At 39.9% G+C, this 57671-nt stretch carries 45 protein-coding genes (2 of these 45 only partly in view); 15 read left to right on the top strand and 30 right to left on the bottom strand.

Annotated elements, in window-relative coordinates:
• The 5 genes from HPE63_RS03065 to HPE63_RS03045 form a co-directional block, all read right to left on the bottom strand.
• A protein-coding gene (locus tag HPE63_RS03065; RefSeq protein ID WP_188312753.1) for a DUF7935 family protein crosses the window boundary here: on the bottom strand, positions 1–355 show its 5' portion. The gene continues 164 nt to the left of window position 1, outside the view; the window shows 355 of its 519 coding nt (coding positions 1–355); the start codon lies at positions 353–355; the stop codon falls past the left edge of the window.
• 88 nt (positions 356–443) lie between these two features.
• Positions 444–1220, bottom strand: a complete 777-nt coding sequence (locus HPE63_RS03060) for an OmpA family protein (protein ID WP_188312752.1) — start codon at positions 1218–1220, stop codon at positions 444–446.
• Positions 1221–1268: 48 nt separating this feature from the next.
• On the bottom strand, positions 1269–2843 hold the full coding sequence (locus HPE63_RS03055; protein WP_188312751.1) for an FMN-binding glutamate synthase family protein: 1575 nt from the start codon (positions 2841–2843) through the stop codon (positions 1269–1271).
• 89 nt (positions 2844–2932) lie between these two features.
• Complete coding sequence (locus tag HPE63_RS03050; protein ID WP_188312750.1) at positions 2933–4207, bottom strand: amidohydrolase; 1275 nt, start codon at positions 4205–4207, stop codon at positions 2933–2935.
• A gap of 11 nt (positions 4208–4218) precedes the next feature.
• Positions 4219–4761 (bottom strand): DsrE family protein, encoded by a 543-nt coding sequence (locus HPE63_RS03045; protein ID WP_188312749.1) that lies wholly within the window; start codon positions 4759–4761, stop codon positions 4219–4221.
• Positions 4762–4894: 133 nt separating this feature from the next.
• On the opposite strand from HPE63_RS03045, the gene HPE63_RS03040 reads away from it, so the two are divergent.
• The 3 genes from HPE63_RS03040 to HPE63_RS03030 are packed head-to-tail and all read left to right on the top strand — an operon-like array spanning position 4895 to position 8749.
• Positions 4895–7228 carry an ATP-dependent helicase gene (locus tag HPE63_RS03040; RefSeq protein WP_188312748.1) on the top strand — a complete coding sequence of 778 codons (2334 nt, stop codon included), beginning with the start codon at positions 4895–4897 and terminating at the stop codon, positions 7226–7228.
• 25 nt (positions 7229–7253) lie between these two features.
• Entirely contained in the window at positions 7254–8117 is an 864-nt protein-coding gene (locus HPE63_RS03035; protein WP_188312747.1) for a glycoside hydrolase family 16 protein, read from the top strand.
• An 11-nt stretch (positions 8118–8128) separates the two neighbouring features.
• Positions 8129–8749, top strand: a complete 621-nt coding sequence (locus tag HPE63_RS03030; protein ID WP_188312746.1) for an L-threonylcarbamoyladenylate synthase — start codon at positions 8129–8131, stop codon at positions 8747–8749.
• 66 nt (positions 8750–8815) lie between these two features.
• Here HPE63_RS03030 and HPE63_RS03025 read toward each other — a convergent pair whose 3' ends face one another.
• The 3 genes from HPE63_RS03025 to HPE63_RS03015 form a co-directional block, all read right to left on the bottom strand.
• Positions 8816–9667, bottom strand: a complete 852-nt coding sequence (locus HPE63_RS03025; protein WP_188312745.1) for an OmpA/MotB family protein — start codon at positions 9665–9667, stop codon at positions 8816–8818.
• Positions 9668–9772: 105 nt separating this feature from the next.
• The gene (locus HPE63_RS03020) at positions 9773–10774 is read right to left on the bottom strand and encodes a glycosyltransferase family 2 protein (protein ID WP_188312744.1); all 1002 of its coding nucleotides are present in this window, start codon (positions 10772–10774) and stop codon (positions 9773–9775) included.
• Positions 10775–10786: 12 nt separating this feature from the next.
• Positions 10787–11233 carry a type I restriction enzyme HsdR N-terminal domain-containing protein gene (locus HPE63_RS03015; RefSeq protein WP_188312743.1) on the bottom strand — a complete coding sequence of 149 codons (447 nt, stop codon included), beginning with the start codon at positions 11231–11233 and terminating at the stop codon, positions 10787–10789.
• Positions 11234–11259: 26 nt separating this feature from the next.
• Here HPE63_RS03015 and holA point away from each other — a divergent pair, with 26 nt between their 5' ends.
• A complete protein-coding gene (gene holA / locus HPE63_RS03010; protein ID WP_188312742.1) occupies positions 11260–12261 on the top strand; it encodes a DNA polymerase III subunit delta in 1002 nt (333 codons plus the stop codon).
• On the opposite strand, the gene HPE63_RS03005 is transcribed toward holA, so the two are convergent.
• The 5 genes from HPE63_RS03005 to uvrA form a co-directional block, all read right to left on the bottom strand.
• Positions 12262–12639: a DoxX family protein gene (locus HPE63_RS03005; protein ID WP_188312741.1), complete on the bottom strand. Its 378-nt coding sequence runs from the start codon at positions 12637–12639 to the stop codon at positions 12262–12264. It lies immediately after the preceding gene.
• A gap of 206 nt (positions 12640–12845) precedes the next feature.
• The gene (locus HPE63_RS03000; protein WP_188312740.1) at positions 12846–15257 is read right to left on the bottom strand and encodes an alpha-ketoacid dehydrogenase subunit alpha/beta; all 2412 of its coding nucleotides are present in this window, start codon (positions 15255–15257) and stop codon (positions 12846–12848) included.
• Between the two features lie 162 nt (positions 15258–15419).
• On the bottom strand, positions 15420–18260 hold the full coding sequence (locus tag HPE63_RS02995) for a gluzincin family metallopeptidase (protein WP_188312739.1): 2841 nt from the start codon (positions 18258–18260) through the stop codon (positions 15420–15422).
• Positions 18261–18269: 9 nt separating this feature from the next.
• A complete protein-coding gene (locus HPE63_RS02990) occupies positions 18270–18956 on the bottom strand; it encodes an LOG family protein (protein WP_188312738.1) in 687 nt (228 codons plus the stop codon).
• Between the two features lie 71 nt (positions 18957–19027).
• Positions 19028–21868 (bottom strand): excinuclease ABC subunit UvrA, encoded by a 2841-nt coding sequence (gene uvrA, locus HPE63_RS02985; RefSeq protein ID WP_188312737.1) that lies wholly within the window; start codon positions 21866–21868, stop codon positions 19028–19030.
• A gap of 197 nt (positions 21869–22065) precedes the next feature.
• On the opposite strand from uvrA, the gene HPE63_RS02980 reads away from it, so the two are divergent.
• Positions 22066–22599 (top strand): hypothetical protein, encoded by a 534-nt coding sequence (locus tag HPE63_RS02980; RefSeq protein ID WP_188312736.1) that lies wholly within the window; start codon positions 22066–22068, stop codon positions 22597–22599.
• Positions 22600–22605: 6 nt separating this feature from the next.
• Here the strand turns inward: HPE63_RS02980 and HPE63_RS02975 are convergent, their stop codons facing one another.
• Positions 22606–23265, bottom strand: a complete 660-nt coding sequence (locus HPE63_RS02975; protein ID WP_188312735.1) for a TIGR03915 family putative DNA repair protein — start codon at positions 23263–23265, stop codon at positions 22606–22608.
• Positions 23266–23647: 382 nt separating this feature from the next.
• On the opposite strand from HPE63_RS02975, the gene HPE63_RS02970 reads away from it, so the two are divergent.
• Positions 23648–24409: an XRE family transcriptional regulator gene (locus HPE63_RS02970; RefSeq protein ID WP_188312734.1), complete on the top strand. Its 762-nt coding sequence runs from the start codon at positions 23648–23650 to the stop codon at positions 24407–24409.
• Position 24410: 1 nt separating this feature from the next.
• On the opposite strand, the gene HPE63_RS02965 is transcribed toward HPE63_RS02970, so the two are convergent.
• On the bottom strand, positions 24411–24836 hold the full coding sequence (locus HPE63_RS02965; RefSeq protein WP_188312733.1) for a GNAT family N-acetyltransferase: 426 nt from the start codon (positions 24834–24836) through the stop codon (positions 24411–24413).
• 503 nt (positions 24837–25339) lie between these two features.
• Here HPE63_RS02965 and HPE63_RS02960 point away from each other — a divergent pair.
• Positions 25340–27259, top strand: a complete 1920-nt coding sequence (locus HPE63_RS02960; RefSeq protein WP_188312732.1) for a carboxypeptidase regulatory-like domain-containing protein — start codon at positions 25340–25342, stop codon at positions 27257–27259.
• 27 nt (positions 27260–27286) lie between these two features.
• On the opposite strand, the gene HPE63_RS02955 is transcribed toward HPE63_RS02960, so the two are convergent.
• The 6 genes from HPE63_RS02955 to HPE63_RS02930 form a co-directional block, all read right to left on the bottom strand.
• Positions 27287–28075 carry a hypothetical protein gene (locus tag HPE63_RS02955; protein WP_188312731.1) on the bottom strand — a complete coding sequence of 263 codons (789 nt, stop codon included), beginning with the start codon at positions 28073–28075 and terminating at the stop codon, positions 27287–27289.
• 521 nt (positions 28076–28596) lie between these two features.
• Entirely contained in the window at positions 28597–29259 is a 663-nt protein-coding gene (locus HPE63_RS02950) for a lysoplasmalogenase family protein (RefSeq protein WP_188312730.1), read from the bottom strand.
• Positions 29252–31453, bottom strand: a complete 2202-nt coding sequence (locus HPE63_RS02945) for an amino acid permease (RefSeq protein WP_188312729.1) — start codon at positions 31451–31453, stop codon at positions 29252–29254. The genes HPE63_RS02950 and HPE63_RS02945 overlap by 8 nt, the downstream gene beginning before the upstream one ends.
• Before the next feature lie 77 nt (positions 31454–31530).
• Complete coding sequence (locus HPE63_RS02940; RefSeq protein WP_188312728.1) at positions 31531–32238, bottom strand: hypothetical protein; 708 nt, start codon at positions 32236–32238, stop codon at positions 31531–31533.
• Positions 32239–32299: 61 nt separating this feature from the next.
• Positions 32300–33994 carry a gamma-glutamyltransferase gene (ggt, locus tag HPE63_RS02935; protein ID WP_188312727.1) on the bottom strand — a complete coding sequence of 565 codons (1695 nt, stop codon included), beginning with the start codon at positions 33992–33994 and terminating at the stop codon, positions 32300–32302.
• Between the two features lie 30 nt (positions 33995–34024).
• The gene (locus tag HPE63_RS02930; RefSeq protein WP_188312726.1) at positions 34025–34609 is read right to left on the bottom strand and encodes an acyl carrier protein phosphodiesterase; all 585 of its coding nucleotides are present in this window, start codon (positions 34607–34609) and stop codon (positions 34025–34027) included.
• 94 nt (positions 34610–34703) lie between these two features.
• Between HPE63_RS02930 and glmM the strand changes: the two genes are divergently transcribed.
• Positions 34704–36092 (top strand): phosphoglucosamine mutase, encoded by a 1389-nt coding sequence (glmM, locus tag HPE63_RS02925; RefSeq protein WP_188312725.1) that lies wholly within the window; start codon positions 34704–34706, stop codon positions 36090–36092.
• 114 nt (positions 36093–36206) lie between these two features.
• Here the strand turns inward: glmM and HPE63_RS02920 are convergent, their stop codons facing one another.
• Entirely contained in the window at positions 36207–37121 is a 915-nt protein-coding gene (locus HPE63_RS02920) for a lysophospholipid acyltransferase family protein (RefSeq protein ID WP_188312724.1), read from the bottom strand.
• 60 nt (positions 37122–37181) lie between these two features.
• On the opposite strand from HPE63_RS02920, the gene HPE63_RS02915 reads away from it, so the two are divergent.
• Positions 37182–37832 (top strand): rhomboid family intramembrane serine protease, encoded by a 651-nt coding sequence (locus HPE63_RS02915; RefSeq protein ID WP_188312723.1) that lies wholly within the window; start codon positions 37182–37184, stop codon positions 37830–37832.
• A gap of 157 nt (positions 37833–37989) precedes the next feature.
• The gene (locus HPE63_RS02910) at positions 37990–39621 is read left to right on the top strand and encodes an LVIVD repeat-containing protein (RefSeq protein WP_188312722.1); all 1632 of its coding nucleotides are present in this window, start codon (positions 37990–37992) and stop codon (positions 39619–39621) included.
• A 73-nt stretch (positions 39622–39694) separates the two neighbouring features.
• Here HPE63_RS02910 and HPE63_RS02905 read toward each other — a convergent pair whose 3' ends face one another.
• Together HPE63_RS02905 and HPE63_RS02900 are read right to left on the bottom strand one after the other, a co-directional pair.
• Complete coding sequence (locus tag HPE63_RS02905) at positions 39695–40825, bottom strand: TlpA disulfide reductase family protein (RefSeq protein WP_188312721.1); 1131 nt, start codon at positions 40823–40825, stop codon at positions 39695–39697.
• 108 nt (positions 40826–40933) lie between these two features.
• A complete protein-coding gene (locus HPE63_RS02900; RefSeq protein ID WP_188312720.1) occupies positions 40934–41434 on the bottom strand; it encodes a hypothetical protein in 501 nt (166 codons plus the stop codon).
• 86 nt (positions 41435–41520) lie between these two features.
• Here HPE63_RS02900 and HPE63_RS02895 point away from each other — a divergent pair, with 86 nt between their 5' ends.
• The 3 genes from HPE63_RS02895 (at position 41521) to HPE63_RS02885 (ending at position 46942) form a co-directional block, all read left to right on the top strand.
• Entirely contained in the window at positions 41521–44433 is a 2913-nt protein-coding gene (locus tag HPE63_RS02895) for an FAD-binding and (Fe-S)-binding domain-containing protein (protein WP_188312719.1), read from the top strand.
• Positions 44434–44490: 57 nt separating this feature from the next.
• A complete protein-coding gene (aroC, locus tag HPE63_RS02890) occupies positions 44491–45555 on the top strand; it encodes a chorismate synthase (protein WP_188312718.1) in 1065 nt (354 codons plus the stop codon).
• 61 nt (positions 45556–45616) lie between these two features.
• Entirely contained in the window at positions 45617–46942 is a 1326-nt protein-coding gene (locus HPE63_RS02885; RefSeq protein WP_188312717.1) for a dicarboxylate/amino acid:cation symporter, read from the top strand.
• Between the two features lie 52 nt (positions 46943–46994).
• Here HPE63_RS02885 and HPE63_RS02880 read toward each other — a convergent pair whose 3' ends face one another.
• The 4 genes from HPE63_RS02880 to HPE63_RS02865 all read right to left on the bottom strand — a co-directional run bounded on the left by HPE63_RS02880 (position 46995) and on the right by HPE63_RS02865 (position 53254).
• Positions 46995–48242, bottom strand: coding sequence for a mechanosensitive ion channel family protein (locus HPE63_RS02880; protein ID WP_188312716.1), 1248 nt, complete (start codon positions 48240–48242; stop codon positions 46995–46997).
• Between the two features lie 115 nt (positions 48243–48357).
• The gene (locus tag HPE63_RS02875) at positions 48358–50409 is read right to left on the bottom strand and encodes a DUF4139 domain-containing protein (RefSeq protein ID WP_188312715.1); all 2052 of its coding nucleotides are present in this window, start codon (positions 50407–50409) and stop codon (positions 48358–48360) included.
• Between the two features lie 102 nt (positions 50410–50511).
• Positions 50512–50922: a thiol-disulfide oxidoreductase DCC family protein gene (locus HPE63_RS02870; RefSeq protein WP_188312714.1), complete on the bottom strand. Its 411-nt coding sequence runs from the start codon at positions 50920–50922 to the stop codon at positions 50512–50514.
• Positions 50923–51082: 160 nt separating this feature from the next.
• Positions 51083–53254 carry an endonuclease MutS2 gene (locus HPE63_RS02865; RefSeq protein ID WP_188312713.1) on the bottom strand — a complete coding sequence of 724 codons (2172 nt, stop codon included), beginning with the start codon at positions 53252–53254 and terminating at the stop codon, positions 51083–51085.
• 173 nt (positions 53255–53427) lie between these two features.
• On the opposite strand from HPE63_RS02865, the gene HPE63_RS02860 reads away from it, so the two are divergent.
• Positions 53428–54477, top strand: coding sequence for a DUF6340 family protein (locus tag HPE63_RS02860; RefSeq protein WP_188312712.1), 1050 nt, complete (start codon positions 53428–53430; stop codon positions 54475–54477).
• A 24-nt stretch (positions 54478–54501) separates the two neighbouring features.
• Positions 54502–55587, top strand: a complete 1086-nt coding sequence (locus HPE63_RS02855) for a DUF6340 family protein (RefSeq protein ID WP_188312711.1) — start codon at positions 54502–54504, stop codon at positions 55585–55587.
• Between the two features lie 224 nt (positions 55588–55811).
• Here HPE63_RS02855 and HPE63_RS02850 read toward each other — a convergent pair whose 3' ends face one another.
• Together HPE63_RS02850 and HPE63_RS02845 are read right to left on the bottom strand one after the other, a co-directional pair.
• Positions 55812–57317, bottom strand: coding sequence for a mannitol dehydrogenase family protein (locus HPE63_RS02850; protein WP_188312710.1), 1506 nt, complete (start codon positions 57315–57317; stop codon positions 55812–55814).
• Positions 57317–57671 carry the final stretch of a purine-cytosine permease family protein gene (locus HPE63_RS02845; protein WP_188312709.1) on the bottom strand. The gene runs 1367 nt beyond the window's last position, so only the last 355 of its 1722 coding nucleotides appear in the window; its start codon lies beyond the right edge, outside the window; the stop codon is at positions 57317–57319. The genes HPE63_RS02850 and HPE63_RS02845 overlap by 1 nt, the downstream gene beginning before the upstream one ends.

The following is a 57671-nucleotide window of genomic DNA, read 5'->3' as shown; positions in this document are numbered from 1 at the left end:
CCTTTATAATATTCCAACAGTCATCTGATAAATATATTTGTTGCGATAGATTATGCTCAAACTCCTTTTCTATGGTTCGTATCAAAAGATTTTCATAATCGTTTTTATCGGTAGATTTTGGTCCTACTCGAACGATCAGACTAGGAATGGCGATACGTTCCAAGAACAAAGCCATACGTTCGTACGCCTGTAGCCGTATCGGAAGGGTTTTTTGTTGGGAATCTTTATGCAAGAGATACCTCCGTCTACCTTCCTCATTATTGGTGTGCATCCTAAAAAAATAAAAGGCAATGGCCCCTACCACTATGGAAGGTAATAAAAAAGCGAATAATTGAAAGATTTGATCTCCTGTCATTATAATTGGTATTTAGCTTGGTTTACGCAAACTACAACGCAGGTTTTTTTGAAAAATTATATGCGATATCAATTCGTTTTCCGTCGAATTAGTTCGTTGTTTTCATATGTTCTTTTACCATCTCATAGAACTTTCCGTAATCGGGATGTAAGATTAGATTAATGCCTTCTTTGAAATTACCATCTTTCCCTACCGTTTGCATCCTATTGGCGTCAATAGAAAATTGTTTTTGGAGTATAGTCCCTATGGCCGACGCTTGATTGGCTGCCAAGTCTAATTCACCTGTCATGCTCAATCCCGCTATGGTCAAGGATACCTTAGGGCTTGCTTTTAAAATCCGACTAATTTTCTCTAACCAAGCTGTGGCTTCGGCCGTTACTATGGCCCCCGAGGGCGATTCGAATAAGGATTCCAACGAAGACGCAATGATAACGGAACCATTGCTCACGCCAATTTTGGCATTTTCGCCCAGTGTTTGTTTTGCATTGGTCAGAACGACAAGGGCTGTGGAATCGTTTGAAGCTATGGTGTTGGTGATGGCCTTTAGTTGATTTTCTTTCTGTTCTAGCTTTGCCATTACCTTATTAATGTTTTCCGAGTTTTTATTCGAAACTTCCGCAAAACTGTTCAGGTTTTTTAATAAGGTGGCATTGGCATCTTGTAACTCTTTTACCTGTGCTTCAAAAGAGGCCGCCCGTGTCAAACCGATTTTCTCATTCTTTTTTGCCTCGGTAACCTGAGCCTTGGTAGAATCCAATTCGGACTTTAAGGCTGAGATCTCTGCAAGAAGCTCACTCTTTTTCTGTGCAAAAAGAAAGGATGAGGTAACAAGGAGCAGGATAAGACTAAGTATACTACGTTTCATATCGTTATCTATGGAATTAATATAATTAAAATTTGGCACAAAAATATACTATTTGACAATCCCATGGAAATGCTTTCCACCCAAGTAGGTACAATCTTGAAGTTCATGCATTCGATTGAACGTTACTTTTGCCTTTTCATATCCGTAGGTCGATTTAAGGTCGCTATGCAAGAAATCGTCATCAACGTTCACTTGTACATCATCCATGGTGAATTGGCAGGGGTGTTCATAGCCCGCGGCATGTGTGATTTCCAGGAGTTCTTTACGAAACGTTTTAAAGTATTGGGCCAATCGGTCCGATTTTAGTGGAACATGTATTCCAGATTGGAGCCATTTACTTTGGGTAGCCACGCCCGAAGGGCAACGATTGGTATGGCACACCTGTGCCTGAATGCATCCTATACTCATCATGGCTTCCCGCGCCACATTGATAACATCAACCCCCATGGCAAAGGCCATGGCCGCTTTGGCCGGAAAACCCAATCTGCCACTTCCAATAAACACGATCCTATGGGTAAGGTTCCTTTCTACGAACATTTTATAAAGGCTTGAAAATCCATACACCCAGGGAAGTGATACGTGGTCTGCAAAACTCGGTGGGGCCGCACCGGTGCCACCTTCGCCTCCGTCAACGGTAATAAAGTCCGGCCCTTTACCCGTTTTAATCATAAGATCGGCCAATTCCTCCCATTGGTCCAATTTACCGATGGCACCTTTGATGCCTACAGGTAATCCCGTTTGTTCGGCAATATCCTCAATAAGTTGTAAGAGTTCCGGAACAGAATCAAAAGCCTTATGCGTAGCAGGGGAGAGGACATCCTTACCCACTTCGACCCCTCTGATCTTTGCAATTTCAGGCGTGATTTTCGCTCCTGGTAAAACGCCACCTTTTCCAGGTTTGGCCCCTTGGGACAGTTTGATCTCGATGGCTTTTATACAAGGGTTATCACTGACCAAGCTGATCAGCTTTTCCATGGAAAAGTTGCCATCATCACTGCGAACCCCAAAATAACCGGTGCCGAAATGAAAAATCACATCCCCTCCTTTTTGGTGATATGGGGATAGACCACCTTCCCCTGTATTGTGATAGGCTCCTGCTTTTCCAACACCCACATTCAGTGATTCAATAGCCGCTGCGGAGAGCGAGCCAAAGCTCATAGCGGATACATTGATTACTGATGCCGGACGATATGGTTTTTTACGTTTGTTATAGGCACCGATAACTTTCGCGCAGGGAATAAAAGTCTTGTCCTTTACATTGGGATGATCGCCCCCGATCTTATAGGCCATCATTCGGTTTTTTATGAAGATATGCTGGTGGGCATAAATATCGCGATCTGTACCAAAACCCTCATAATTGTTTTCCCTTTTCGCTGAAGCATAGATCCAACTGCGCTCTATACGGTTAAAAGGCAGTTCTTCCCTGTTGTTCGCTACGAAGTATTGCCGCATTTCCGGACCAATACTTTCCAACCAATAGCGCAAATGCCCAACAATAGGAAAGTTATGGGAAATCGTATGGGCGCGTTGAAAAAAAATATCGCGAATGGCAACCAACAAAAGCACAATCAATATCCAAACCCACCAAGAAATACCGCTTAACGCACTTAGAAAATTATCCATGAAAATTCAACTGATCGATTAATACTAAAACAGAAATTGTAGGACTTTGCACAAAAACAATCTATACCACACATGCTTTGCATAGCCAATTATTGGTCTAGGTAATCCAAACTCATTTCCGCCAAAGTTTTGACCCCTAGTAACAATCCACTATCATCGATAAAAAAATCCGGGGTATGGTGCGGAAAAGATTCGGTCGTCCCAGGAGCCATTCCGCCCAAGAAAAAGAAAAATCCGGGTACTTCCTTTTGAAAATATGAAAAATCCTCGGCTCCAGTGATAGCTTTCTGTGTTCTCACATTTGACTCGCCAGCAATGCGTTTCATGGTTGGTAGCATTTGTTCAACCAATGAAGGATCATTGAACGTAATAGCTGTCATATCGCGTATTTCTATAGTAGCATCTCCGCCATAAGCTCGAGCTAAAGCCGGAACCATTTCTTCCATTCTTTTATTGATATGGTCTTTCATATCATAATCCAAAGTTCTGATGGTACCAATCATTTCAGCGCTTTCAGGAATGATATTGAAGCGAACTCCGCTTTTGATTTTTCCAACGGTTATAACCGCTGCCTCATTGGTTAGATCTACTTCCCTACTGATTATGGTCTGTAGGCCATCGATGATTTTGGCACTTATCAGAATGGGATCTACACCCAACCAAGGCTGAGAACCATGACTTTGTTTCCCTTTCACTTTTATGGTAAACGTTTGGGCAGCTGCCATGGCACCTCCAGATTTATATTGGATTACATTAATCGGGATTTCAGATTTAATATGAAGTCCGAAAATAGCATCTACATCAGGATTCTTCAATACACCTTCTTTTACCATTAACAAAGCACCACCTTCTTCTCCAGGTGGCGGACCTTCCTCTGCAGGTTGAAAAATAAACTTTACGGTACCTTTGATCTTATCCTTGTTCTTGGAAAGTACTTCAGCTACTCCCATTAAAATAGCGGTATGGGTATCATGGCCACACGCATGCATGACCCCGACTTTTTCCCCAATGAACTCTGCGGTAACGGTGGACTTGAATGGAAGGTCGTTACGTTCCATAACCGGCAAAGCATCAATATCGGCACGTAAGGCGATCACTTTTCCAGGTTGATTCCCTTTTAAAATTCCAACCACCCCGGTATGTGCCACTCCGGTTTGGACTTCAATCCCCAAAGACTGTAAGTGTTTTGCAATTTTCTCTGCTGTTTTGAACTCACGGTTAGAGAGTTCCGGATTTTGGTGAATATCCCTTCGCCATTCAATTACCTTACTTTCGATTGCCCTATAATCTTTTTCAAGACCTTGGGTCTGGGCCGTAATAAAGCCTCCGAAAAGGAGTAGAGCGCTACAAATAAATTTATTCATAAGTATCCGGTTTAAAATTTAATAAGTGTATAATTTTCATCTTGTAATTGTATCAAAGTGGTCATAGCCGAAAGCGATATTTGCACGCCATCGATCAATACTTCTTTTGGAAAATCCCTTGAGAGGGAAGATTGTCCGCAGAAAATAATCTGACCTCCAGCATCCAAAAGTGCTTTCACCAATTCATAATTGGGGTTTTTGGTCCCATATCGTTTTCGATAGGCTTCATTGGTAATGATATCTTTGGAAGCTTCGTTATGCACCACCAATGCAATTTTCAATTGTTCAGCAGGCACTCCGCTTTGTGCATGCATATTCAAAAAACGTGCAGCGGTTTCCATGGTGGAATTTAAAACATTATGGTCATCGGGGGAGTGCATTATATCAAAAACCGCTTTAAATTCTTTGGACGTGTCCGTTGCATAATCGGGCGAACCAATTTCCCATACGTGTCCAAAATCATTGATAATGGGTCCTGATTTCTTGGTTTGGGCGACAATTGATAAACAAAAGAAGAGGCTTGATACTAAAAGGGATGGGTATATTCTAGGCATACTTGAACTTTCGACGCCTAAATATATTCAAAATGAAAGAATAATCGGTTTTCATTGTTCATAATTATTGGGTTAAGCTTTTTAGGATCCGCTGAATTAATGTTATTTTCACGGCACCTAATGCTTGAATGTATTGAAAACCTTTATAGATGATTTGAATGATGCCCAAAAGGCCCCCGTACTGCATAAGGACGGGCCCCTTATGGTTATTGCTGGCGCAGGCTCGGGAAAGACAAGGGTTTTGACATATCGTATTGCCCACCTCATGGCGCAAGGGGTAGACGCATTTAACATTTTGGCCTTGACCTTTACAAATAAGGCGGCACGGGAAATGAAAAAGCGTATCGCCGATATTGTTGGTAGTTCTGAAGCCAAAAACCTATGGATGGGTACTTTTCATTCTGTTTTTGCAAAGCTATTGCGTTTTGATGGGGATAAGCTAGGGTATCCCAGTAATTACACGATTTACGATACACAGGATTCCCAACGATTGATCGCTTCCATTATCAAGGAAATGGGATTGGATAAGGATATTTATAAGTACAAACAGATCCAGAATAGAATATCGTCTTACAAGAATAGTTTAATAACGGTCAAGGCCTATATGCAGAATCCAGAATTGATTGAAGCAGATGCCATGGCCAAACGCCCCAGGCTTGGCGATATCTATGAAGAATATGTAAATCGCTGTTTTAAGGCAGGTGCGATGGACTTTGATGATCTTCTATTGCGTACCAATGAGCTTTTATCCCGTTTTCCGGAAGTATTGATGAAATATCAAGATCGGTTTCGATATATTTTGGTCGATGAGTATCAAGATACGAATCATTCGCAATATTTGATTGTCAAGGCACTATCCGATCGGTACCAAAATATTTGTGTGGTGGGCGATGATGCCCAAAGTATCTATTCTTTCCGGGGTGCAAATATCAGCAACATCCTGAACTTTCAGCGCGATTATGACAACGTAGGCATGTACCGGTTAGAACAAAATTACCGTTCAACAAAAAATATTGTAAATGCGGCGAATTCGGTCATAGCAAATAATAAAAACCAACTCGAAAAGGAAGTCTGGACGCATAACGATGAAGGTGCACCGATTATAATTCACCGGAGTATCACCGATGCTGAAGAAGGGAGGTATGTTGCAGGTTCCATTTTCGAAAATAAAATGCAGCACCAACTCCATAATGGTCATTTTGCCGTGCTGTATCGCACAAATTCACAATCGCGGGCTATTGAAGATGCCTTACGCAAAAGGGATATTCCCTATCGTATCTATGGAGGGCTTTCTTTTTATCAACGAAAAGAAATAAAGGATATCCTTTCTTATTTACGATTGGTCATAAATCCGAAGGATGAGGAAGCCCTGAAAAGGATCATCAATTTTCCGGCCCGAGGCATTGGCCAGACCACTTTGGATAAGTTGGTCGTGGCTGCCAACCACTATGGCCGATCTATCTTCGAGGTTTTGGAGAATCTTGAGCGTATTGACTTAAAGATAAATTCGGGCACCAAAAGAAAGTTGGAAGAATTTGTCACCATGATCAAGAGTTTTCAGATTATGAATGAAGGCGTTGATGCCTTTACATTGGCAGAACATGTTGCAAAAAAAACAGGCATACTTCTCGAATTTAAAAAGGATGGTACTCCTGAAGGGATTGCCCGTATGGAGAATATTGAAGAATTGCTCAATGGAATAAAGGATTTTGTTGAAGGTCAAAAGGAAATTGCCGTTGCCACTGGGGATATTGGGGAGTTTTTGGAGGATGTTGCCCTAGCAACAGATCTGGATAAAGATACGGGAGATGATGATCGCGTGGCATTGATGACCATTCATCTGGCAAAAGGGCTCGAATTCCCCTATATATATGTCGTTGGTATGGAAGAAGATCTATTTCCTTCAGCCATGAGTATGAATACACGCAGTGAACTGGAGGAAGAACGAAGGTTGTTCTATGTGGCATTAACAAGGGCTGAAAAACAGGCATATTTGACGTATACACAAAATCGGTATCGCTGGGGTAAGTTAATAGACGCAGAACCTAGCCGTTTTTTGGAAGAAATCGATGAGCAATATGTTGAAAATTTAACGCCTATAGATACGGGGTATCGATATAAATCTTTGATAGATGTCGATATCTTTGGGGATGTGGACAAAAGTAGATTGCGACAAACAAAGCCCAAAAGAGGAACTCCACCGGCCATAGGCAAACCCAATGAAACCCAACTGCGCAAATTAAGAAGGTTAAAACCTGAACTATCAAAACCCATCGGAAACACCAATGTAGTAGACCCCAATCTGTCAGAAGGAGCCATGGTTAACCATACACGGTTCGGAAAAGGGGTTGTATTAAAGATTGAAGGTGTAGGCAATGATAAAAAGGCTGAAATTAAATTTGATCAGGGCGATACAAAAAAACTATTATTGCGATTCGCTAAATTGGAAGTACTATCAACTGACTAAACTTACTAATACAAACCGCCTGATTATGACATTTAAAAAGTACCCCCTTTATGTAATTCCTATATTACTATACTTCCTATTTGTAAGTTGTGGTGGGGAAACTGAAAAGGGAAAAAAAATCATTATCGATGTAAACGCTGTGGATTATTGGGATAATGCCGAACTGGTATGGAGTGATGAATTTGATGGAACTCGATTGTCTACAGAAAATTGGAGTTTTGAAACGGGTCAACACGGATGGGGCAACAATGAATGGCAGAATTACGTCGCCGATGATAATGTTGAAGTGAGTAATGGTACTTTGAAAATTACCGCTAAAAAAGTCGGTGATGGCCAAGAAGTAGGGGATTATACCTCGACCCGCTTAAATAGTATCAAGGATTTCACCTATGGGAAAATGGAAATTCGCGCCAAATTGCCTGATCATAGAGGTAATGGCCTATGGCCGGCTTTATGGATGTTAGGAAGTTCAGTCTCCACTGATGGCTGGCCTGCATGTGGTGAAATAGATATCATGGAGTATGTAAGTTATGACCCCAACATTGTTCATTTTACCATTCACAGCACATCCAACAACCACGTAGATGGCACACAGGCTTCATCTGGGCCAATAAGATTGGAAACGGCTGAAGAGGAATTCCATACCTATGGATTATTATGGTCTGAGGAATATTTAAAATTCTATATTGATACTATGGACAATATACAATTCACATTTCAAAGACCTAAGGAATTTAATGCCAATAACTGGCCATTTTCAAAACCATTTTATTTTCTTATGAATATTGCAGTCGGTGGCAATTGGGGTGGAAATGAAGGCGTTGATGATACCATTTTCCCAGCAGTTATGGAGGTCGATTTTGTTAGGGTGTATCAGGTTAAACAATAATATTTGAAAAGATGGCCGAGTTGATAAGAATATATGAGGAAAATCCCAATCCGAAGGCGATTTCAAAAGTGGTACAAGTGCTTAAGAAAGGTGGACTCGTCATTTATCCTACAGATACAGTATATGGTCTAGGTTGTGATATAACAAAAACACGGGCATTGGAAAAAATAGCCCGGATAAAGGGAATTAAATTAGACAAGGCCAATTGGTCTTTTATTTGTGCCGATCTTAGCAATCTTTCCGATTATGTTCGTCAAATCGACTCCAAAACCTTTAAAATATTAAAACGGGCACTTCCGGGACCCTATACCTTTGTGTTACCCGGAAGTTCTAATCTACCCAAGGATTTCAAGAAAAAGAAAACCGTAGGTATTCGAGTGCCCGCTAACTCCATTGCCCAAACCTTGGTCCGGGAATTGGGCAACCCAATTGTTTCTACTTCGATATATGACGAAGATGAACTTTTGGAGTATACTACGGATCCTGAACTCATTTATGAAAAATGGAACAATCTTGTCGATATAGTTATTGATGGGGGGAATGGTGGCAATGTGGCTTCGACGGTAATCGATCTTTCAGGGAATGAGCCTGAAATACTAAGGGAAGGTAAAGGAAGTCTGGATATTTTCTAAAACGATTGTAAAAAAAATGCCCTGGCCATTTGGCCAGGGCGTTTTTTCTAAGAATTATATTTTGACCTAATTGTTGATCGCAGGATCTTTCATTCCTTCTTCAATCATACTGTAGAACTGGTCCAATTTAGGAAGTACCACAATTCTGGTTCTTCTGTTTTTCGATTTTTCAGTTGGTGAAACAGGAATATACTCGGCTCTACCGGCAGCGGTCATACGTTTTGGATCAACGTTATAATCGTTTTGTAAAACTCTTACAACTGCGGTGGCACGCTTCACACTCAAATCCCAGTTATCTAACAATATACCTTTTCTATAAGGAACATCATCGGTATGGCCTTCGACCATGAATTCGAAATCTGGCTTGTTGTTTACCACTTTGGCAACCTTACCTAAAACTTCCTTAGCCCTACTTGTAATGTTATAGCTTCCACTGCTAAACAATAATTTGTCTGAAATCGATACAAATACCACTCCTTTTTCAACACTGATCTCAATATCCTCATCATCCAAATTGCCTAAAACACCTTTTAAACTTTGAACTAGAGAAAGGTTTACAGAATCCCTTCTTGTAATCGCATTTTGCAATTTTCTTATGGTAAGGTCTTTTTCTTGAAGACTTTCCAATGATTTTTCAAGATTTTCAGCACCTTTAGTTGTCAACGTGGTCAAATTGCCCATGTTATTAATCAACTCTTGGTTATTTGCCTTTAAAAACGCATTTTGATCTTCAAGGGTTTGTAATCTTGACGTTGCTGTTGCTTTGTCTTCCAGACAACTGTTCAATTTAACGGTTGCAGAATTCAATAAATCCTGTGTTTCCTTGTGCTTAGACTCCAAATCGGCATATTTCTTTTGTGAAACACATGACGATAACAAAAGGGTTACGCCTAAAACACCTAAAATAATTTTCTTCATAATCTATGTTTAAAACTTGTTTTACTTAATTAACAATCGGTAAAAATATTTAAAATTTAAAGCCCAAAATTATACAATTAGCCTTCTTATTATCGGCAAAATTAGTTAATCTTTTACTAAAATGTTAAAATTATTTACATCATGTACGAAATGGGCATATACTATGGATTTCGTGATGTAATATTTTTTTGTAAAACTCGATTTTTCACGCTTTCTGTACATCTTCCAAAAATTCCTATAAAAACTGAAATGGGCCTTCAAAATGGCCAAGCAGTGACTGAACTTTAGTTGGAAGACAAACCTTAGGGCCGCAACGCCATCCAATAGTAATCTGAAAAAGATAATGAGGAATGCCTTTCTACGGGGAAGGTTCTTGGTGATGGAGTATAGTGAGTTCCTAAAATTGAGAAAGGTTTTTTTCGGATTCATGTTACTAAGTGTAAAGCCTCCTAAATGATATACACTTGAAGTCCCTACGTAATAGACCTTATATCCTTTATTCTGTGCCCTCCAACAAAGATCTACTTCTTCTTGGTGTGCGAAATAATCCTCATCGAAACCTCCTAAATTTTCAAAAACCTCCTGCTTTATGAACATGCATGCGCCAGTTGCCCAGAAAATTTCCCGAATATCATCATATTGGCCCTTGTCTTTCTCAAGTTTCTGGAATATCCTCCCCCGACAGAAGGGATACCCTAATTGATCAAGAAAACCGCCTGCGGCACCGGCATACTCAAAATGGTCCCTCCGCATCAAATCCAATATTTTTGGCTGAATGATACTCGCTTCAGGAATCTTGTTAAAAGCCTCTTTAATGGGAGCCAACCAATTCGGAGTGACCTCTACATCGCTGTTCAGCAAACAGTATACATCGGCTTTAACGGTCTTCAATGCGTCATTATATCCTTTGGCAAAGCCCCCATTAACCGTGTTTTGTATGATCTTTACCTGTGGAAAGTTGGATTTTACAAAATCGACCGAATTATCGTTGGACGCATTGTCAGCAACATAAATATCGGCATCTTCTGAATATTGCACCACTGAAGGTAGGTACCTTTCCAAAAGCACCTCTCCGTTCCAATTTAGTATGACGATAGCTATTCTCAAAACGCTTGCAAATTAACGGCTAAAATCAGGAATATGCTTTAAAAACATATAATTTTCTAAATCATAGTCCATTTTGCAATAAAAATGATCTAGGCCATTGGTCACCATCAGGTATTTTGCCTTCAACTGCATATTGTACCTCGCAATTTGATCAAAAGTTGTCTGGGTTATAGGTATCTGGGGTGATTTACATTCAACAAGTAGGGTAATGCTGCCAGAACTGTCGAAAACAACGATATCATATCTTTTCTTAATATTGTTTATGATCATTTGCTTTTCAACATTGATGAGACTATGCGGGTATTTCTTATCATAGATCAAGAACTGCACCACGTTTTGACGCACCCATTCCTCGGGTTGCAATACCACAAACTTTTTGCGGATGGCATCAAAAATGTAGACCTTATTTTCGCTATTTTTGAAACGAAAATCATAGACAGGAAAGTTAAGCCGTTGCATAGAACAAATTTGATGATTTTTTTTGGATGGATGAAGTAAAACAAATAGTTGCAGATATTCGAAATGGGAATATAAGTCCTTTCTACTTTCTTTTCGGGGAAGAGCCTTACTATATTGATCAAATATCCCAATTTATTGAGAAAAATGTTTTGACTGAAGAGGAGAAAGGCTTTAACCAAATGGTGCTGTATGGCAAAGAGACCACGATCGATGATATTGTAGCGAATGCCAAACGCTATCCAATGATGTCCGAACGCCAAGTGGTGATAGTAAAAGAGGCACAGGAACTGTCAAGAACCATTGAGCAATTGGTCGATTATGCCGAAAATCCCCAACCGACGACCGTACTCGTCATCTGTTACAAATACAAGAAACTGGACAAACGGAAGAAATTATATAAGTCGGTCCAAAAGAATGGGGTCCTCTTCGAGAGCAAGAAACTATATGAAAACCAAGTCTCGGAATGGCTGCGTAAAGTTCTACATGGTAAAGGGTATAGCATATCCCATAAAGCAGCGCTCTTGCTGGTTGAAAATTTGGGAACGGATTTAAGTAGAATAAGCAAAGAATTGGACAAACTTACTTTGATATTACCCAAGGAAAGTCAGATAACCCCGGATCACATAGAGGAACATATCGGTATTAGCAAGGACTATAATAATTTTGAACTCAAGAAAGCGATAGGGGAAAGAGATATATTAAAGGCGTCTAAAATAATCAACTATTTTTCCCAAAATCCAAAAGACAACCCCTTCGTATTGACCATAACCCTGCTTTATAACTTTTTTTCACAGTTATTACAATACCATGGTTTAAATGACCATTCTCCAAAGAATGTGGCCAGTGCCCTTCGAATAAACCCTTATTTTGTAGGTGAATATCAAGTCGCTGCAAAACATTACTCCATGAAAGAGGTGAGCTCGATCATTTCGCATTTGCGCGAAATGGACCTCAAGGGAAAAGGAGTAGGGGCCAATGCCCTTCCACCATCCGATTTATTGAAAGAACTTTTGGCAAAGATCTTTTAACTACTTCCTATCGATACTAAATTTGCCTGGGCCTAAAAGCATAATGGCTATAAAGAAAGTCAAAAATAGAAATGCCTTTTCCTTTGTGCCAAACGGATCGGCTGAATGAACAATAAAACCAGCAACCGCCATGGTTATTGCCGGGGGAACAGCCATCCACCTGGTCTTGAAACCGATGATTACAAGAATGGGGCAAATGAATTCTCCAATGACCGCAAGGAATAGGGAAGGGGTCGCGCCAATTCCGATGGGATCTCCGAATTCAAAATCACCACTGATCAATTTCTGAAATTTAGGAAGACCATGTGTTAGCAACATTATGGAAGGCACTATTCTAAGGAATGCCAATCCGATATGGGACTGAAGGTTGTTTTTCATAAAGTGTAAAATTTGAAAGCCTCTAAATGTACCAAATTTTTGATTAAACCAAAAAGAAGATTAAATCTTGCTTAACGCTGTAAATGCTCTTTGCCAATAATAATCCAGGTAACGTTTAAAATTATCAATTAGAAAAATAATGCTATTTGTGTTATATTTCCTAATGATTGTCTTTACTAATAAACCTTAAAATGCATTTATAGTTCCTAATTCAATTTAGGAAAGTCAGAAGGTCTAGCCTCATGTAAAATGTCGTACACTTTTTCAAAAATATCCTCGGCATTGGGTTTTGAAAAATAATCGCCATCTGTACCATAAGCCGGTCTATGTGCCTTACCGGTCAAGGTCTGTGGGGGACTGTCCAAATATTGATAACCACCCTGTTTTTCTATAATTTCATGAACTAAGTATGCAGAACATCCTCCGGGAACATCTTCATCAATGACCAATAATCTATTTGTTTTTTGAATACTTTTAACGGTGTCATGGTTAATGTCGAACGGCAGCAGGGTCTGTGCGTCAATTACCTCGGCTTCGATTCCGAATTCAGCAAGGTCCCTGGCCACCTTTAGTACAATCCGCACAGTGGACCCATAAGAGACCAATGTAATATCAGTTCCTGTTTTCAAGGTTTCGACCACACCGATCGGAGTACAAAATTCGCCTAGGTTCGTAGGCTTTCTTTCTTTAATGCGATATCCGTTCAAACTTTCGATGACCAAGGCAGGTTCATCACTTTTCATCAAGGTGTTATAAAATCCGGCTGCTTGGGTCATATTTCTGGGGGCGATGACATACATTCCCCTAAGCAAGTGTATAAGACCACCCATTTGAGATCCTGAATGCCATATACCCTCCAATCGATGACCTCTAGTTCTTACGATAACCGGTGCCTTTTGTTTTCCGTATGTTCTATAATGCATGGTTGCCAAATCATCTGTAAGGGGGGATATGGCATAAAATATGTAGTCAAGGTATTGTATCTCAGCTATTGGTCTTAAGCCTCTTAGCGCCAAACCGATACCTTGCCCTATGATCGTAGCCTCTCGAATACCCGTATCTGAAACCCGAATTTCCCCATACTTTTTTTGTAGGCCTTCCAAACCTTGGTTTACATCGCCAATAGCCCCACTATCCTCACCGAAAACAAGAGCCTCAGGATATTTTTCGAATATTTTGTCAAAATTATCCCTTAAGATCACACGACCATCGACCTTTTCTGATCCCGAGCCGTACGTAGGCAGTATCGCCTCAATGCTTGTTGCCTTGTTCGCATTTTCACTATAAAGATAATCGCTGTATTTTGGTTGCTCTTTTTTCAAAAATTGATCTACCCAATTGATCAATACATTTCTTTCATCAAAATCCTCCCCAATAATATAGCGCAATGCTTTTCTAGAAATTTTGGCCAAATCCTTTTTTACAGGTTCCTCTATGGCAATAAGATCATTTTTGAGTTTTGTAATGAACCTTTTGTTTACACTTTTTACAGCAACTTTTTCCAATATTCCGATCAAGGAAGATTTCATGTGCTTATGGGGCGCTAAAAACTCAGACCAAGCATCCTTTTTGGCTGTTCGTACGGCAATACGGATATCACGTTCAATGACGCTTAATTCCTTGTCGGTTGCAATGCCCGATTCCAGTATCCATTGTCTAAAACGGGCATTGCAATCAAACTCTTTTTCCCATTGCAATCGTTCCGAACTTTTATAGCGTTCATGGGACCCCGAAGTGGAATGTCCTTGAGGTTGGGTCAATTCGGTCACATGAATGATAACAGGCACATGTTGTTCCCTGGCAATGTCCGAAGCATTCTCATAGGTATGCATCAAGGCGGTATAGTCCCATCCTTTTACTTTTAAAATCTCGTAACCCGGAAGGTCATCTTCCCTTTGAAAACCGCTGAGCAATTTTGAAATATCTTCTTTGGTCGTATGATATTTGGCTGGTACCGAAATGCCATAGCCATCGTCCCAAACACTAATGACCATAGGTACTTGAAGTACACCGCCGGCATTGACCGTTTCAAAAAAAAGCCCTTCGCTTGTACTGGCATTCCCAATGGTTCCCCAAGCGACCTCATTGCCATTATCGGAGAAGTTAGAGGCATCTAGATCAGGCAAGTTTCGATATACTTTAGACGCTTGTGCCAAACCTAATAATCTGGGCATTTGTCCGGCTGTACAAGAGATATCAGCGCTGCTGTTTTTTTGTTGGATCAAGTTCTTCCACGAACCATCCTTATTTAAACTATAGGTTAAAAAATGTCCCCCCATTTGCCTTCCTGCACTCATGGGTTCTTTATCAATATCGGCCGTAGCATAGAGACCATGAAAAAATTCTTTGGCATTCAATAGGCCTAAAGCCATCATAAAGGTTTGATCCCTATAATAACCACTTCGAAAATCACCATTTCTAAAAGATCGTGCCATCGCCAATTGGGGAAGTTCCTTGCCGTCACCGAAAATGCCAAATTTGGCCTTCCCAGTCAGCACTTCCTTTCTTCCTAAAATACTACAGACTCGACTTGAAAATGCCAATTTATAATCCTGTAGTATTTGGGTTTTAAAATCATCAAAGGAAATATCAGTACTAGTTTTAGGAGAGAGGTCCATTTAATGCATTTTCGATTTTTACAAAAATACCAAACGGTAAGGGATTTTGCAATGCAGAAATTGGTTTAATCATTTCATTTTCATCAATAAACACGCTAATTTGTTAGGAGATAATCAGTTAATTCAAAAATAAACCACATTATATAAAAATATTCCAAGAGATCAAAACCATTTTCTAGTAAACAACCCTGTCAATGTTCTGGGGCTTAAGGTAATGATGAATCTAATTTTCTCCTCATAATTGGGTTGTGAGATTTCCCAGCCATTATTGGAGTATAGAGGAAAATACAGTTCAAAGTAGTCCGTCACAAGGTTTAATCGAATGCCGGAGTCATATACCAACCTTTCTTTTTCATTCTTACGTTTTAAAAATCCCATATCGCTGTAGAACTCAACCCATCGCCAAACATTAATACTTGTATTTACCGTAGCCATCCAATTGTTCGAAAAAGGGTTCTGGAGTTTGGATTTGAATCCCCCTTCTGCAATAATGATTTGTTGGCTATAGAGCCCTGTCTCCTCCGACCTTCCCAAGTAGTTATAGTCAAAGAGATAATCGCTCGGTCGGTCCAGGGCAAAATCAAAGAATCTGACATTGGGTTCAATGGTATTGTTCAGAAACTTACCAGCGAAAAACCTAAAATTGAATTGTCTATTATTCTCAAACAGTTTCCTATACTCTAGTTCAAAGGAAAGTTTACTGAAGTTTTCGCTGTATTGGGCATCGGCAAACCAAGAAAAGTAATCGATAATGCCATTGTCAACATGGGTAAAGCGAGCATTCAATACGCTGTAATCAGGGTCTGTTTCTATGTTTTCAAGATTATCGTCAAGACTTCTAAATACATTGACATGGCGTAAACTGACAAAATCCCTTTTATTCGAACGCAAATTTTCAGGACGCCACCCAAAAGCAATTGAAGGGGTAATGGTCGAATATCTCGAATTTATCTGATAATGTGATGTTGATGCCCTTAACCCATAATTGGCCACATAGAGTCCACTTTTACTCAAATACTTACGATAGTTGAACTTGCCATACCCTACTAAGGATTTTTCCTTTATTGCATAGGAAGGGGCGAAGTCATATACAAATGGTTTTTCTAAAAAGGTCTTGTTGTAAATTCGCATCCCTGGGCTCCATCCGTCATAAATGTTGAAATTTAGTACGGGGACATAGAAGACTTGATTGTAATATGGGTTTTCTGCATCCTTGAAAAAACGGAATTGCAATTTCTTATTACTGGAAAAAAAACCTTTCAAGGACTTCCAGTTGTCCCTTTCATTGAACTCGGGTATTTTATGGTCATAATTCAGGACCATTCGTTCTTCTTCACCTCTGGGAATGGTAAATGTTTTTTCGCCACTGATATCGGTAAACCAATATTTTGAGACCACAGAGTCTTTCTTAATGCCAAAGAGGGATATTGGAACATTGGTGCCTTCTTTGTTTTTTATAGTTACCCTTAAGGAATCGTCTAACTTTGTTATCTTCTTTATTTTATAATCAATTTTTTTGGCCGTTGACAAGTAATCTTTAAAAAACCAATCGATATCGGTATCCGTGGATCTTTTTAATATGGATTCGAAATCGATGACTTTGGCCGAATTCAGTGAATAATGTTTATAATAGGTCTTAATGCTTTGATCAATTTTGTCTTTGCCAACGTAATCGGCCAAATAGGACAGCCCCATACCCGCCTTGTACTTATTGGCTATTTTTTGGTTAAACTTTATCAATGAATCATTAGGGGTCCGTAGTGCTTGGTCCAGATTCTTCCGGGCCGTTAGCATATATAAAAATGGATATTGCTCATTAAAGTCCATCTTCGCTAGGTTAAAACCTCGAATGCCCCAAATCTTCGAAAGTTTGCCAAGTAGTTTTTGATCGGGATAATAGGTTTCAACATACGCTATCATCAAATAATTTGAGATAGCATCCTTAAGCCATTGTTCTTTTCTAGGATTGAGATAAAGCGTCTCTTGTAAGAATTTATTCAATGCCGTCTTTAAGAATTTCATTTCAAATTGAAACTGTTCTTCATAAGGTCTTACAAAGGAGGGTAGTTGGTTTAGTCCGTACAACGGGCTCTCATCATAATCCTTTTGACTGACCAATAATTGTGCATGGGGATATTTACCAAGGTTGTCATAAATGAACCTAGATACTTTATCAATAGAAATTCCTTGGGAAATATCGTCATATTTGGGTGACCCTAAGTCGGTGACCAAGGTCATATAAGGTGTGACATGTGTTTTGAATTTTTGGAATGGACTTAACACGATCTCACAATTTTTTTGCTGTAAGGCTTCTAATTGGGTTTGTTTACCATTCGGAAAGCTGGAAGTACCTAGGTTCCTATAATTCGTTGTTAAAAATAGGTTACCTGGATATCTAAAATTTACCGTAGTCCTGGTAATATCTGTATAGAGGTCTCCGAGATCTTTATTGGAATATAAATGCCACTTGCCATCAAAAACGGCAGGGGAGAGGTACCAATCTTTCAAATAGTACTCATCCCTATTATTATAACCATAGGTCGTATATTTATCCGGAGGTAATTTTACGTTGTACGTCAAAAATAATTGCACCTCTTCCCCTGGTCGCAAAGGTTTATTAAGGATGATTTTAAGTATGTCCTTTTCGACCGTACGTTCCCATTGCAGGCCTCGATATTCATCATCAACCGCACTTAGAATGGTTGTTCTACCACGTTCATCATCATGGGCGAGGTGAAGGCTTTTTTTAAATTCCTCGGCAAATCGTTTAGCCAGCCCCGTATTTTTATTCGAGTAGGCATGTGCCCAATCGTTAAAATAAAGTAGGTTTAAGGTATGCTTGGAAGAATTGTGATAAATGAATTCCTGTTGTATATTCAATTCCTTGGTCTCTCCGTTCAATCTCACGGAAAGGATGTTCCTATGTTGACAATAGGCCGCAGTAACACTTATAAAAAAGGCTAATGCCCCAAAAACGGAATTAAAATATATTTTCTTTTTCAATGATCTAATTTAGAAATTCGGGCTTAGGGATTTGCCTTTATAGAAATCATCCAAAACTTCAACAACCTCATTTTCTGTATCCACTACTTTTATCAAGTCCAAATCATGCGCACTAATATTCCCGGCTTCGAGCATGGTGCCCTTCACCCAATCGATGAGACCTCCCCAAAACTTACTGCCAACCAGGATTATCGGGAATTTTTCAATTTTATTGGTTTGTATCAGGGTAATAGCCTCAAATAATTCATCCAAAGTACCAAAACCACCAGGCATAACCACAAACCCCTGGGAATACTTTACGAACATTACCTTTCTTACAAAAAAGTAATCGAAGTCTAGGCTTTTATCGCTATCTATATATGGGTTGTCATGCTGTTCAAAAGGAAGGTCTATATTCAAACCAACGGAAGTACCACCTGCCAAATGGGCACCACGGTTACCTGCCTCCATTATGCCAGGGCCTCCACCGGTGATGACCCCATAACCAGCCTCTGCAATGCTTTTGGTAATTTTTACGGTGAGTTTATAGTAATCCGAATGTTCCTTGGTTCGCGCCGAACCGAAAATGGAAACGCAGGGTCCTATTTCACTCATTTTTTCAAAGCCCATGACGAATTCGCCCATTATTTTAAAAATGGCCCATGAATCGTTGGTTTTTATTTCGTTCCAACCTTTATGATGCTGTTCTTTTCTCATTATATTTATTCCCGTTTAGAAAATAGTACCTATTGGGTATTGGATTTATACTCTTGGATTACTTTAGCCAGCTACAAATTTAAATTCAATTCTTTACTTAAAAACTGCGCCGTATAACTTTTTTTATTTTTACAAATCTCTTCTGGGCTACCTTCGGCCACGACCATTCCACCACCGCGACCCCCTTCATATCCAATATCGATTATATGGTCGACCATTTTAATCACGTCCAAATTGTGCTCTATCACCAAAACGGTATTTCCTTTATCGACTAATTTATTCAAAACCTCCATCAACACCCGTATATCTTCAAAATGGAGACCCGTGGTTGGTTCGTCCAAGATATAAAAAGTATTGCCAGTATCCCTTTTTGACAGTTCTGTAGCTAATTTTATACGTTGAGCCTCGCCACCCGACAAGGTAGTAGATTGTTGGCCTAATGATATATACCCCAATCCTACATCTTGAATGGTCTTTAACTTTCTATGTATTTTGGGAATCAGTTCAAAGAAATCGACGGCATCATCAATGGTCATCTCCAACACATCGGAAATCGATTTTCCTTTATACCTGATTTCCAAGGTCTCCCTATTAAAGCGTTTTCCGTTACAGGTTTCGCATTCTACATAAACATCGGGAAGAAAGTTCATTTCTATTACCCGTAGTCCACCTCCCTGACAGGTCTCACATCTTCCCCCTTTAACATTAAAACTAAATCGACCCGGTTTATAGCCCCTTATTGCCGCTTCAGGGGTTTTGGTAAATAGCGAACGTATTTCACTGAAAACACCCGTATAGGTTGCCGGATTCGACCTTGGGGTCCTGCCTATTGGACTTTGGTTAATATCAATGACCTTATCAATATAATCTAAACCTTTTATGGATTTGTAAGGCATGGGCTTCCGAACGCCATTAAAATAATGGGCATTCATAATTGGATAAAGTGTTTCGTTGATCAAAGTGGATTTACCACTACCGGAAACCCCGGAAACCCCGATCATTTTACCTAAAGGAATGTCTATGGTAATATTTTTAAGGTTATTTCCGGTACAACCTGACAGCGTTATTTTTTTACCATTCCCTTTTCTACGTTTTTTGGGAGTGGCAATTTTTTTTACTCCGGTGATGTAGTCGGCCGTAAGGGTATGATGGTTTTTTAATTCTGCTGGTGTGCCTTCTGAAATTATTTCACCCCCATGATGGCCGGCTTTTGGACCCATATCTATGACATGGTCGGCCCTTTCGATCATATCCCGATCATGTTCCACAACGATAATCGAATTACCGATATCGCGTAGCGCTTCTAAAGAACTGATCAAGCGATTGTTGTCCCTTTGATGAAGACCAATACTAGGTTCATCAAGGATATAGAGGACCCCGACCAATTGGGTGCCTATTTGGGTGGCCAAACGAATGCGTTGTGCCTCACCACCTGAAAGTGATTTTGAACTGCGGTCCAAGGATAGATAATCGAGCCCTACATCCAATAAAAATTTTACGCGGGTCTTTATTTCCTTTATGATTTCCTCAGCAATCCTCAATTGGTTCCCCGTAAGTTTGCTTTCCAAACGATTAAAGAAATCCGCCAATTCGGCAATATCCATGTTGGCGAGTTCGGCAATGTTGCGCCCATTAATCTTAAAATTCAATGATTCTTGACGTAATCTTGTGCCCATGCAGGTCGGACAGGATATCTTATCCATATATTCCTTGGCCCATCGTTTTATCGAAGTAGAATCGGATTCTTCGAACTGGTTCTTTATGAAGTTGGATATACCTTCATAATCGATTTTATAAGTACGGTTTACACCAAGCGTTTTTGATTCAATGTTAAAACTCTCCTTACCTCCGTTTAAAAGCACTTCTATAGCCTCACCAGGTATTTTGCCAATAGGTTCCGAAAGTTCAAAGTCAAATCGTTTGGCTATGGTTTCTATTTGTTTGAAGGCCCAGGATTTTTTATAGGGTCCTAAAGGTGCTATACCACCAGCGTGGATTGAAAGCTTTTTGTTTGGAAAGATCTTTACCTCATTTACCTCATAAACGTGACCCAGACCATTGCATTTGCTACACATGCCCTTGGGTGAATTAAAGGAAAAGGTGTTTGGCTCTGGATTGGGGTATGAAATACCTGAAGTCGGACACATGAGGTCTCGACTGAAATACCGTGGTTCATTTTTGCCTTCTTCCAGGACCAATAAAACATTTTCGCCGCTGTACATGGCCGTATTTATGGTTTCGGACATGCGTTTATCCAATTCTGAATTTTCACTAATCCTAAGGCGATCAATGACTATCTCAATATCATGGGTCTTGTAACGGTCTACCTTCATGCCCTTAACAATATCCTTGATTTCCCCATCTATTCGGACTTTCACGAAACCTTGTTTGGCGATTTGCTCGAACAATTCCCGGTAATGTCCCTTTCTCGATTTGATAATCGGGGCAAGTACGTTTATCTTTTTGCCTTCAAAATCGGCTATGATCAGTTCTTTTATTTGTTCATCGTTATAACTGACCATTTTTTCTCCGGTGAGATAACTATAGGCATCCCCGGCACGGGCATAGAGGAGCCTAAGAAAGTCATAAATCTCGGTAATTGTACCTACGGTTGACCTAGGGGATTTTGATGTGGTTTTCTGTTCAATGGCGATAACCGGTGAAAGACCATCGATTTTATCAACATCAGGACGTTCCAATCCACCTAAAAACTGTCTGGCATAGGCAGAAAAGGTCTCGATATATCTGCGCTGCCCTTCGGCATAAATAGTGTCAAAGGCAAGTGATGACTTCCCGCTACCGGACAAACCGGTGATAACCACCAATTTTTCCCTTGGAATGGTAACGTCGATGTTCTTGAGGTTATGCACACGGGCTCCTTTAACCTCAATATTTTCCTCGTAGTTTGTCATTTTTTCACAGCAAGGTTGCAAAGGTATGGTTTTGGCCTCTAAAAAGGAAGCTGCCTTAGTTTTGATTTATCACAATTGAAAGTTATTTTTGATTTAAATTCATTATTCTATATAATAACCGATGTCAGCGCTTAGCGCCTATTTGGATGTTAAAGGCGAATTACATTTGGATGAAAAATAGTAAATAAAATATACACATGAAATTATTAGGCATAGGTTCAAGGATCGATCATCGGGAATTGGGCAAAGGCGTCGTCACCAACGTTGCGCATAGCAAATATTGGGTCACATTTATCGAAGGAGGTTTAGAAACCATTGAAATCGATTCGGAATTTGAGGTTATCGAAGCTGTTACGGATGAAGTGGACACTGTAAGCTTTTCCGACGTTGAATTGTCCTTGATTTCCATTTTAAGACGTTGGAGCGATACCAATAATGCTACTGCTCTCGCAAGCAAATGGAAAGGGGGTTCACTGGTTCTGAAACCTGGGGCAGGTGATTTGTCCGATAAGGAAATACCCATAGATACATTTTTTCATAAAATCGTAATGGTCCGTGACAGGATTCGGGTCATGGAACAAAAAATCAATGCAAGTAATAATCTGGATGATCAGGAAAAGGTAGACCTACAGCAATATATTACTCGTATTTATGGCAGTCTTACCACTTTTAATGTCCTATTTCAAAATAAGAGCGATCAATTCATTGGGGAAAGATCAAAATCGTCCTAAGCACAATTACATAGCCATTCTATAGTTATTTTCCGAATAGGGATTCGACCCCATATTTGCCTTTAAATAGCTATCCTTGATCTCCTTGTTGATTAGCTCCAGTGATATCCCATTGTAATAAACACCGTACTTACGTTTACGATCATAGATAATCCACGGGTGTTTCGGATATTTATGTCTGAAATGTCTGGATATTAGGGGCAGGATATTGAATCCAGGTTCCAATTCGCCGATATATAGAGAATCTTTGGTGGTTTTAAAATCGACGTTATTCTCAATATAGGATTTCTCCCGATTTACCTGCAAAGCCAATTTAGAGATTTTCGCTTCGATCAAAGCTGCTTGGTCAACTTCATCACTATCAAGCCTACAGTAAAGTTTCCTTATATGTTGGTACAACATAAAATCAACACCATCCGTTTCGCTTAAAAAAGCAAAATAAATATTTCTAATCGCTACGTGACTTTTCTTTTCTATACCTGTCCAAACATTTTTTGCTTTCTTTTGCTGGGTTGTTATAATCATGTTGTCGATAAAGAGACCTTCCTGATTGGGTTTGTATTTTCTAAAACCCACAACATCGATATCGTTTCCTAGTGCAATATGAATAGCGGTAAGAAAACCATTAAAACTTCCATCATAAATTAATATCCTAGGATTTTCCATAATTTTTAAAATAAACTTAATTGAACGCTCCTCTTTACAAATCGCTTCTTGTTTTTACGGTGTATTTCTACACTAGGGTGGGTTTCCATTGAAGATGTCATAGGATGGACGATCTTATTTTCTGATTGGACATCCATTGTTCCAGCCATAGCGTAAAAACCTAGTTTATCTTGAAGCAATGTATTTGTCATTTTTATATTGGTATATAATCCAAAAATATGGAATAAATCCTAAATATGGAAATATTCCTATAAATATTTTGGATATATTCCAAATTATGTATCTTTGGGTCATATAAGCTCAATGTCCCCTCGAGCGCAGTCGAGAGGTTGATAGATAGTATACATTATAGGTCTCGACTGCGCTCGACCAGACAATTATTATGGAAAATGAACTTACATTAAAGCGTTTTGTCGACGTGCGCCGGGATCTCGGTTATACGCAGGCGGAATTTGCAAAAGTCTTGGGTATCCGCAATACTACGGCTGATATCGAAAGAGGGCGAACCAAATTATCGGGTAAGGTGGTTGCAGAACTTTTGAAACAATTCAAGATAAACCCGTTATGGTTGTTTGGCGAGAGCGAGATGCAGTATTTGGAACCATCGAAAACCAGTGTCATTCCTAAAGTGGTTACGGTGGATTCTTCGGACAATGAGAATATGGTCTTGGTAAATGCCAAGGCGGCAGCGGGGTATCCCCAGAACATACAGGATACGAGTTGGTATAGGCAATTGCCTGCATTTGACCTTCCCCTTCCTGAATTCAGGAATGCCACCTACCGTGGTTTTCAGGTAGAGGGGGATAGTATGTTGCCCAATTTAAGACCTGGGGAATGGGTATTGGCCAAGGCGGTGGAGGATATTGCCGATGTTAATCCCAATAAAATCTATGTCATTGTATTGGAAGATGCTGTTTTGGTCAAAAAAATTGAAAAGGCGCCCAATTCAAACCACATCACTTTAATCTCCCTGAATGAAACCTATCCTCCTTATTTAATTGAGCCGCAGCAGATACAGGAAATATGGCAAGTAAACAGCAAGATAACCTTTGGGGTAGATGCAACCACTGAAAAAGGATTGTTGCGTCAACTACAAGAATCTATGGAGGAATTAAAAAGTCAATTCAATCAAGGTAAAAGTTAGATCAGAGCTTTAGAGTATATAAGCCACTGTTTTTTAGATTAAAACCTAAACTTTTATAAAGGGCAATGGCCGGTTTTCTATGGTGCCCACTGAAAAGTAAAATTTCCGATAAATGTAGATTTTGGCTTTCCGCAATAAGTCGTTCCATTAATTTACGACCAAGACCCTGGCCTCGAAAGGCCTCGGATACTACAACATCCTCAACCATGCCTTTGTATCCTGAAATTGCCTTATAAGTGGCCAAAGAAGCCATTCCGACTAGCTTTTCGTCCTCCCAGCAACAAGCGCATATAAATTCATTGCCCTGCGACAGGACTTCTTCGATATCCCATTGGTTGATATCGGCATTCAATACCTTGAACAAATCATGTACTTGCTTCTTAATTATAGGGGTAATATCCTCTTTCTGTAAAATGGTCAAGGTCATAACGGACTATTTTTCATTTAGTTAAAAGTAACGAATTTTGGGATTGTATCAGCTTTGTTATTCCATTTCCGTGCATTCAACAATCCCATCCTGATTTTCAAGAACACGCATTAGACAATGTATTAGCTCGTACTAATATGATTTCCCAGTCACTCTGTTCCTTCGAAATGACTATGTCTGTCATTCCGACAAAGCAAAGCACCGAGGAATCGCATCCCGATCTGAAGATGTTTTGGAGCTACTTGTGTGATTTCTCCTCGTTGCACTCGTTCGAAATGACCAGTATTGTTCATTTTACCAAAGAAAAATACCAAATCTTAATCAAAACCACAGCTATTATTTATAAACCCTCTAAATAAGTGTTTCTCTGGGTTTAAAGCTTTGATAAAAGAGCATATTATGTTAAATTTAAGTCCCTTAAAAGAACATCTTTCCTTGCCTAACCACCTGATTATTATTTAGTCCTGTATTTACTATGTATATGGTGATATACACCAACCATTATGCGTACATCAAATACTTCCAAATTAGTCTGGATAGGGCTATTGTTTTTATCCGTCCTACCATTTTTCAATTCATGTTCCAAAGGAGATGATGGACCAGTTATTCCGCCAACACCAACTGCAGAATTTTATAGATTACCAATAGATGGTGAAGAACCATTCTTAAAATGGGTAGGTGTTTTAGGATCAACAAAAGTAGATGATACCGCCGATATAAATGGAGATGCTGTACTAAGAATAAATAAAAATTTAGTAAGTGTTACAGATGGAAAATCCAATCTAACAGGAAAAGGAAGTGCAGCAGCATTCGACTTTGTCTATGGAATTAGAAATAAAGACACCATCCACAGCTACACAAATGTAAGCCTTTTAAACAATCCAACGCTAAATGTGGAAGATTATATACATCGTGTAAGTATTTATTGCAACGTTGCTGGAGCAACAACTACCTTTTGGGATGAGGGACAAACAATTCCCGGAATTAGTTTTAACAGAGATGGAACAATTAGATCAAAAACATCCACAATTACTGATGATGAAGGAAATGGCTTTTTCGCATTTTATGATACAGAAAAAAATAGAACTCTAGATAGTATTACGGTAAATCCAAACAATCCAGACTTAGAACAAAGGACATTTCCAAACGTGACGATTAGTGATTCAAACACAGATCCAAAAAATTTCATTTTCGAGTTCGAATCAGGAATTGGAGCAGGAATCGCTTTTGCAATCACACCAACCATCAATGAAGTAAATGCTGTATATAATGCAACTATTACAGCAACCAGTATAGACTCACCAGAATACACTTATACACAACCAACTACAAATGACCAAGCTATTTTTGAAGATGTAGCTGTTAGTGGACCATATCAAATAACCATTGCAAGTAATGAAGAAGATCCTATTTTTTTCACAACTATAGATACTGTTGAAGTTTCCTCAAGCGAGGACAAAAATTTTATTATAGATGTTGATAAAGTTCAAAACGAACAAGACATTACTATGTATGTGAGAGAATTCGATAACTTAAATCAATTTGTTAGCAATTATACAGTAGAATTACAAAACGCAGATACAGGTGCAGTCATTGCAACAGCAACAACGGATGGGAATGGTCAAATACTTTTTGAAAACATTCCAGGAGAAACAAATATACAAGTTGTTGGAAGTAAATTAAATTACTATACAAAAACTAATGAAACTCATCCAATTCCTTTTGTTGATAGAGTGAGTGAAGCTGATATAACCCTTAATGTATTGGCAAATCAAAAAATTAACTATCTTGCAGACGGTAAACCTGTTGAAGCAGAAATTATTAACTGGTATTTACCAAGACAAGACAATACTCAAATGGCTAAAGATGAATTAATTATATTTTTCCCAGAAGCAGACCAACAAGATACTGCAATCGAGCATTTGACAAATGCAGCAAGTTTAGTTGGATTAACAAATTTTGTCGCGTATGATGAGCTTTCACAATTTCAAGGATACCCAAGCGGAGAAATGATTTCCCAATACAACCCCTTTCCTGGCGGAGAAACATTCCCAGGACTAATAACAACTAATGTTACTAGTTATTTTGGAACTGCAACAGGAAACGCAGGTAAACTTCTTTCCAATGGACGAATAGCTAATATCTACACCACAACGTTTAATTTAGGTGGAACTGAAGCACTAGACCATCACGAATTCGGTAATCTTAATTGGCCCCTCATCGATGGAAATATAACTCTATCTAATGGAGAATTTTTTATCACTTCCAGATCCCCGTTAGCTAGCGAAATAGTTCAAATTGATGAATCAAAATGGGATGAAACATTAATGCCTTATACATTACAAATGCAAAAAAACCATTATACGCAAACAGATAGTGAAGGTAGACCAATAGAATATAGTATGCCAACAAAATTCGAATAAAAATTTTTTCTTATAAAAAATAGACTTTTAATAAATTCGAATACCATTCTCTACTTGACCGTTTGTCAGAGCATTATCATAAACATCAAAACTATCAATGCTATAAGCAAAGCAACAAGCAGCTTCATATACGTTTGAAGGCAAACCTCCATCAATAACACAAGCACCATTATACAAATTCCAGTAATCGCTACCTGTTGAATTAATCACATCACAGCCATTACTCGTTCCAGATTGAATTACTCCACCAGAAACTGGACTAGTGTCGCAAACGGCCGGTGTTAATGATTCACATCTATTCGATGTAGTTTGATATCTAATAGGATCACTACTCGCAGAATATTCACACCAAGGATCTCCTTCTTCAAATTGATCTACAGGATTACATTGGAAGAGTGTGTTTGTTAGTACTGCGCCAGCTCCTTCAGTAATATTTAACAATAATGGATTTCCATTATCAACGGTTTCTAAGAAACATCTCATGTCTGGTTCGTTAAGATTATTTACACCGCCAGCACAAGCTAAATCATTGCAATAATAATTTTCTTCACAAACTGTATCTTTTTGGAAGTATTGAGGACTTGCTGGACAACCATATTCATCACAGGCACTCGCTGCACAACCAAATTGATTACAGACCCCTAATGGTGCACAATTACTCACACCACTCGAATCAATTGAATCTAAGGTTTCACTTTGAGTACTAATAACACAAGTAGAACTTGAAGTAAGAGCACATTCTGCCCCATGATAACTTGTTACCGTTTGACAATTATAATTTGTACAAACTTCTTGGCAACCAAAGGTATTTCCCAAATCATCTACTTGACATACTGCGTCACAATCCCCTGTTCCTGTACAAATTTCTCGAGTGACATAGGGGATTAATAATTAAAACACAATAAACACTATGAAAGACGAGGAGTCACATCCTGATTTGAAGATGTTTTGAATCTACTTGTGTGATTTCTCCTCGTTGCACTCGTTCGAAATGACTATGTCTGTCATTCCGACAAAGCGAAGCGCCGAGGAATCACATACTGATCTTTCGATGTTATTGGAACTACTTGTATGATTTCTCCTGGTAGCACTTGTTCGAAATGACCGCTTTTGTTACTTCGAGTGAATTTTGGAGGTATGGGATAATTTATATCGAGAAGCTTTCGTAATGCTAATATTCTCGATACAATTTTTCCTTTGCATTTCATTTAAAGGAAAAACCACTCGAACTGACAGTGGGGTTTGTTTTAATGAAATAAAATAAACATTAGGTCAGACAAGAAGTCACATCGTGCGCATGTATGGGCTATTAAAAGCAAGGATTTAGAGGTGCTGTTTTAAGCCACTTTGCTTTTGTTAAACAAGGCAATGGTTATCGCTATCTGTGCCATATAATAGGTGGGTAAAATCAAAAAATTAAAGGAATCATAGGCTACGAATTCTTTAAGTGAAATTATGGTGTCTGAAAATAAGATCAAGATGATTCCAAAGACATACGGCCATTTAACGGCCGGTATCGCTTTTATCCCCAAAGCCGCACCTAAGGAGGCACAGGAAACCAACAGATAAAATAAGACCATAAAAGCGAGGGTTTTATCGTCCAACGTTGGATACAATGCCAAATAGAAGAAAACCAAGAAGACCAATGTTAGGCCGATGGTACCCTTCCAGTATATAGCACCATTGAGCAAGGAAAAAATTAAATACCCTATATGCGCCAATAGATAGAATGAAATTCCTATGATGAAGAAGGTAGTGTCCCCCAGCATATGGGAAAGAAAGTAGTCGCCAATCATTGAGCAGACAAAGGCCAAAATAATGATCCAAACATCAATAATTTTTAGCAGCTCACCGCGGTATACAAGTAAAAGGGCTATCGAGCCCAAGGCGGCAACGCTTATTTTAAATAGGAAAATATCGGTTACCGAGGCCACTATCCCTGTGAAAATCTGAACCAAAACCAATATTGAAAACCAATATTTTGGCCAAAAATTATCCATCAGCTACCGTAGATTCACTTCGTATCAGATCCAAATCCAATTCATTGAAGTTGTTTGCTGCTTTAACGAGGAGGGTAGAACCTATAGTTTCGAACAGATGGTTCGTCTTTAATACAAATTCGGCCTGCTTTTCAATCCGATAATTCGGAATGCCTACAAGTGTAAGATTGGTCCTTGCCGATTCTTCGGCTATAATATCATAAAAAGGTTTCTGTTCCACTGCGTTATTGATGATCTTGATTTCGACATTCACACGAAGATCCTCTACAAGTCTGGCGATTTTTTCATGAATGACTTCAATATCAACATTATTGTTGTTTACAAATAAAACTCGAATATCAGGATTGTTCCATTTGGGTGAAGCAATAATGAAACGGGCAATATTGAGCATCATCTCCGCATTTTTGCTATCTGTTTCGCGCCACCATAGATCTACTGTTTTGTAGTTCCCGAATTTCGCCTTTCTGTCAAAGTCCAAATACAATAGGTTATAATCCAAATGCAACAGAGTTTCGGTCATTTTCGAATATTCCGTGGAATTCTCCAAACCTTTGGGCCAACCCATCATGATTGTATTAGGCTCAACCCCTGAAAAACCGAAGGTTGATGCGATATTGGTAATCCCAGAATAGATGTTATCAACTTTGATCTGTCGTGCAAAAATGCCAAGTTCCTTAAAATTTTCATCCCGTACAGTTTGCTCGGCCTTTCGAAGTGGAATATCATTCTTCTTATCAAGTATTAGTTTAAAGTTGGTCACAATACCGGTTCTTCCAGATACGGTTTTCCCCAGTTCCAACAGATATTTTTGGTGGTCACTTTTACCACTGAAGAGAATGATATTCGGATTCCAATTCATATTTTCGTCATCCTTTTCATCGATTTTCTTAAGTCCTTTGTTAACCACATTTTCCCAAACACTTCGCCAGACATCATTGGATTGTATTTTGACTTCTTTCCGCTGTAGTGCAAAATACAGTGCCGTAATTACAGCCAATGCAGCCATCATGGCAATCATATCCAACTTGAACATGACCACAAAACACGCAATAAAACCCAATAAACCGATCCATCGTTTGATCTTGAAGCTGGGTTGAAAATCAGGATTGGCCCAGCTTTCCAAGAAATAGGAGATATTGATGAAGCCGTAGGCGGTCAAATAAAACATGGAGACCACGCGGGCAATAACATCCAATTCCCCGATAAGAATGCCCGCTTCAGCAATGATAAAGACCATGAACAGTGCATTGACGGGTTCGTTGTTCTTGCCATTTCCTTTGCCAAATATCCTAGGGGTTACTTTATCGATTGACATGGCCTGCAAAATACGTGGTCCACCAAGGATTCCTCCTAAGGCGGAAGATAAGGTCGCACCCCAAATACCAGCAACAACGGCTGGCGCAAAAAAGGCCATTTTCATTAAAATATTATAATCAGATTTTAAAAGGTCGGGGTTTATGGCAAAAGCCATGAAAATGGCCAAAAGGATATAGACTAAAAGCCCTGTGCCAATGGCTGCCAGGGTACCTACCGGAATTGATTTTTTTGGATCTTTCAAATCCCCACTCATGGCAATACCTGCTGTAAATCCGGTTACCGCCGGGAAGAATATGGCAAAAACGACTTCTAGTGGTACCGCACCTTCGGTGGCAAAAAGGGGAACCGATTGAGGCGCAAATTCCGTAGTGCCCAAAAAAACGGAGATCAAGGATAAGGCGATGGCCGCCAAAATAAAGAATTGTGCCTTTAAGGCCACTGATGTACTTATCAGGGCCAATACAGTCAAGGCCGTAAGTGCGATGGTACCCGTTAGGCGAAAATCATTTACGGACATTCCATAGCCAAAAAACGAATTAAAACTTTCTGAAAAACCTATAAGATATAGCGCTATGGAAAATGCCGTTCCTACGTATAGTGCTATACCAATAGAACCTCCAATGGGAATGCCCATACTTCGAGATAATACGTAATAGATACCTCCAGCCCCGATTTTCTTATCTGTGGCAACCGATGAAACACTCAAACCCGTAGTAACTGCAATGATATGGGCAATGATTATAATGCCAATAGCACCCAAAAGCCCAGCATTACCAACTACCCAACCCAAACGCATATACATGATAACCCCTAAAATGGTCAGTATAGATGGGGTAAATACACCTGCAAAGGTTCCGAACTTCTTTTTTTCTGGCATTCGTTCTTGTCGTTGGCTTGGGGTATAAAAATAAAGATCAGGATGCTGTAAAGCTAGCAAACTTGAGAATAATCGAACTAATTATACCCTTTTACCGTGCCCATATCAATCGTCAGTGGTCCTAGTTGATGTGATTTTGGAAGAAATGCACCGCTTTCAACCAATTGCCAATCGTCCCAAGTCGCTTCCAATCCGCCTATAGGGATAATTTGGACCCACATCCTAAAGCTTACAGGAAAACCGTTGGGCTGTAATTTCCACAAATAGGAATCCCCAGGGGTGCTACCACCTTGGGAATAAGTGATCAAAAGTCCATTTGTACCGTCCTCCAGTTCTACCAAACTGCGTTTTACACCTTGATCAAAAACCTTAAAGGGAGCTACCAGCCAGAAGGAATCATTGTTGAAGTGTTGGATTGCCTTTTCAATGACTTTTTCACGCTGTTTGTCATCATCTATGGTTACACCTTTTATTATAACAGTACTCACCATCGGACTGGCCAAAACGAGATCTACCCTGATATCATCCCAAGAAACCTTTACCTTGCCCAAGGTTTTATCCCAGATGTAAGCGTGTTCGCCATTACGAAATGTCCATTCTAGATAACGTGTATTTTTAAAAGCCTCGACGTTAATGGAGTACAGCATCTTTTGAGCCAAGGCATCGGCTTCTGGCCCAGACTTGCCGATAGGCAAGGGTTCGTTATATAAGGCATATAGGGTAATCGAAACGACTATTAATGCTGAGGCCAAAACAAGAATTATTTTAACAAGCTTTCTAATCATTTTAATAGACAGTCTTAGGTATTATTTTTTACAAAGTTCTAGGAAATTATCTCTTCAAGAATTAAAAACCAACGGCGGTATCATCACCACGATAATCCGCCCCACCTTCCAATCTCCCATCGGGCAATACTCGTACAGCATCGACTTTACCCAAGATAGGGGTGCGATCTTCATTGATGTTGTATCCTTTGGATTTTAATGAGTTTTTTAAACTAGTGGAAAATCCTTCAGTTTCAAAAACAATATGATCTGGCAACCATTGATGATGGAATCTAGGGGCATCAACAGCTTCTTGCATGCTCATATTGAATTCATACGCATTAAGAATGGTTTGGGTCACGGCCGTAATGATTGTCGCCCCACCAGGACTACCAATTACAAGCCAAAGTTTATTGTCTTTTTCCACAATAGTAGGTGTCATTGAACTTAACATCCGTTTTTCCGGGGCAATACTATTCGCCTGCGCACCTATGAGTCCGAACATATTGGGTACTCCCGGTTTGGCACTAAAGTCATCCATTTCGTTGTTCAGGAAAAAGCCCAGTTCGTCACAATACAATTTGGAACCGTAGGCCCCGTTTAAGGTGGTGGTAACCGATACCGCATTACCTTCTTGATCAACGATGGAGTAGTGGGTTGTCTCCGAACTTTCCGATATTTGAATATTGCCCCGTTCTATATCAGATGATAACGTAGCCTGATCAAAGGTAAAATCCGCCATTCGCTCGGTCAAGTACTTCTGACTCAAAAGCACATCCAATGGAATATCAACAAAATCAGGATCTCCCAAATAGTAATTGCGATCAGCGTAGGCCCTACGGCTGGCTTCGGTAAATAATTGTATGGCTTTAGTGGAATTATGCTTAAAACTTGAAATATCGTAAGGTTCTATCATTTTAAGGATTTGGTTCATGGTAACACCCCCACTACTTGGTGGGCTCATGGAAATGATACGCAAATCCTTATATTTAAAAATAATGGGCTGTCGCCATATTGCTTCGTATTTTTCTAAGTCCTCCAGTGTGACATAACCGCCTTTTTCCTGAATAAAGGAAACAAGTTTTTTAGCAGTTTCCCCTTTATAAAATTCATCACGTCCATTCTCTGCAATACGCCTTAAAGTATTCCCCAACGCAGGATATTTTAATGTATCACCTACATTACAGCTATTGAAAAACAAAGTGTTATCACCATTTACCTCAAGTATTTGTTCTCTATAATATTCAAGGCGAAGTGCCTGCTTTTCGGTTACAATGACGCCCCGCTCGACCAATGCGATAACAGGACTTAGGATATCTTCAATCGGAAGGCTTCCAAATTTTTCGTGCACTTCGAATATCCCTGAAATGGTTCCCGGCACACCAACAGCGGTTGCCCCTTTGGTGCTTTTACCCTCTATGACATTGCCCAAAGAATCCAAATACATGTCTTTATGGGCCGATAGGGGAGCTTTTTCGCGATAATCCAAGGCCCCAACATCCCCATTGTTCTTGCGGTATACCATAAATCCGCCTCCCCCAAGATTTCCGGCGAAAGGATAGGCCACAGCTAAAGCCAGTTCAGTGCCTACCATGGCATCGAAGGCATTACCGCCCTTTTCAAGTATTTCAGCACCAATGACGGAAGCTTCTTCACGGGCGGAAACCACCATGGCATTTTTAGTGACCAAACCGGTGGGTTTAGCCGAATGCTTCTTGCATTGTACAAGGGTGGACAGTAAAACCAAAAGAATACCATATTTAAACAAATGCTTCATTTTAAATTTGTTAACTTATTGATATGTAAATTATAATGAAATATATTTATGTTTCGAGAAAACAATTAGTTCATCAAAAAATGAAGTGAATTCCTTTTCAAATTCAGTATAATGATCTTCCAAATCCAAAATGGCAAAATTCATATTCGACCTGTTTTTTGTCCTTCTGTTCATGCCGTTTAAAACCCTATCAATTCCTTCCATCTTTGAATAGTTATAAAGCCAATTATCGGTAATCATATAGGGCATCATGCGTTGCACTCCATCAGGTAGAATACTATAATTTTCCTTGAGGAGATCATAAAATCCATTGACAAAAACCTTAAGGGGGGTTTCGGAATATTTCTTCCAATTTTTAGCCAAGAAATGATCGTAATAGATGTCAACGATTACCCGACTATAATGACTGTAGTTTTTGTGTAACCGTTTGCTACTTCGTTTTGGGATACGGTGCGAGTCCGTAAAGGTATCTATTTCACGATGCAAAATGACCCCATCTTGCACGCGTTGTGGTAAATGGTCTATTTTATTTCCACGGATACTATCGGCAATGAAGTTGCCTATCGCAATTTCATCATCACCAAAAGACAAGTAAATATGGGCTAAAAAATTCATTCGACTGTAAAATAGTTCATAAGGTCGAATTTACCAATTTGGAGGTTAGGATTGGCATCAGTACTTTATATTTGCAAAAACTTTTTAACATATTATGACATTAATAAAATCAATTTCGGGAATACGGGGAACCATTGGTGGGCAACCTGGTGACAATTTAACACCTATTGATGCGGTCAAATTTGCGGCGGCATACGGCGTTTGGTTAAAAGACTATTCAAAAAAAGAAAATTTGAAAGTTGTCATTGGACGTGATGCAAGACTCTCTGGCGAGATGATCCAAAACCTAGTGGTTTCAACCTTGATAGGGTTGGGTATCGATGTTATTGATTTGGATCTTTCTACAACTCCAACGGTTGAAATTGCGGTTCCTATGGAGAAGGCGGATGGCGGTATCATTTTAACCGCAAGCCATAACCCTAAACAATGGAATGCCCTAAAGCTCCTGAACGAAAAAGGGGAGTTTCTCGATGCGGCTCAAGGGGCTAAAATCTTAGAAATTGCAGAAAAGGAACATTTTAATTTTGCCGAAGTTGATGATTTAGGTAGTATAACAAAAAATGATGCTTATATAGATATCCACATCGATGAGGTTTTGAACCTTTCGTTAGTGGATGCCGACATCATTCGTAAAGCCAAATTCAAAGTGGTGGTAGATGGGGTCAATTCTACCGGAGGCATCGCCATTCCCAAATTATTGGAAACCTTGGGCGTTGAAGTGGTTAAATTATATTGTGATCCTACAGGTCATTTTCCCCATAACCCAGAGCCTTTAAAGGAACATTTGGGCGATATCTGTAAACTTGTGGTTCAAGAAAAAGCGGATTTCGGAATCGTTGTAGACCCGGATGTTGATCGTTTGGCCTTTATTAGCAATGATGGTGAAATGTTCGGGGAGGAATACACTTTGGTAGCCTGTGCTGATTATGTGCTGGGCAAGACCAAGGGAAATACCGTTTCCAATTTATCATCCTCAAGGGCCTTAAGGGATATCACCCAAAAACACGGTGGCACGTATGAAGCAGCCGCTGTTGGTGAAGTGAATGTTGTGACCAAGATGAAAGCCAATAAAGCCATTATCGGTGGTGAAGGCAACGGGGGTATTATTTATCCAGAAAGCCATTATGGCCGTGATGCTTTGGTAGGTACCGCCTTGTTTTTGATGCTGATGGCGGAAAGGGGAGGAACCGTAAAGGAATTGCGTGATAGTTACCCCAGCTATTTTATGAGTAAAAAGAAAATTCAATTAACACCGGAATTGGATGTTGATGCCATTCTTAATGCGATGGCTATCAAATACAGTGATGAGGATATTTCAATCATTGATGGCGTAAAGGTCGATTTTGCCGAGAATTGGGTGCATCTTCGTAAATCGAATACGGAACCCATCATTCGAATTTACACCGAAGCCCAAAGTCAAAATGAGGCTGATGGTTTGGCGGATCGCATTATTGGCGAAATCAAGGGGATTGCAGGTATCTGAACGTCTAAAGGTTGAAAATAAATGACCTTCACTGTTTTAATGTATAAGTAGATTCCTAAGAATATGTTCAAAACAAGGTTTGGAGACAGGTTCATTATAAAGGGTAAGCGGCTATCAGGGGTTATCCTTTAAACGATTAGTTTTAGCACTTTGATGGGGGGGCTTGCCCCTGTGTTTCCATCGGCGATGTGTCCAAAGATAATGCTCAGGACGTTCTTTGATCTGCTGTTCGGTAAGTGCCAAAAATCTATCGGTTATTTCATTTTTTTCCGTTTTTTTTCCAGCCAAGGTGATAGGAATAAATTCAGCTTGGTAATACCCTCGTCTTACTTTGCTTACTTTAATAAAAACCACGGCTAAGTCCAGTTTTCGAGCCAAGGTTTCCGCACCATTGAATATAGGCACTTTCACTCCCATGAAATCTTTCCAGTATTGGGCCCTGTGAACCTGCGGTGATTGGTCGCTAACCATGCCGTAAATAGCACTTATATTATTTTGGTGGTTGCGCACCACGGTTTTAACCGTTTCTTTTTGTGTTATTAAAACGGTGTTCCATTTGGCTCGAATTCTTTTGACCAAATTATCAAAATATGGGTTGCTTATTTTTTGGTATACGGCATAACCTTTGGAGTTTACATAATTATTAATGCTTACATTCCATTCCCAATTGGCATAGTGCGAACAGACCAGCAAGATACTTTTCTCTTTCTCGATCTCTAAAAGCACATCGATATTCACAACATCATATTTCTTTTTGACCGCTTCTTTTGACAACCCCATGGTCTTGACCATTTCTAAGAACATATCGCACATATGATGATAAAACTTCTTTTCTATTGCATCGAGTTCTATTTTTGATTTGTTGGGAAAAACCAACTCCAAGTTGCCCCGAACCACCTTTTTACGATATCCGATAATGCGATATACCAAAAAATAAATAAGATCTGAAAATCCATAAAAGAGACGATGGGGCAGGATAGAAATTATCCATAACAAAGGGTAGATGAAAATAAAGGCAAGTAACTGCATGAATTACGTAGTAAACGGCAAATATAGCTATATTTGGCACGAAATATAATGCTTCAGCACATGTATAATCTCCACATCGCAACTATTGCCATTATTGCAGCCAATGTAATCGCTTCCTTAAAAGGGTTTAATGATATGCCATTTTTTGAACGCTATAAATTTAGTATAGGAGCAATCAAAGGTGGGCAAAAAGATAGGATGCTGACCTCTGGTTTTTTGCATGTAGATATGTCCCATCTCCTAATGAACATGCTTACGCTCTACTTTTTTGCCGATGTGGTAATCACTTGGTTTGGTCCGATAAAATTTGTGGGTATATATTTCATCAGTCTTGTGGCGGGCAGTTTACTAGCCCTTTTCTTTCATAAAAACGAACCTTTTTACAGTGCTGTGGGCGCCAGTGGCGCAGTCACGGGGATATTGTATGCGGCCATTTTGCTCCATCCCGATATGCGTTTAGGCATCATGTTCATCCCAATCCCCTTGCCAGCCTATGTATTGGGCATTGCTTATCTTTTGTATTCTATATACGGCATGAAAAAACGATTGGGTAACATTGGTCATACAGCCCATTTCGGTGGGGCCATTGGGGGATATGTCACTACGCTGGTTTTCAAGCCCGACCTTTTGGTTACCGACACTATGATGGTCATTTTATTGGCCGTTCCCATTGTTATCCTTTTTATAATGGAGAAATTGGGTAAAATTTAGCGTCTCTCACAATAAAATACGCCCAAACTAATCCCTAGATACCTTTCGATTACTGTTTATTGTTGACCTTTCATCGAAAAAATAGGGGTTGAAATATAAGCTTTGACTAATTTTGACGTTTAATTAGAGCCCAAATCTAATAAACCATATTACAATAATGAAAAAAGTATACCTACTACTTTGGTCAATTATCTTATTTACAGCTTCTTGTAACGATGAAACCACAGTTTTCAGTGACCCCCAGGATGAACTATCCTTAGAAAAAAATCAACAAATTCTTGAAAATAGTATAGATCTCGATAATGCCGGGGTTTTGGATATTGCCGATGAGGATATCATTACCGGCAAATCTTCCAGGACTGGTAAAGAGCAATTGGCAGGGGATTACCCACTTACTTTGGTAGCCCAAATCGATCCACCTACTTTCAGTGGTGGAGAGAATTTGACCGCTACACACGTACATTTAGACGGTAACTATGCCTATGTATCCTACAACACCGTAGAGGATGGTTATGTAGGCGCTATCGATGTTATTAATATCAGTGATCCACTTAACCCAAAGGTAAGTTCAAGATTATATTATTCAAATGCAGATGTAAATGCAATAGAATATAGTGATGGCTATGTTTATGCTGTTGGTGGCGTTGATTCTGAAAAATCAATTAGAGCCACATCAAATTCCTTTGTGGCCAAAATACCTGTGTCCGATGGTCGAATGAATGTTGATGCCGGAATTATTTACGGTTTTCAAGAGGGTTTCAATAGTACCGATATTGAGGTGACCTCAACTAGTGTGGTAGTTTCTAGTGGTAAGGACGGGTCAATAACCGTTTATGACAAAAGGGATCTATCCATTGTGAAAGATGCACCGTTCCAAGACTTACGTTCGGTATCCTTGAACAATAATCAATTTGCAGTGCTCGATGCCAGTAAGGGTGTAAGTATTTTGGATAATGATTTGAACATCACCAAAGAGATTGCGATTAATACCGATTTTGGGGCAGGGACCAAAAGAACCCTAGCTTTTAACAATGATAGGGTGATTGTTTCCGAAGGCGCCAAGGGCGCAGGAATCTATAGCGTATTAAGTGGTTCATTGATCGAGTATTTACCAATCCTTACGGATGGAACTTCTGAATGGAGTGAAACAAACGCCGTTGCCACCAATGCTGAAGTTATTTTAATGGCTAATGGGGGATCCGGTCTATGCCTTTCGGAAGATAAGGATGGTGATATGGGCATTGTAGGTATTATTGAATTAGAAGGATCAATTAATTACGTAGAGTCCAAAGGTGATTATATATTTGCGGCCTCAGGAAAACAAGGGCTGCAGGTCATTAAATTGAACAGACCCGACGCATCCCTTGAAAATCGCTGTTCCAGTTTGCCTAAATATTCCGGTAGTGCCAACCTGAATGTAAATCAAGGGGAGACAATGGAGTATAGTGGAGCTAAGCGATTCAATAGTATTTCGGTCAATGGCAACTTATTGCTTTGTGGTTCATGGACGGTGAATAACGACAGCAACATCAATAGTGATGGATTGTTTGAAATGAACGGTAAACTCACGATTGGAAGGAATAATAAACGAAAAAACATTATTGTAAATACAGGAGCTACTTTTAGGGTGGAAGGAGAATTGACCATTTATGGTGATTTGATTCTCAATGATGGTGCAACCATCGAATTTATCGGTGATGACTCCGTGGTTACTATTTTTGGGGCTGTCCAGAGGAATGGTTCAGTATCGGTATTAGGCAACTTTGAGGATGCCAAGAACAAGTTTTAAGAACTAGTATTATAATGAACAAAGCCCTGATGTAGTAACGTCAGGGCTTTGTTTTTAAATAGTGATTTTTGGTTTAATTGAGCAATTCAGAAACCCTGGCCTCTAAAGCAGGACCCCTTAAATTCTTGGCTATGATAACACCGTTTTCATCTAAAAGAAAAGTGGCAGGAATGGCATCTACATTATACAGTTTGGCAATGGCATCGTTAAAATAGGCAACGTTCGAAACATGGTGCCAATCCAACCCGTCTTCTTCGATGGCTTTTTTCCAGGCTTCAGCAGTTTTATCTAAAGAAACGCCGATAATACTCAACCCTTTCCCGCGGTATTTGTTATACACTTTTACCACATTGGGGTTTTCGGCACGACAGGGTCTACACCATGCAGCCCAAAAATCGATAAGGGTTGCCTTACCCTTAATGTCATTCAATGCCAAAAGTTCCCCTGATGGCGTGGGGGCAGAGAAATTAGGTGCTACTGACCCTACATTGGTGTCTTTGGAATTTGCCTCTCGTTTTTTCAACTCGTCCAACGTTTTTAATACCTTTTTGGCCGATTCGGTTTCTTTGATTTCAGGCGATAGGCCATCATATAACCCTTGAAGTTCTTGAGCGTCCGATGATCTGTTATTGATGGCCCGCTCGATTAACAGGGCCGAAATGAGGGCATTGGGATTTGATTTAATATAATCCATCTCAAAAACTTCATACTCATCGCGCAACTCATTCAATTCTTCTTGCAAAGAATTGATCAACACCGTGTCCCGAGCGTTGTTAGCCGCTCTAATATCCTGCTGGATATTCATGGCCTGTTGCGATACTTTCCTAGATTTCTTTTGAAAATCAAGTAGAAACTCATTTTGTGGGGTCCCGGTTGACTGGGCAAACCCAAGACTGTCTTTGTGGGCAGAGAATTCTATAACACCATTTTCCAATACCGCCGCGGCATATCCGCCCAGCTGATCCACGAAAATATAATGCATTTCGGGCTGATCTTGAGTGCCTGAAAAGACGAAGGTTCCTTTGGTTACCGTAACGGTATCAATATCGACTAGGCGATTATTATCATCGCTCTTTTTCAGATAAACTTCAGTGCCATCGGCAACCTCACCGGTAATTGTCCCATTAATCGTATAACCTGCCGGATTTGAATTACAGGAGGCTAATATTCCTAAGGCGATTAAGGATAAAAAACTATTTCTCATTTATAAATGTATATATATTATTGATGTGCAAATGTAGTTATAAGTCCGCATAAATAAAAAGCCCCCAACAACTGTTAAGGGCTTTGTTTTTTCTTTATTAGCCGGGTTCTAGAATTGATATCGTATACCTAAGGCAATATCAAAATCAAAATTATCCGAGAAACCATCATATCCGACCAATCCGATTTCGGGTCTAAAGTCCAAGGATATAAGAAGCGGTATGTCAAAGTTGTACTCAATTCCTATGTCGCCGGCCCCAAAGATAAATAAGCCGTCATCGTCCGAGCTACTATTCGGGATATTGTCAAAGCTGACATTACCTAAACCGCCGCCAACGCCATAATACCAATTAAAATTGCCATCCAATTGATGTACCCATTGGTACACTCCAGTTAATTTAAAAGCGTTAAAATAGCGATGATCCCTCCACCCTAAATCAACCTCCAAACGATTGTATTGTGAAATTGATTTTTGATAAGAGATTTCCGCACCAAAACCATCACTATCCCCAAGACGTAGGCCTAAGGCATGATCTGCAATTTCCTGACCGAAAACGGTCGAAAATGAAGTGAAACAAGCAATTAAGGTAAGTGTTTTTAAAATTTTCATAAGTTTTAATTTTAGAGGTGTAAAAATAATGAATATTAACTTGGCTGTAAATAATATCTTAATTTAGCAGCCAAAATTATACCAGATTGATCAAGAATAGCATAGAATTATTAAAACAAAGGCTAACTGGAGACCTGCTGAACGATAATTTAAGCACCACTTTGTATGCTACTGACGCTTCAGTGTATCGTAAAATACCCTTGGCTGTTGCATTTCCCAAGAATACCCATGATATTAAAGAATTAATTGCTTTTGCATCTGAAAACAACATAGGCCTTATTCCCAGGGCTGCTGGCACTTCCTTGGCCGGGCAGTGTGTCGGAGATGGCATTGTTGTTGATGTTTCAAAGCATTTTACCCAAATAATAAGTGTTGATGTCCAAAAAAAACAGGTTACTGTGCAGCCAGGAGTCGTTCGGGACGAACTCAATCAATACCTAAAACCGCACGGATTGTTCTTTGGGCCGAATACTTCTACATCGAACCGCTGTATGATAGGGGGAATGGTAGGTAACAATTCCTCCGGAACGACCTCCATTCAATATGGGGTGACGAGGGATAAGGTTGTCTCGATGAAAACCATTATGTGCGATGGTTCCGAAGTTGAATTCAAATCGCTTTCAAAGGCAGAATTCCACGAAAAAACGAACTTGGAAACACTTGAAGGAAGAGTTTATAATAATATATATAAAGAACTATCAAACAAAGATATACAAAAAGAAATATTAAATGAATTCCCTAAATCTGAAATCCATAGAAGAAACACAGGGTATGCGATTGATGAATTATTGAAAAGCAATGTCTTTGGCGGACAGGAAGAAAATTTCAATGCCTGTGAATTATTAAGCGGTAGTGAGGGCACTTTGGCTTTTACCACGGAAATCACTTTGCAATTGGACGAAATTCCTCCCGAATTCTCGGCAATGGTGGTCACACATTATAAGTCCTTGGAAGATTGTTTGAGTGATGTGGTGCCTGTTATGGCCCATGGTCTTCACCTTTGTGAAATGATGGATAAGGTTATCTTGGATTGTACAAAGAACAATAAAACCCAGCTCGAGAACCGGTTTTTTGTCGAAGGTGATCCTGCAGCCTTATTGATGTTAGAGGTTAAGGCCAGTAGTAAGGATGCCCTTGAAATTGAGCTGAAAAAGCTTATTGTGACTATTAATAAGTCAGGACTAAGTTATGCCAGCCCTATTTTATATGGTGATGGGATTGATAAAGCGATTGAGCTCCGGAAAGCGGGTTTAGGTCTTTTGGGTAACATTGTTGGCGATATGAAGGCGGTGGCCTGTATTGAAGACACCGCAGTGGCTTTGGAGGATTTGAAGGACTTCATTGGCGAATTTACCGCCATAATGAACGGATATAAACAAGAGGCTGTGTATTATGCCCATGCCGGCGCAGGTGAATTGCATTTACGGCCTATCTTGAATCTGAAAAAATCAAAGGATGTAGCCTTGTTCCGGGCCATCACTACAGACGTGGCACATTTGACCAAAAAATATAAAGGATCCTTTAGTGGGGAACATGGGGATGGAATTGTTCGGGCGGAGTTTATTCCATTTATGATTGGGGAAAACAATTATGCGCTATTAAGGCGTATCAAGGGGTACTTTGACCCCAAGGGAATCTTTAATCCAGGTAAGATTGTCGATGCCTACCCTATGGATGAATCACTCCGTTACGAAGTGGACAGGGTTGAGCCAGAGATTTCAACCTTAATGGATTTCTCCGACAGTGAAGGCATTCTAAAAGCCGCGGAGAAGTGCAATGGCAGCGGTGATTGCCGTAAGACGCACCATGCACATGGAGGAATGTGCCCTAGTTATCATGCCACGAAAAATGAAAAGGATACGACCAGGGGTAGGGCGAATGCGCTGCGTGAATTTTTAACCACCGGAAAAGGATCCAATAAATTCAATCAAAAGGAATTGAAAGAGGTTTTTGACCTTTGTCTAAGTTGCAAGGCCTGTGCCAGTGAATGTCCCAGTAATGTCGATGTCGCTGCCCTTAAAGCGGAGTTTTTATACCAATATCAAGAGCAAAATGGGTATTCGCTACGGAGTAAACTCTTTGCACAGAACACCAAGTTGAATAGGATTGGCAGTAAGGTTGCCGGGCTTACGAATGCAGTTTACGGTTCTAAATTTTTAAGCGGACTCTTGAAAAAATCAGTAGGTGTGGCCAAGGAACGCACCATGCCAAAAGTTTCAAGTATAAATTTTGATAAATATCTTCAAAGTATTATAAATCAAGATTTAAAGCCAAAAACAAAAGTTGTTTTATTCATTGACGAATTTACGCGTTATATGGACAATGGTTTGGGAACTGATGCCATTGGTCTTCTATCAAGATTGGGGTATGACGTACAGCTGTTCTATGCAGAAAGTGGGCGCACCTACTTGTCGAAAGGTTTTTTAAAAGAAGCTCAGCAACTGGCCCTTGATAATGTGAAGGCGTTGAAGGTTTTTGCGGAACAAAATATTCCCGTACTCGGGTTGGAACCTTCGGCTATTTTGTCTTTTAGGGACGAATACAAAAGATTGGTGCCTAATAACCCTGAAGTAGCGGCCATAGCGAAAAATTCTTTTTTAATCGAGGAATTTTTGGCCAATGAGGTCGAAAAGGGGTCGCTTAAAGCGGATAAGTTTACCAAGGAACCCAAAACCATTAAGATTCACAACCATTGCCATCAAAAAGCCTTGTCTAACCAGAAGGTAACTTTTGATATTCTCAACTTACCCGAAAATTATTCGGTATCGATCATAAGCTCCGGATGTTGCGGTATGGCTGGCTCATTCGGATATGAGAAAGAACATTACGACGTGAGCATGCAAATTGGCGAATTGAAATTATTTCCTGCCATACGCAAGAGTGATGACAATACCATTATCGCCGCCAATGGTACAAGTTGCAGGCATCAGATTCATGATGGAACGGGCAGGAAGGCCCAACATCCTATATCAATATTAAAAAACGCATTGGTAAATTGATTTTTGAATCCATTAATTAACTTTTACCTTTGATTCAAATAATTTAACACACAAAGCATGGCAGGGAATACTTTCGGAAACCTTTTTAAATTGACCACTTTCGGGGAATCGCATGGCGCGGCGATAGGTGGGGTTTTGGATGGATGTCCGCCTGGAATCGTCTTGGACCTCGAGGCGATTCAAAAAGAACTTAATCGGCGTAAACCCGGACAATCAGCGATTGTCACCCAACGGAAAGAGCCCGATACCGTAGAGTTTTTTTCGGGCATATTCGAAGGAATGACGACAGGTACACCCATTGGTTTTGCTATTTATAACACAAATCAAAAATCGGGGGATTATTCCCATATCAAAGATTCCTACAGGCCTTCCCATGCCGATTATGTATATGACAAAAAATATGGTTTTAGGGATTACCGTGGAGGAGGACGTAGTTCGGCCCGTGAAACGGCGAGTAGGGTAGTGGCCGGGGCCATTGCCAAACAATTCCTGTCAACGATACAAATCAATGCCTTTGTTTCCCAAGTTGGAAATTTAAAGTTGGATAAGGATTATCAGAATTTGGACTTTTCGTTGATCGAATCGAACCCTGTTCGTTGTCCAGATCCGGAAATGGCCGCAAAAATGGAAGATTATATAAAGGATATCCGTAAAGAAGGCGATACTATTGGAGGGGTGATTACCTGTGTGATCCAAAACGTACCCATAGGTTTGGGAGAACCGGTTTTTGACAAACTGCATGCCGAGTTGGGCAAGGCCATGCTATCTATAAATGCGGTAAAAGGGTTTGAATTCGGTAGTGGTTTTGAAGGTGTTAAAATGAAAGGGAGCGAACACAACGACCAGTACAATGAGGATGGCAGTACAAAAACCAATCATAGCGGCGGTATCCAAGGCGGTATCAGTAATGGGATGGATATCTATTTCAATGTGGCTTTTAAACCGGTAGCCACTGTTATACAACCCTATGACACCATCGATAAAAAGGGGAATAAGGTAACAACGAAAGGTAAAGGACGACATGATCCTTGTGTGGTTCCTAGGGCCGTTCCTATTGTGGAAGCCATGGCTGCGTTGGTACTCGCAGAGTATACTTTGCTTGCGCGGACCATTAAATTATAGAAGCTTCCTCGACTATTCCCGACAAAATGGTATATTACCATTCCAATCAAAATTTAGGTTTATGAAGAAAATGGAATTGCATTGGCAGATTTTAATCGGGATGATCTTAGGCATCCTATTCGGATTTGCCATGACGCAGATAAGTTGGGGCAGGGGTTTTGTTGCCGATTGGATACAACCATTTGGTACTATTTTCGTAAAACTGTTGAAACTTATCGCAATACCCTTGATATTGGCCTCCCTGATTAAGGGAATATCGGACCTAAAGGATATTTCAAAATTCAAGAACATCGGCTTACGCACCATACTCATTTATATTTGCACTACCATTATTGCCATTTCGATCGGATTGATTTTGGTCAATATCCTGCAACCAGGTGATGGTATTTCGCAAGATACTATAGATAAGTTAACCGCTACCTACGCCAATGATAGCGAGGTAACCTCCAAGATTGCCGAGGCCTCCAAACAAAAAGAGGCGGGACCCTTAAGCTTTTTGGAGGATATGGTCCCGGACAACGCCATTATGGCCATGAGCGATAATAAATTAATGCTACAGGTTATTTTCTTTACGATTTTCATGGGAATCTCTATGTTATTGATTGGCGAAAAAAAGGCAAAGCCACTTAAAGCATTCTTCGACGCCCTCAATTATGTGGTATTGAAAATGGTCGATTTGATCATGCTGTCGGCACCTTTCGCCGTTTTTGCACTTTTGGCCAGCGTCGTCGTATCCTCAAGCGACCCTGATTTACTTTTGGCCCTTTTAAAGTATGCAGGTGTAGTGGTGCTGGGATTGTTTTTAATGATTGTATTCTACGCTATTGTGATTTCGACTATCGCGAAAAAAAATCCATTCTGGTTCTTAAAAGAAATAAGTCCAGCCCAATTATTGGCTTTTTCCACGAGTTCAAGTGCTGCGACCTTGCCCGTAACCATGGAAAGGGTGGAGGAACATATTGGTGTCGATAAGGAAGTCTCCAGTTTTGTATTACCGGTGGGAGCCACGATTAATATGGATGGTACGAGCCTATATCAAGGTGTTGCGGCAGTCTTTATTGCCCAAGCCCTGGACTTTCATCTAGGTATTGGGGCACAATTGACCATCGTCTTAACGGCTTTATTGGCCTCCATTGGATCGGCTGCAGTGCCTGGAGCGGGCATGGTCATGTTGGTTATCGTTTTGGAATCGGTAGGTTTCCCGGCCGATAAATTGGCGATTGGCTTGGCCTTGATTTTTGCAGTCGATAGACCCTTGGACATGTGTAGAACTATTGTAAATGTAACCGGCGATGCTACGGTTGCCACTGTGGTTGCCAAATCAGTAGGTAAGTTGGGAGAACCCCATGTGGAGAATTGGGATGACCACTTGGATGAAGTCAAATAGATGGGAAAATAGCCACGCCTTAAGGTTTGCTATAAGTTATAGGTTTACGGGGTCAAATGGCCTTAAAATTTGAGCTACTTGGCAATTCGAATACTTCCAGTTCAAAATAGGAGATGGCTGCAAGAAGGTGATCGAAGATATCCGCCATAATGTATTCGTAATTAGCCCACCGTTTATCACTGCTAAAGGCATAGATCTCTATTGGTAGCCCTTGTGATGTGGGCTCCAATTGGCGTACCATAATGGTCATATTCTTATTAATACCCGAATGAGCGTTGATATAGGTGTCGATATATTTTCGAAATACCCCCACATTGGTAAGATTCTTACCATTGATCAAAAGCGACTTATCGATTTTGTTTTCCATATTGAACGTGTCAATGGCAGTGCCCCGACTTTTAAGGTATTCACGGATCAATTCGATCTTTTTAAGCGCTCCCAAATCTTCCTTTTTCAAAAATTTAATGCTGTCTTGTTTAATAATCAGGGCCCTTTTTATACGCCTACCACCGGAATCGGTCATTCCCCGCCAATTCTTGAAAGAATCGGAAATCAGGGCATAGGTCGGAATGGTAGTAATCGTCTTATCGAAGTTCTGGACTTTTACCGTTGCCAAGTTGATTTCGATAACGTCGCCATCGGCTCCATATTTATCGAAGGTAATCCAATCCCCAATCCGTACCATATCATTGATGGAAACTTGTATACTAGCAACAAAGCCTAATATGGTATCCTTAAAGATAAGTATGATTACAGCGGAGGCCGTTCCCAAGGCGGTAAGGAATTTCCATAATTCAATCCCTGATATAATCGAAAAGGCATAAAATAACCCGATGGCCCAAGCAAAAATCATAAATACCTGAATATAGCTATCTATGGGTTTGTCCTTAAGACTTGGCAGTGTTTTTAAATAGTCTTTAATGGTATGTAACAAACTTCGTACAATCCAAAGGAACAACACTATGCCAAAAACCTCTAGGGTTTTGGCGGCAAAGACTTCCGTATTCGGGAAATCCCTAAAAATATCAGGAACAACCTTATAGGCCAATGCTAAAGGAATGATATGGGCAATATTTCTTGGAGCTTTGTTCTTAACCAGAAAATCATCGAAATGCGTTTTAGAAGTCTTAGAAAGCCGAACGAACACTCCGATGATCACCTTTCGTAAAATAAAATCGAGTATAAAGAGCGCGATTATTACCATTAAAAGAAATATGAGCATATTGATAATCTCTGCCCAATAGTCCGAAAGCCCATTATTCGATAACAAATCAAAGATCCAATGCGATATCTTTTTCATACAATATGATTTTAGGGTTCGCTTATACCTATAATCGAACCTTTATTTTTCGATGCAAAATTAATGGATCAATGGCGATTTGCCGCACGTATGGCATACTTTATCCACAATAGTTCTAAAGGGAAATCGTCCTGAATTTAGGATACCTAACTTTGAAGGAGAAGACTTCCGTTTTACTTGCCTTTGGAGCTACTTCAAGTTTCCAAACCAATAATCCTTTCTTGGAGTCATAATCGGCATTGTACGTCTCTATATCATCCACTTTTATTTCCTTGTTCTGTGACAAGGGTACCCGGTCCATTAGTTTAATGTTGATCGGTACGGATTTATTGTTCTTTACCACTAGTTCGTAGGTACGGTCTAAAATACGATTACTTCCTGTGAACGACTTGCTTTTAAAGTTTTTATCCTGTTTGCGCACAACCGTAATGTTCGGATCTATACCCAGTGACAATGTCATTTCTTTTTTCGTGGTATAGGGGTCAATGGTGGTTTTACCGGCAAATGCACCTTCGAAATAAACGTTGGCCTCCCCTGGCAATAAATTGTGTTGTTCCCAATCCTTGAAGGTGGCGGTCATGAAGACATTCTCATTCAATATTGGTGCTGCAAAATGTTCATAATCGGCCTGAAGATCGAAGATATTCAATTCAATAGCGGTAATATCCCCATCAGATAGAATTGAATAGGGCTTTTTAATCTCAAATCTGGTGTCGGTTATGCCTTCTTTTAAGTAGCTCTTTTTGGTGGATATCAATACAACACCATTGGTTGCCCTTACTCCGTAAAGAGCTTCAGCATTCGATCCTTTTAGGACTTCAATGAACTGAATTTCGTCCTCATCCAAATCCCCATCCATAAAATCAGCCACGGGAATACCATCAATGATATACAAAGGCAACTTAACCTCAGGCGACCTTTCATCGCTAGGATTGCTAGCAGCTCCTCTAATTCTAATTCCTGCTGCTTTTCCCTGCAACGTATTAGAACTTGATCCATAGGCAACTACAACAACTTCGTCCAAATGCTGTGCATCTTCTTGGAGCTGTAGATTCATTATCGAAGAATACACCGGTATTTCAACGGATTTAAAACCAATATAGGAATAGGTAAGCCCTTGTCCATTTAGAACATCCAGGGAGTAATTCCCGTCAAAATCGGTAGTTGTTGCATTGGAAGTTCCTATTACCGAAATGTTCACGCCGGGTAGGGGAAGGCCTGATTCATCAGTTACCTGCCCGACCACTTTTTTGACCGTCGGATTGTGAAAGTATTTTTGTTTCTGAACAGGACCATCAGAACGTTTTGCTTGCCGACTCACAAAGTCGAGATATTTGGTAGTTAAATTGGGTTTTGCCACGTTCAATGATGGACTGCCGGATGATAGATTGATTTTTACATTCTCCCAATCAATACCAGATCTTTGATATACATGTGCCTTATAGGTTAGGCGCAATGGATCGTTAATTTGCCATGATTTTATATCATAATTGGGTATCCAACCCGCATCCTGAATCGTATACGATATTTGAAGCGTTAAACTGGTTGCCACCGGAGCGTCTAATTTTAGGCGTACTACCCCATGCTCCTTGATAGGGGAACTATTGATTTCGGTCATTTGCTTCTGAAGAAATCCAACGTCCAATTTAAGTTTATTGATTTCAATATTGGTATCGAATATCTCATTTTTGATGGCGGTAATACGTTGCCTGTAATACGTACTGATCTGCTTTATCCTCTCTAAATCCAAGGTTAGGTTTTCACCACTCACCAATCGGTTGGCATTGATTACTTTTTGTTCCTCTTCCAATCCTGCAATTTTGTTTTGCAACTTAGCGACCGTATGATTCGTCGCAATGATCCTTAATTCTAACAATGCAACTTCAGGGTTGTCTTTGGAAGGTTCCAAATAATCCAAATCAAATGCCACTGAAAGGATTGAAACCGATTTAAGCCCCGATATCTGAATACTACTTTCATCAATTTTAGGGGATAAGCCCGTAAAACTTATTTCATTGGCACCAATGGCGAGTTGCAGTTGAGCAGTTCTGGTTATTTGTGCGCCACTTAAATAAACAGTGACTTCCTTGATATTAGTTGGAATCTTTTGGTCGTTACCGAATGCCACAATAGGAATTAACAGTAAAAGGGTGACTAGTTTTTTCATCGTATTTGTTTTTAGTGTTGGATAAATGTCAATTTAAAAACCGATGATTGAAATAAGCAGTACGTGAAGAGTGGGGTAGGGTGAGTGAAATGTAAACTTGGGTTAGTTAGCTAAGAATTTCGCTTTCAATTCCGGAGTTGGAACCAAGCAGGCCTCTTTTTTACCATACCATTTATAGCGGTTGCACGCTACAATATCGTATACGATATCACGTAACTTACTGGGAATCAAATATAGTAATTTCGAAATTGTGCGGTACCCTTTCAAATGCATTCCGATTTGCAGAGCGGCATCAGACTTGGTATAAAACGCAACTCCAGGCTCGATAAGGATTATGGAATCTATTCGTGAAGTATCTATATTGCGTTTTTGCATCAATGAATTCCCGATTTCCCCTTGTAAGGTAGCGAACCTGAATTCATCCTTTTTATCATGCTTGATGATGAATTGAACTGAACGGTCACACAAATTGCAAACCCCATCAAAGAGCACTATCTTTTTTTTCATTTCCATTATTGGTCCTACCCACTTAATTGGGTATTCTTTTAATTCAACTTAAGCGGAATATAATTATTTCTTTTTTTTCCCATTTACAATATGCTGCTATATCCCAAATCATATACGATTTTCTGTAACTATCTGATAATCACATTTTAGTATGGGCCAATATAGGTTATTTCTTGGCATCGACCAACTCTAACTGATCTACACTGACATTGGTGGTGAATATGCCGTAATTCACAATGGCCTTGTTCTTTTCAAGCGTATCGATACTGCCTACTGCCTTTCCATCCATTAAACGAACACGATCACCTACCTTGAAAACAGGACGTGGTTTGTTCTTCTCCTTCTGAATGGCCTTTTTCTTTTCCACCTTTTTTTTCTGTCGGATAACATTGACCTTCTTTTCCACCTCTTGCATCACTTGGGCTTTTTTAACACGAGCGGCTTTGACCTCCTTCGCCGATTTCTTCTTTCGCTTACTGTTTTCTGTCTCTACGATGCGCAGCAGTTCAGATACCAATACCCGTTTCTTCTTATCCTGAAAATAGCGCTCCGCGACTGTATTGATTTTGTTGCCCAAATAGATCATGCGCTGGTTATGATCGTAAAGCTCTTGGTAATTCTCTAATTTGGATTTGACCTTGGAATTCAAATTTTCCAATCGTCGTGCTTCTTCTCTTGCTTTCAGCTCCTCTTCATGCAATTTAGAGCCTGTTTCAGCCATTTTGCTGCGTTCTTTTTGCAATTTGGCTATGGTTGCATCAAAACGCACTTTGCCACGCTCTATCTTCTTCTTTGCCTTGTTGATCAATGAATAGGGAATGCCGTTTTTCTGTGCCACCTCAAAAGTAAAAGAACTGCCCGCCTCTCCCAATACGAGCTGAAAGGTAGGTTCCAAGGTTTTTGAATTGAAAAGCATATTCGCATTGGTCGTAAAAGGCAATTCATCGGCGAGGGCTTTTAAATTGGCGTAATGGGTGGTAATTACCCCATAGGCACCGCGTTCATAGAACACTTCCAAAAATGCTTCGGCCAAAGCACCTCCCAGCTCAGGATCACTTCCTGTGCCGAATTCATCGATCAAGAACAAGGTTTTTTTATTGCACTTTCGCAAAAAGTTGTTCATGTTCTTCAATCGGTAGCTATAGGTACTCAAGTGATTCTCGATGCTTTGGTTATCCCCAATATCGGTCAATATCTGATCAAAAAGGCACATGGTACTGCGTTCGTGCACAGGAACTAAAAAACCGCTCTGCAACATTACCTGCAGTAAACCAATAGTCTTGAGGGTGATACTCTTACCGCCTGCATTAGGTCCTGAGATAACGATAATCCGATTTTCAGGATGTAATTCTATGGTCTGTGGATAGGTTTTTTCCCGTTTTAATTTATTGCTTAGATACAATAACGGATGAAAGGCATCCCGCAAAAACATTCGCCGATCCTCGTTTATCTTTGGCAATACGGCGTTCATCTCAGTGGCATATTTCGCCTTGGCGGCTGTGATATCCATATGGACCAAGAAATTCTGATATGCATATAGATAAGGGGCAAAAGGACGAATGTGGGCTGTGAGCTCGTTTAAAATGCGATGTACCTCCTCCTTTTCGTCAAACTCCAGATTATTGAGTTGTCTGCTATATTTCAAGGCGGCCTCAGGTTCAATATAGACAATACTCCCCGTCTTGGACGAACCCATAACCGTACCCCTCACTTTTTTACGATACATCGCCTTTACCGCCAAAACCCTACGGTTTTCAACGACCGACTCCCGAATGTCATCCAGATAATCGGACGTTTTATAGGTGCTTAAAGCGGAGGCAAAACTTTGGTTGATCTTGCCTTTTACCTGATTGATATCCTGGCGAATGTGGAAGAGCTTGTCGGAAGCATCGTCTTTGATCTCACCAAAACGGTCGATTACCCTATCAATATGGGCTGGGATTTCGGAATTCAATGCTATTTCTTCGGTTGCCTCGAACAACCTTGGGAAATACTCTTTGAACTTTTTAAAGAACTTCTTATGCTCCGCTACAGTCTTGCAAATGCTACCAATACGTCGAAAACCGCCGATTTCCAAGGTGGTATTTTCAATCTTCAATAATTTCAGATCACCATCGATACTATCAAAACCATGGTTTGGTATTCGATTGTCGCTAATCAATGACGAGACATACTCCGAGGTCTCTCCTAGCAAACGATGTATGGTTTCAGGCTTGGGAAAAGGGGATATGGCCAAGGCCCTTAGTTTACCCAAATCGGTAGTACAACGCACCGCAAGTTGCTGTAAGACCGTATCGAATTCCAGATCCTGTAATGTTTTTGTATGAATTTTTGACATTGCCGTGTTAATCGAAGACAAAGGTACTATTTAGGGTCGATATGAAGAACATAAAGCCCATTTACGCCATATCGGATTTGAAATGATGCCGAAACAAGCACTTAGTACATTAAATAATAAGCATTTACATACGATAATACCTTGTTTTAACGTTGTATACAAAATCCATTTTAATGAAGTGCATTAACCAAATCCTACTTTTTACAGGAATTACCCTACTATTAACGGGCTGTAGCGCCACCAATAACCTAACGATGAGCGCTGTGGAGCCTGCTCCAATTACCCTTTCAAAAGATGTGACCCGTATAGGGATCATTAATAGAAGCTTGCCTTCCGAAGGGAATAAAACAGCCGATAAAATCGATCAAATACTTTCCGCTGAAGGATTAAACCTGGATAAGGAAGGTTCAACCGCCGCTATTATTGCCTTAAAAGAACAATTGCAGCAAAATCAAAACATGGAAGAGATTATCATTATTGATGATACTCCAAATCTTCGGAAAGGGCTGGGTGTTTTCCCAACCACGCTAACTTGGAATGAAGTTGAAATCCTATGTGATCAATATAAGGTTGATGCCTTATTTTCTTTGGAATTCTATGATACCGATACCAAAGTGAATTTTACAAGTACTACCATGGAAATCCCAAATGAACTAGGGGTCAGGGTAATACTTCCTGCCCACGAATTGACCTTGAACACCTTGGTTGAGAACGGATGGCGGGTATATGACCCTTACAGTAGGCGTATTGCCGATGAATTGGTTTTTAGTGACCATGTGGTTTCTTCTGGAAAAGGAATCAATCCTATTAAGGCGTATGAGGCCATTATCGGAAGAAAAGAAGCTGTATTGCATCAAAGTAAATATATGGGAATGGATTATGCCCAGCGCTTATTGCCCTTTAAGCATCGCGTAAACAGGGATTACTTTGTACGTGGTACTGAGAATTTCAAGATTGCACAACGCAGGGCCCAGGCAGGTGATTGGGATGGAGCCGCAGAACTTTGGGAAATGGAAACCACCAATAGGGATCCTAAAATAGCTGGTCGAGCCTGTTATAATATGGCCATAAGCAATGAAATCAATGGCAATTTGGACCAAGCCCTGCATTGGGCCTCCAAATCCTACACAGATTACAATAACAATTATGCCTTAACATATCTGAACACATTAAGATATCGGGTAAGGCAAAAGGACGCCTTAAACCGGCAATTATCAAAATAAAAACTTACAATAAAACCTAGTCCAATGTTCAAAAAATACCCAGCTATCATCACTCTTTTATTGGGCATTTTGCTTTCGTTAATGGGTTGTAGCGCTACAAAACCGCATACACTTAGCGCCATGAAACCCGCGTCAGTGGACCTCTCGACCACTATGACCAAAATCGGGGTTATCAATGAGTGCAATACTACAGCAAAAAGTTCTTATTTGACCCGAATCGAACAGCTCTTGTCCGCCAAGGATCAACAATTGCAGAAAGATGGTATAGATGCCGCGATCAAAGGACTTTTTAATGAGTTGGTCAAAGACCAACGTTTTGATACCGTTCAACTTATTGAAACTAAAATCAATAATAGCATGGGCTTAGGCGATTTAGCCGATAACATCGCTTGGGATGCTATTAAAGAGATATGTGATGCACATGGCGTGGATGCCATTTTCTCCCTGGCGTATTATGAAGCGGATACCCAAGTTTCCGTAAAGAAAAAAACCATTGAAGAACAGAATATGCTGCGCCAACGTGTTAAAATTCCCGGAAACGAGATTACCTTGGAAACTTTGATAGAAAATGGATGGCGTATATACGATCCCTACAACCAAAAGGTAATCGATGAGCTGGTGTTCAATGACCAGATTACTTCAAAGGGGAGGGGCATCGATCCTATGGATGCCTTTTATGATATCAATGACCGAAGGGAAGCTGTTTTGGATCAAAGCAAGCATTCTGGGAGTGCATATGGTCTGCGGATACTACCACAAGCACATGAGGTGGTTCGCGAATACCATGTAAGAGGTTCCGAAAAATTTGTCGAGGCCAAACAACTGGCTGCTGAGGGGAATTGGCAAGCTGCCGCAATTCTGTGGGAGCAGGAAACGACCAATGAAGAGGTTAAAATAAAAGCAAAAGCCTGCTATAATATGGCATTTTATAATGAAATGAACGGTAATTTTGATCTAGCCATCGAATGGGCCGAAAAAGCTGCAAACTTGGTGGATAACAAAATGTCATCAACCTATTTAAATGCCTTAAAAGAACGCATGTCACAAAACCAGATTGTACGTGAACAGTTAGAACGAAGCAATTTGTCTGCTTCGGTGGAGCTGGAATAATATTCTGGTTTTCTGCATCCCTTTAATCCTTAAATGTATGATCAGTGGCACGCCGACTGTTCAGACAGTAGGAGAGTCGCTACACCTGCCAAAAAACAATAGCCCTCCAATTCCGAAAATATTCAATCCCGTGATTTTTTTGTGGAAAATCCGCCCGCAATTGATAACCTATCTTGTTTTGTTGAATATCTTTTTTGAATTATTTCAGACTATCTATTTTTTATTCAACGATTGGATTTATAGTATGAGAGGATGTCCTGCATATGCGTTTTAACGTCGGGGTTTTTATAAATCTTTTGGAGCGTAACCTGGTATATTTTTGTAAATCGCTCATTCTTAGCAAGATTACCAAAAAGAGATTCCTGTTGTATAAAGGCAAAAGGATTGGTTTTGGTTTGTTTGGCCGCTTGGTGAAGCTCGACATCCATAGCATCTATTATTTCTAGTGCTTGTCCATTCTTATCGGTACGTATGTCACTGTAGTAGCACCAGGCAGCAATTACCAAGGTTGCGAAATGAATACTGCCTTCCCTATCTAAATTTTCTTGAAGAGTAGCGATTAAAAATTTCGGTAATTTAGCGGAACTTTCGGAACAAATCCGACTAACGCTATCCTTAATATTGGGGTTGGCAAAACGCACCGCCAAACTGTCTTTGTAGCTTTTTAGATCAATACCTTTTACCTCATCCAAAACCGGGGTAGCCTCCTTATCCATAAATGCCCTCAAAAAGCCAACAAAAGTTTCGTCTTCCATACAGGCATTAATCGTTTTATATCCATGGATAGCTCCCAAAATCCCAAGTACGGAATGACCGGCGTTCAATAGACGAAGTTTCATTTTCTCGTAAGGTTTCACATCAGGTACGAATTGTACACCCACTTTTTCGAATTCAGGTCGTCCGTTCGAAAATTTATCTTCGATGACCCATTGTATGAATGGTTCACAGGTCACGGGCCACTCATCTTTCATTCCGTAGGATTTCTCTAGGTAATCTATATCCGATTGTGTGGTAACAGGTGTTATGCGATCCACCATGCTATTCGGAAAGCACACCTTCTGTTCAATCCAATCAGCCAAATCATCATCATGCCTTTTGGCAAATGCAAGTAACATGTCCCGTGTAACATCACCGTTGTGCTCAATATTGTCACAAGACATGACGGTGAACGCCGGTAGTTTTGCATCCCGACGTTTCGCTAAGGAGGCGGTTAATAATCCAAATACCGTCCTTGGTTTATCAGGATGATCCAAATCATATTGGATATCTGGATTTTCAAAATCAAATGCGCCCGTCGATGGATTGAAATTATAGCCTCCTTCTGTTATGGTAAGGGAAACGATTTTTGTATCGGGATGGGCCATTCGTTCTAGCATAGGATCAGGATTATCGAAACCAAATATGAAATCGACTATTGAACCTATTAACTGCGATTCTATTTTTCCATCGGGATGCTTTACGATAAGGGTGTATAGACCTTCTTGCTTTTTAAGAACATCATATATTTTTCTATCACCCTCGCGTAAACCAACTCCACAAATTCCCCATTCGGGCGTATTGGTTTTCTCAAGTATTTTATCTGTATAAAAAGCAAGGTGTGAACGATGAAAACCTCCGACCCCAATATGAACAATTCCCATTTTAAGGCTTTTACGATCGAATGTGGGGATCCGAATATGGTTAGCAAATTGCGACAGGTTTTCTTGACTAACTGGTAGAGTATGTTCCATTATAGTTTATCTTTTTTTTGTTTTCCGCGTTGTAAAGCCCAATAGGCGGTTATAAAATATATCATTGTACAGATAAAGCCATATCTATAGAAAATTTCGCGATTTTCGATGTAATTATACTCATCCGCACTTAGGAATAATACGATAAAGGCCAGTATTAAGGTAATCAGCAATGCCGCAATAGCGACACTTTTTAATGCTTTTGTGAAAATGGAATTGTCCTTAATAGGTTCTGATTCCAATTTAGCTTTTTGTTCTTGAAATTTTTCAATCATCGCATTGCGTATGTTTTCCTCCTCCTCGGCCTCAGGATATTCTTTTTTAGCTCCATAACGGGCAGCTAAAATCGTATAG

This window comes from Maribacter arenosus (assembly GCF_014610845.1).
Classification (GTDB): Bacteria; Bacteroidota; Bacteroidia; order Flavobacteriales; family Flavobacteriaceae; genus Maribacter_A; species Maribacter_A arenosus.
The sequence above is the reverse complement of the archived record's forward strand: the minus strand, read 5'-3'. Positions and strand labels throughout refer to the sequence as shown.

Coding starts and splice junctions, on each gene's coding strand:
- HPE63_RS03015 (WP_188312743.1), bottom strand. CDS start 11,233: ATGCAACGGCTTAACTTTCCTGTCTATGATTTTCGTTTCAAAAATAGC.
- glmM (WP_188312725.1), top strand. CDS start 34,704: ATGACATTAATAAAATCAATTTCGGGAATACGGGGAACCATTGGTGGG.
- HPE63_RS02960 (WP_188312732.1), top strand. CDS start 25,340: ATGCGTACATCAAATACTTCCAAATTAGTCTGGATAGGGCTATTGTTT.
- HPE63_RS02905 (WP_188312721.1), bottom strand. CDS start 40,825: ATGAGAAATAGTTTTTTATCCTTAATCGCCTTAGGAATATTAGCCTCC.
- HPE63_RS02850 (WP_188312710.1), bottom strand. CDS start 57,317: ATGGAACATACTCTACCAGTTAGTCAAGAAAACCTGTCGCAATTTGCT.
- HPE63_RS03055 (WP_188312751.1), bottom strand. CDS start 2,843: ATGGATAATTTTCTAAGTGCGTTAAGCGGTATTTCTTGGTGGGTTTGG.
- HPE63_RS02970 (WP_188312734.1), top strand. CDS start 23,648: ATGGAAAATGAACTTACATTAAAGCGTTTTGTCGACGTGCGCCGGGAT.
- HPE63_RS02945 (WP_188312729.1), bottom strand. CDS start 31,453: ATGCCAGAAAAAAAGAAGTTCGGAACCTTTGCAGGTGTATTTACCCCA.
- HPE63_RS02975 (WP_188312735.1), bottom strand. CDS start 23,265: ATGGAAAATCCTAGGATATTAATTTATGATGGAAGTTTTAATGGTTTT.
- ggt (WP_188312727.1), bottom strand. CDS start 33,994: ATGAAGCATTTGTTTAAATATGGTATTCTTTTGGTTTTACTGTCCACC.
- HPE63_RS03035 (WP_188312747.1), top strand. CDS start 7,254: ATGACATTTAAAAAGTACCCCCTTTATGTAATTCCTATATTACTATAC.
- HPE63_RS03050 (WP_188312750.1), bottom strand. CDS start 4,207: ATGAATAAATTTATTTGTAGCGCTCTACTCCTTTTCGGAGGCTTTATT.
- HPE63_RS02965 (WP_188312733.1), bottom strand. CDS start 24,836: ATGACCTTGACCATTTTACAGAAAGAGGATATTACCCCTATAATTAAG.
- HPE63_RS02950 (WP_188312730.1), bottom strand. CDS start 29,259: ATGGATAATTTTTGGCCAAAATATTGGTTTTCAATATTGGTTTTGGTT.
- HPE63_RS02990 (WP_188312738.1), bottom strand. CDS start 18,956: ATGAGAAAAGAACAGCATCATAAAGGTTGGAACGAAATAAAAACCAAC.
- HPE63_RS02880 (WP_188312716.1), bottom strand. CDS start 48,242: ATGAAAAAGATATCGCATTGGATCTTTGATTTGTTATCGAATAATGGG.
- HPE63_RS02920 (WP_188312724.1), bottom strand. CDS start 37,121: ATGCAGTTACTTGCCTTTATTTTCATCTACCCTTTGTTATGGATAATT.
- HPE63_RS02875 (WP_188312715.1), bottom strand. CDS start 50,409: ATGAAAAAACTAGTCACCCTTTTACTGTTAATTCCTATTGTGGCATTC.
- HPE63_RS02915 (WP_188312723.1), top strand. CDS start 37,182: ATGTATAATCTCCACATCGCAACTATTGCCATTATTGCAGCCAATGTA.
- HPE63_RS02930 (WP_188312726.1), bottom strand. CDS start 34,609: ATGAATTTTTTAGCCCATATTTACTTGTCTTTTGGTGATGATGAAATT.
- HPE63_RS03060 (WP_188312752.1), bottom strand. CDS start 1,220: ATGAAACGTAGTATACTTAGTCTTATCCTGCTCCTTGTTACCTCATCC.
- HPE63_RS02940 (WP_188312728.1), bottom strand. CDS start 32,238: ATGATTAGAAAGCTTGTTAAAATAATTCTTGTTTTGGCCTCAGCATTA.
- HPE63_RS02860 (WP_188312712.1), top strand. CDS start 53,428: ATGAAGTGCATTAACCAAATCCTACTTTTTACAGGAATTACCCTACTA.
- HPE63_RS02855 (WP_188312711.1), top strand. CDS start 54,502: ATGTTCAAAAAATACCCAGCTATCATCACTCTTTTATTGGGCATTTTG.
- holA (WP_188312742.1), top strand. CDS start 11,260: ATGGATGAAGTAAAACAAATAGTTGCAGATATTCGAAATGGGAATATA.
- HPE63_RS02865 (WP_188312713.1), bottom strand. CDS start 53,254: ATGTCAAAAATTCATACAAAAACATTACAGGATCTGGAATTCGATACG.
- HPE63_RS02870 (WP_188312714.1), bottom strand. CDS start 50,922: ATGGAAATGAAAAAAAAGATAGTGCTCTTTGATGGGGTTTGCAATTTG.
- HPE63_RS03045 (WP_188312749.1), bottom strand. CDS start 4,761: ATGCCTAGAATATACCCATCCCTTTTAGTATCAAGCCTCTTCTTTTGT.
- HPE63_RS03030 (WP_188312746.1), top strand. CDS start 8,129: ATGGCCGAGTTGATAAGAATATATGAGGAAAATCCCAATCCGAAGGCG.
- HPE63_RS03000 (WP_188312740.1), bottom strand. CDS start 15,257: ATGGACCTCTCTCCTAAAACTAGTACTGATATTTCCTTTGATGATTTT.
- HPE63_RS02980 (WP_188312736.1), top strand. CDS start 22,066: ATGAAATTATTAGGCATAGGTTCAAGGATCGATCATCGGGAATTGGGC.
- uvrA (WP_188312737.1), bottom strand. CDS start 21,868: ATGACAAACTACGAGGAAAATATTGAGGTTAAAGGAGCCCGTGTGCAT.
- HPE63_RS02900 (WP_188312720.1), bottom strand. CDS start 41,434: ATGAAAATTTTAAAAACACTTACCTTAATTGCTTGTTTCACTTCATTT.
- HPE63_RS02885 (WP_188312717.1), top strand. CDS start 45,617: ATGAAGAAAATGGAATTGCATTGGCAGATTTTAATCGGGATGATCTTA.
- aroC (WP_188312718.1), top strand. CDS start 44,491: ATGGCAGGGAATACTTTCGGAAACCTTTTTAAATTGACCACTTTCGGG.
- HPE63_RS03005 (WP_188312741.1), bottom strand. CDS start 12,639: ATGAAAAACAACCTTCAGTCCCATATCGGATTGGCATTCCTTAGAATA.
- HPE63_RS03025 (WP_188312745.1), bottom strand. CDS start 9,667: ATGAAGAAAATTATTTTAGGTGTTTTAGGCGTAACCCTTTTGTTATCG.
- HPE63_RS02910 (WP_188312722.1), top strand. CDS start 37,990: ATGAAAAAAGTATACCTACTACTTTGGTCAATTATCTTATTTACAGCT.